Annotated in this window: 54 protein-coding genes (2 of these 54 cut by a window edge); 20 read left to right on the forward strand and 34 right to left on the reverse strand. The window is 39.5% G+C overall.

The window, feature by feature from the left end; genetic code table 11:
- From LVD16_RS02855 to LVD16_RS02880, 6 genes are all read right to left on the reverse strand, one after another.
- Positions 1-1,029, reverse strand: partial view of a glycoside hydrolase family 3 protein gene (locus LVD16_RS02855; RefSeq protein WP_233772077.1) — the 5' portion only. Its footprint begins 69 nt before the window's first position; the window shows 1,029 of its 1,098 coding nt (coding positions 1-1,029); it begins with the start codon at positions 1,027-1,029; its stop codon lies beyond the left edge, outside the window.
- Between the two features lies 1 nt (position 1,030).
- On the reverse strand, positions 1,031-2,332 hold the full coding sequence (locus LVD16_RS02860; RefSeq protein WP_233772078.1) for a D-alanyl-D-alanine carboxypeptidase: 1,302 nt from the start codon (positions 2,330-2,332) through the stop codon (positions 1,031-1,033).
- A gap of 25 nt (positions 2,333-2,357) precedes the next feature.
- Positions 2,358-2,873: a DinB family protein gene (locus LVD16_RS02865; RefSeq protein WP_233772079.1), complete on the reverse strand. Its 516-nt coding sequence runs from the start codon at positions 2,871-2,873 to the stop codon at positions 2,358-2,360.
- A 68-nt stretch (positions 2,874-2,941) separates the two neighbouring features.
- Positions 2,942-3,556 (reverse strand): thioredoxin family protein, encoded by a 615-nt coding sequence (locus LVD16_RS02870; protein ID WP_233772080.1) that lies wholly within the window; start codon positions 3,554-3,556, stop codon positions 2,942-2,944.
- 12 nt (positions 3,557-3,568) lie between these two features.
- The gene (locus tag LVD16_RS02875; protein WP_233772081.1) at positions 3,569-4,045 is read right to left on the reverse strand and encodes a TlpA family protein disulfide reductase; all 477 of its coding nucleotides are present in this window, start codon (positions 4,043-4,045) and stop codon (positions 3,569-3,571) included.
- Between the two features lie 567 nt (positions 4,046-4,612).
- Positions 4,613-6,388, reverse strand: a complete 1,776-nt coding sequence (locus tag LVD16_RS02880) for a chloride channel protein (RefSeq protein ID WP_233772082.1) — start codon at positions 6,386-6,388, stop codon at positions 4,613-4,615.
- 138 nt (positions 6,389-6,526) lie between these two features.
- Between LVD16_RS02880 and LVD16_RS02885 the strand changes: the two genes are divergently transcribed.
- On the forward strand, positions 6,527-6,919 hold the full coding sequence (locus LVD16_RS02885; RefSeq protein WP_233772083.1) for a VOC family protein: 393 nt from the start codon (positions 6,527-6,529) through the stop codon (positions 6,917-6,919).
- On the opposite strand, the gene LVD16_RS02890 is transcribed toward LVD16_RS02885, so the two are convergent.
- The 3 genes from LVD16_RS02890 to LVD16_RS02900 all read right to left on the reverse strand — a co-directional run bounded on the left by LVD16_RS02890 (position 6,916) and on the right by LVD16_RS02900 (position 8,944).
- Positions 6,916-7,179 (reverse strand): hypothetical protein, encoded by a 264-nt coding sequence (locus LVD16_RS02890; protein ID WP_233772084.1) that lies wholly within the window; start codon positions 7,177-7,179, stop codon positions 6,916-6,918. The genes LVD16_RS02885 and LVD16_RS02890 overlap by 4 nt on opposite strands.
- A gap of 231 nt (positions 7,180-7,410) precedes the next feature.
- Entirely contained in the window at positions 7,411-8,214 is an 804-nt protein-coding gene (locus LVD16_RS02895) for a hypothetical protein (RefSeq protein WP_233772085.1), read from the reverse strand.
- Positions 8,144-8,944, reverse strand: coding sequence for a hypothetical protein (locus tag LVD16_RS02900; protein WP_233772086.1), 801 nt, complete (start codon positions 8,942-8,944; stop codon positions 8,144-8,146). Before LVD16_RS02900 ends, LVD16_RS02895 begins: the two co-directional genes overlap by 71 nt.
- A 123-nt stretch (positions 8,945-9,067) precedes the next feature.
- On the opposite strand from LVD16_RS02900, the gene LVD16_RS02905 reads away from it, so the two are divergent.
- A complete protein-coding gene (locus LVD16_RS02905) occupies positions 9,068-9,967 on the forward strand; it encodes a hypothetical protein (protein WP_233772087.1) in 900 nt (299 codons plus the stop codon).
- Positions 9,968-9,976: 9 nt separating this feature from the next.
- Entirely contained in the window at positions 9,977-11,125 is a 1,149-nt protein-coding gene (locus LVD16_RS02910; protein ID WP_233772088.1) for an aminotransferase class V-fold PLP-dependent enzyme, read from the forward strand.
- Here LVD16_RS02910 and LVD16_RS02915 read toward each other — a convergent pair.
- The gene (locus tag LVD16_RS02915; protein ID WP_233772089.1) at positions 11,122-11,310 is read right to left on the reverse strand and encodes a hypothetical protein; all 189 of its coding nucleotides are present in this window, start codon (positions 11,308-11,310) and stop codon (positions 11,122-11,124) included. The genes LVD16_RS02910 and LVD16_RS02915 overlap by 4 nt on opposite strands.
- Positions 11,311-11,460: 150 nt before the next feature.
- On the opposite strand from LVD16_RS02915, the gene LVD16_RS02920 reads away from it, so the two are divergent.
- Both LVD16_RS02920 and LVD16_RS02925 read left to right on the forward strand, forming a co-directional pair.
- Entirely contained in the window at positions 11,461-12,117 is a 657-nt protein-coding gene (locus tag LVD16_RS02920) for a YciI family protein (protein ID WP_233772090.1), read from the forward strand.
- Positions 12,118-12,124: 7 nt separating this feature from the next.
- Entirely contained in the window at positions 12,125-13,171 is a 1,047-nt protein-coding gene (locus tag LVD16_RS02925; protein ID WP_233772091.1) for an alpha/beta hydrolase, read from the forward strand.
- On the opposite strand, the gene LVD16_RS02930 is transcribed toward LVD16_RS02925, so the two are convergent.
- The gene (locus LVD16_RS02930; RefSeq protein WP_233772092.1) at positions 13,155-14,480 is read right to left on the reverse strand and encodes an HTTM domain-containing protein; all 1,326 of its coding nucleotides are present in this window, start codon (positions 14,478-14,480) and stop codon (positions 13,155-13,157) included. The two genes, LVD16_RS02925 and LVD16_RS02930, sit on opposite strands and share 17 nt — an antisense overlap.
- A 12-nt stretch (positions 14,481-14,492) precedes the next feature.
- Entirely contained in the window at positions 14,493-15,119 is a 627-nt protein-coding gene (locus tag LVD16_RS02935; RefSeq protein ID WP_233772093.1) for a porin family protein, read from the reverse strand.
- A gap of 78 nt (positions 15,120-15,197) precedes the next feature.
- Between LVD16_RS02935 and gldB the strand changes: the two genes are divergently transcribed.
- The 7 genes from gldB (at position 15,198) to LVD16_RS02970 (ending at position 20,950) form a co-directional block, all read left to right on the forward strand.
- Entirely contained in the window at positions 15,198-16,214 is a 1,017-nt protein-coding gene (gldB, locus tag LVD16_RS02940) for a gliding motility lipoprotein GldB (RefSeq protein ID WP_233772094.1), read from the forward strand.
- Positions 16,215-16,239: 25 nt separating this feature from the next.
- On the forward strand, positions 16,240-16,839 hold the full coding sequence (locus tag LVD16_RS02945; protein WP_233772095.1) for a hypothetical protein: 600 nt from the start codon (positions 16,240-16,242) through the stop codon (positions 16,837-16,839).
- Position 16,840: 1 nt separating this feature from the next.
- Positions 16,841-17,584, forward strand: coding sequence for a type III pantothenate kinase (locus LVD16_RS02950; RefSeq protein ID WP_233772096.1), 744 nt, complete (start codon positions 16,841-16,843; stop codon positions 17,582-17,584).
- Positions 17,585-17,646: 62 nt separating this feature from the next.
- Positions 17,647-18,612, forward strand: a complete 966-nt coding sequence (locus LVD16_RS02955) for a DUF697 domain-containing protein (RefSeq protein WP_233772097.1) — start codon at positions 17,647-17,649, stop codon at positions 18,610-18,612.
- 125 nt (positions 18,613-18,737) lie between these two features.
- Positions 18,738-19,253 (forward strand): OmpA family protein, encoded by a 516-nt coding sequence (locus tag LVD16_RS02960; RefSeq protein ID WP_233772098.1) that lies wholly within the window; start codon positions 18,738-18,740, stop codon positions 19,251-19,253.
- Positions 19,254-19,324: 71 nt separating this feature from the next.
- Positions 19,325-20,689, forward strand: coding sequence for a dipeptidase (locus tag LVD16_RS02965; protein WP_233772099.1), 1,365 nt, complete (start codon positions 19,325-19,327; stop codon positions 20,687-20,689).
- Between the two features lie 45 nt (positions 20,690-20,734).
- Positions 20,735-20,950, forward strand: coding sequence for a KTSC domain-containing protein (locus LVD16_RS02970; RefSeq protein ID WP_233772100.1), 216 nt, complete (start codon positions 20,735-20,737; stop codon positions 20,948-20,950).
- Here LVD16_RS02970 and LVD16_RS02975 read toward each other — a convergent pair.
- The gene (locus tag LVD16_RS02975) at positions 20,947-22,242 is read right to left on the reverse strand and encodes a cyclic nucleotide-gated ion channel (RefSeq protein WP_233772101.1); all 1,296 of its coding nucleotides are present in this window, start codon (positions 22,240-22,242) and stop codon (positions 20,947-20,949) included. The genes LVD16_RS02970 and LVD16_RS02975 overlap by 4 nt on opposite strands.
- Before the next feature lie 46 nt (positions 22,243-22,288).
- Positions 22,289-22,876, reverse strand: coding sequence for a DUF3592 domain-containing protein (locus tag LVD16_RS02980; RefSeq protein WP_233772102.1), 588 nt, complete (start codon positions 22,874-22,876; stop codon positions 22,289-22,291).
- A 142-nt stretch (positions 22,877-23,018) separates the two neighbouring features.
- Here LVD16_RS02980 and LVD16_RS02985 point away from each other — a divergent pair, with 142 nt between their 5' ends.
- Entirely contained in the window at positions 23,019-24,311 is a 1,293-nt protein-coding gene (locus LVD16_RS02985) for an OmpA family protein (RefSeq protein WP_233772103.1), read from the forward strand.
- Here LVD16_RS02985 and LVD16_RS02990 read toward each other — a convergent pair.
- The gene (locus LVD16_RS02990) at positions 24,308-24,778 is read right to left on the reverse strand and encodes an LEA/WHy family protein (RefSeq protein ID WP_233772104.1); all 471 of its coding nucleotides are present in this window, start codon (positions 24,776-24,778) and stop codon (positions 24,308-24,310) included. The genes LVD16_RS02985 and LVD16_RS02990 overlap by 4 nt on opposite strands.
- Before the next feature lie 98 nt (positions 24,779-24,876).
- On the opposite strand from LVD16_RS02990, the gene LVD16_RS02995 reads away from it, so the two are divergent.
- The 6 genes from LVD16_RS02995 (at position 24,877) to LVD16_RS03015 (ending at position 29,528) form a co-directional block, all read left to right on the forward strand.
- On the forward strand, positions 24,877-25,509 hold the full coding sequence (locus LVD16_RS02995; RefSeq protein WP_233772105.1) for a 2OG-Fe(II) oxygenase: 633 nt from the start codon (positions 24,877-24,879) through the stop codon (positions 25,507-25,509).
- A gap of 47 nt (positions 25,510-25,556) precedes the next feature.
- Positions 25,557-26,669 (forward strand): tetratricopeptide repeat protein, encoded by a 1,113-nt coding sequence (locus LVD16_RS03000; protein ID WP_233772106.1) that lies wholly within the window; start codon positions 25,557-25,559, stop codon positions 26,667-26,669.
- Between the two features lie 234 nt (positions 26,670-26,903).
- Positions 26,904-28,295: an FG-GAP-like repeat-containing protein gene (locus LVD16_RS03005; RefSeq protein ID WP_233772107.1), complete on the forward strand. Its 1,392-nt coding sequence runs from the start codon at positions 26,904-26,906 to the stop codon at positions 28,293-28,295.
- Positions 28,217-28,609: a T9SS type B sorting domain-containing protein gene (locus LVD16_RS03010; protein ID WP_233772108.1), complete on the forward strand. Its 393-nt coding sequence runs from the start codon at positions 28,217-28,219 to the stop codon at positions 28,607-28,609. Before LVD16_RS03005 ends, LVD16_RS03010 begins: the two co-directional genes overlap by 79 nt.
- A gap of 2 nt (positions 28,610-28,611) precedes the next feature.
- On the forward strand, positions 28,612-28,890 hold the full coding sequence (locus tag LVD16_RS27855; RefSeq protein WP_370687636.1) for a type IX secretion system membrane protein PorP/SprF: 279 nt from the start codon (positions 28,612-28,614) through the stop codon (positions 28,888-28,890).
- Positions 28,881-29,528: a PorP/SprF family type IX secretion system membrane protein gene (locus LVD16_RS03015; protein WP_370687645.1), complete on the forward strand. Its 648-nt coding sequence runs from the start codon at positions 28,881-28,883 to the stop codon at positions 29,526-29,528. Before LVD16_RS27855 ends, LVD16_RS03015 begins: the two co-directional genes overlap by 10 nt.
- Here LVD16_RS03015 and LVD16_RS03020 read toward each other — a convergent pair.
- Both LVD16_RS03020 and LVD16_RS03025 read right to left on the reverse strand, forming a co-directional pair.
- Positions 29,525-32,242, reverse strand: coding sequence for an outer membrane beta-barrel protein (locus tag LVD16_RS03020; RefSeq protein WP_233772109.1), 2,718 nt, complete (start codon positions 32,240-32,242; stop codon positions 29,525-29,527). The genes LVD16_RS03015 and LVD16_RS03020 overlap by 4 nt on opposite strands.
- A 261-nt stretch (positions 32,243-32,503) precedes the next feature.
- The gene (locus LVD16_RS03025; RefSeq protein ID WP_233772110.1) at positions 32,504-34,402 is read right to left on the reverse strand and encodes a GAF domain-containing protein; all 1,899 of its coding nucleotides are present in this window, start codon (positions 34,400-34,402) and stop codon (positions 32,504-32,506) included.
- Positions 34,403-34,600: 198 nt separating this feature from the next.
- Here LVD16_RS03025 and LVD16_RS03030 point away from each other — a divergent pair, with 198 nt between their 5' ends.
- On the forward strand, positions 34,601-37,963 hold the full coding sequence (locus tag LVD16_RS03030; RefSeq protein ID WP_233772111.1) for an amidohydrolase family protein: 3,363 nt from the start codon (positions 34,601-34,603) through the stop codon (positions 37,961-37,963).
- A gap of 64 nt (positions 37,964-38,027) precedes the next feature.
- Here the strand turns inward: LVD16_RS03030 and LVD16_RS03035 are convergent, their stop codons facing one another.
- The 17 genes from LVD16_RS03035 to LVD16_RS03115 form a co-directional block, all read right to left on the reverse strand.
- Positions 38,028-39,473 (reverse strand): TolC family protein, encoded by a 1,446-nt coding sequence (locus LVD16_RS03035; RefSeq protein ID WP_233772112.1) that lies wholly within the window; start codon positions 39,471-39,473, stop codon positions 38,028-38,030.
- Positions 39,451-40,836 (reverse strand): HlyD family secretion protein, encoded by a 1,386-nt coding sequence (locus LVD16_RS03040; protein ID WP_233772113.1) that lies wholly within the window; start codon positions 40,834-40,836, stop codon positions 39,451-39,453. Before LVD16_RS03040 ends, LVD16_RS03035 begins: the two co-directional genes overlap by 23 nt.
- A complete protein-coding gene (locus LVD16_RS03045; RefSeq protein WP_233772114.1) occupies positions 40,829-42,556 on the reverse strand; it encodes a peptidase domain-containing ABC transporter in 1,728 nt (575 codons plus the stop codon). The genes LVD16_RS03040 and LVD16_RS03045 overlap by 8 nt, the downstream gene beginning before the upstream one ends.
- 2 nt (positions 42,557-42,558) lie before the next feature.
- Positions 42,559-43,230 carry a TetR/AcrR family transcriptional regulator gene (locus tag LVD16_RS03050; RefSeq protein ID WP_233772115.1) on the reverse strand — a complete coding sequence of 224 codons (672 nt, stop codon included), beginning with the start codon at positions 43,228-43,230 and terminating at the stop codon, positions 42,559-42,561.
- A 76-nt stretch (positions 43,231-43,306) separates the two neighbouring features.
- Positions 43,307-43,675 (reverse strand): hypothetical protein, encoded by a 369-nt coding sequence (locus LVD16_RS03055; protein ID WP_233772116.1) that lies wholly within the window; start codon positions 43,673-43,675, stop codon positions 43,307-43,309.
- A gap of 59 nt (positions 43,676-43,734) precedes the next feature.
- Positions 43,735-43,932: a hypothetical protein gene (locus tag LVD16_RS03060; RefSeq protein ID WP_233772117.1), complete on the reverse strand. Its 198-nt coding sequence runs from the start codon at positions 43,930-43,932 to the stop codon at positions 43,735-43,737.
- A 92-nt stretch (positions 43,933-44,024) separates the two neighbouring features.
- Positions 44,025-44,942, reverse strand: a complete 918-nt coding sequence (locus LVD16_RS03065; protein ID WP_233772118.1) for a PorP/SprF family type IX secretion system membrane protein — start codon at positions 44,940-44,942, stop codon at positions 44,025-44,027.
- A gap of 4 nt (positions 44,943-44,946) precedes the next feature.
- Positions 44,947-48,834: a BspA family leucine-rich repeat surface protein gene (locus tag LVD16_RS03070; protein WP_233774564.1), complete on the reverse strand. Its 3,888-nt coding sequence runs from the start codon at positions 48,832-48,834 to the stop codon at positions 44,947-44,949.
- A 105-nt stretch (positions 48,835-48,939) separates the two neighbouring features.
- Positions 48,940-49,638: a LytR/AlgR family response regulator transcription factor gene (locus LVD16_RS03075; protein ID WP_233772119.1), complete on the reverse strand. Its 699-nt coding sequence runs from the start codon at positions 49,636-49,638 to the stop codon at positions 48,940-48,942.
- 8 nt (positions 49,639-49,646) lie between these two features.
- Positions 49,647-51,566 (reverse strand): tetratricopeptide repeat-containing sensor histidine kinase, encoded by a 1,920-nt coding sequence (locus tag LVD16_RS03080; protein WP_233772120.1) that lies wholly within the window; start codon positions 51,564-51,566, stop codon positions 49,647-49,649.
- Positions 51,567-52,122: 556 nt separating this feature from the next.
- Complete coding sequence (locus LVD16_RS03085; RefSeq protein WP_233772121.1) at positions 52,123-52,671, reverse strand: hypothetical protein; 549 nt, start codon at positions 52,669-52,671, stop codon at positions 52,123-52,125.
- A 180-nt stretch (positions 52,672-52,851) separates the two neighbouring features.
- Positions 52,852-53,718 carry an alpha/beta fold hydrolase gene (locus LVD16_RS03090; RefSeq protein ID WP_233772122.1) on the reverse strand — a complete coding sequence of 289 codons (867 nt, stop codon included), beginning with the start codon at positions 53,716-53,718 and terminating at the stop codon, positions 52,852-52,854.
- A complete protein-coding gene (locus LVD16_RS03095) occupies positions 53,702-54,211 on the reverse strand; it encodes an SRPBCC family protein (protein ID WP_233772123.1) in 510 nt (169 codons plus the stop codon). Before LVD16_RS03095 ends, LVD16_RS03090 begins: the two co-directional genes overlap by 17 nt.
- A 260-nt stretch (positions 54,212-54,471) precedes the next feature.
- Positions 54,472-55,524: a ligand-binding sensor domain-containing protein gene (locus LVD16_RS03100; protein WP_233772124.1), complete on the reverse strand. Its 1,053-nt coding sequence runs from the start codon at positions 55,522-55,524 to the stop codon at positions 54,472-54,474.
- Positions 55,525-55,698: 174 nt separating this feature from the next.
- Positions 55,699-56,346: a hypothetical protein gene (locus LVD16_RS03105; protein WP_233772125.1), complete on the reverse strand. Its 648-nt coding sequence runs from the start codon at positions 56,344-56,346 to the stop codon at positions 55,699-55,701.
- Between the two features lie 241 nt (positions 56,347-56,587).
- On the reverse strand, positions 56,588-57,310 hold the full coding sequence (locus LVD16_RS03110; RefSeq protein ID WP_233772126.1) for a hypothetical protein: 723 nt from the start codon (positions 57,308-57,310) through the stop codon (positions 56,588-56,590).
- Positions 57,311-57,567: 257 nt separating this feature from the next.
- Positions 57,568-57,671, reverse strand: partial view of a LysE family translocator gene (locus tag LVD16_RS03115; protein ID WP_233772127.1) — the 3' end only. 529 nt of this gene lie beyond the right edge of the window; 104 of the gene's 633 nt are visible here — the last part of the coding sequence; the start codon falls outside the window, past its right edge; its stop codon occupies positions 57,568-57,570.

The following is a 57,671-nucleotide window of genomic DNA, read 5'->3' on the forward strand; positions in this document are numbered from 1 at the left end:
TTCAGTAAGATCACCACTCTTTATAAGCTTCATAATAATATCATGCACAGTATCTACTGTTCTGTTTTCACTGCCCTGAATATTATTACTGAAGATCAATACATCAACGCCTGCCTGTATGGATAGTTTAATAGATTTTTCTAATCCATAATGCTTTGTTATAGCGTGCATCTGCATATCATCAGAAAACACTACACCATCATAGTTTAAGCTATCTCTTAGTAAACCAGTAACAATGGATTTAGACAATGTGCCTGGCAGTCCTTTTTTATCTAATTTTTTATTCACTATATGAGCAGTCATTACCGCATCTATCTCACCGTCTTTTATTAATGTAGAATATGGTGAAACTTCCTTGGCTTGCCAATACTCAGTAACATCTGCAATTCCTAAATGCGTATCAGAGTGTGAGCTGCCATGACCCGGAAAATGCTTAAGTACCGTAACAATATTGAATTTACGATGCGCTTCAATTACTTGCTCCGCCTGCATCGCCACGCTATCAGGGTTTTCGGAGTATGAACGATCTATCTTAGCTATAACTGGGTTATTCTTATTAATCGCCAAATCTACCACCGGAGCGAAATTCACGTTAAAGCCAAGTCCGGCCAAAGTGGAAGCTGTCATTTCAGCATAGAAGCGCGTACTGTCCATATTGGCCACCTGCCCCAAATAGGCTGCTGAAACCGTTTTAGGAAAGCCATATTTTTCTTTCAATCTGTTTACACGACCACCTTCTTGATCAATTGCCATGAAAAGAGGTAGTGGCGCTTCCTTTTGCAGTGTCCAGGTAAGCTGTTTTAGCTTAATATAAGAGTTAGTAGGGCTAATGTTTTTTTCAAAAAGAATGATTCCTCCCACTTTACCCTCTTTGATATCCTTTATAGTTGCATCATCAGGAGATATTTCTTTGCCTGGATAGCCGACTAAGAGCATCTGCCCAATTTTAAAATCAAGACTATCAATGACCTGAGCTTTGGCGTGAAAGCCAGCAATAAGCATTAGTACGGCAACAAAACCTTTCTTCATATCAATAATTTAAATATATATCCTGAAGAATCTGTTCCATTTTTCTTTTCACTGGACCCGACTTATCAGGGTAGTTGTTATTCATAAAGGCAAAAATATATAGTTTGCCCTTCTTTGTTCTTAAGAACCCACTAAGATTATGATTATTGCTTAGCGTACCTGTTTTTGCAAACAAATATGGTTCCTCACTTTTATAATATCGAGCTAAAGTGCCGGGCTGTCCTCCGGCTGGCAGTAGTGAAAACAGTCTTTCTTCGGGTATTTGCTGATATAATTTATGCCAAAGCCAAACCAGCGAGTTGGGCGTAAACAAATTATAGCGCGAAAGACCTGAACCGTCCATCCAAACAAACTCTTGCGGCGCATCCTTTAGTAACTCACCCAAGCCATAATCTAAGCCGGCTTGTGCTTTAAGTGAATCGGTGAGTACGCCAGCACAGGTAAGCAAAAGTTGCTCGGCAATGAAATTATCACTCTCCTGCATCATTTCCTGATAAGCAGAATCTGCTGCAATGCTATAAATCACTTGATGATCTTTCGGCATTTTAAGATTAACTAGCTGAACGTCCTTATGTAGCGTATCGGCCAGAATTTTGGTGAACAATATATCTGAATATCTAAATGGCAATTCAGTATTTATTCTCTTAGGAACAGGTGAAGGGAAATAGATAATATTGTTTGAATTATAATCCCTCACTAGCTCATCTTCTTTGTAAAGACTATCCCCCAGCCAAAAGTACTGCTTAAAAAAAGGTTGCTTTACTGTAAGAAACGGCTGGTTTTTATCTTTGGTCACTTCGATATTGTTACCGTAGATAGTAAAAGGAGCTTTCTCACTGGAAAAAGAGTAGAAGTAATCATCCCAAGCCCAACCTGGGCCAAAGTGGTAGTCATAAAAATTCTGGCCAGAAAAATAGAGTTCTTTTTCTGTGTTTGCCAGAAAGTCATAAACTTCACTATTCGGAAGATTTTTATTTAAGAATGAAGGATCCCCAGCACCCCAAAAAATCAAAGAATCGCCTTTTTCTTGATAATAAAGGCCTGGAATTGAATCTCCCAGCACATTTAAAGACAAGTATAAAGTGAGAATTTTGGTATTAGAGGCGGGAGTAAAATACTTATCGCCCTGATACGAAATTAATGTTTTCGACTCTGCAGGATCGTATAAAACAAAACCAGAATGATCATGAAACTCCTCTTCAAGAGCCACTACCTCACTAATAATATGTTTCTTATTTATACTGGAGCAAGACCAGGTGCACACCATTACTGAGAACAAACCCAGATAAATCGATAACTTCATTCTTGCAAAATACGAAAAAGCGCGACTAGGCCGAAAAATATCGTTCTTTTAATATTCTACGGTGATGAGCCTCATGGCCTATAATCAGATAACCTAAAGTATTCACTGACATGGCATAACCATTACAAGTACCCTCTCTCAGCAGCACCTCTTCATTAAAGCTAGAGAACAAATCAATGGTAGAAGCCCTTACATTGCCAAACTCTTCTAAAATCTGATAAAGCTTTCTATCATCTGCAAATGAAGCGTCTACATAGTCATTTTGCTCAAAACCAGGTAGAGATGTCTTGTCGTTTCTAGCGAATGCCAGAGCTCGATAAGCAAAGATCCTTTCTGAATCTATGATATGCACCAGCATTTGCTTAATACTCCATTTTCCTTCATCATATCTGTAGGATCCAGAAGCTTCAGGAATGGATTTTAGTAAATCCATCGTAATGTTGCCGTGATTGATTAAAGCCGGGATTAGTTTTTCGTCTTCTATTCCAGCTATGTAGCCCTGATAAAATTCAGGTACGATTTCCAGTTTTGGTTTTGCCATAAAAAAGAAGAGCTTCACCCCATACCGAAATATGAAGCAAAGCTCGATTAAGTAATATTGTTAGACTATTAAGCTTCTTTCCATTTAATAGAGCAGCCTATTGCTTTTGTTTTTGATGTTTCAGGATCTTTTCCTCCCAAAAGTGCATCAATGGCGTCCTCCACATACTTTTTGTCAGCAGCATCGGCATCTCTTGAGTTGTTATCAATAGCACCAATATAAGCTACTTTAAAATCAGCGCCAGTATTTTTCAGTAAAAAAACATGTGGAGTATTAGTAGCTCCAAAAGCTTTAGCTACATCCTGATTTAGATCCTGAACATAAGCATGCTTGTAGTCATGTTTTTTAGCATATTTCACCATTTCATCAAAGCTATCTCCTGGCTGGCGGCCTGGGTCATTACTGTTAATGGCCAATACTGGAAAGCCCTTTTCTGCATACATGCCATGTAATTCCTTAATTCTGGAATTATAAGCTTTAGACACTGGGCAGGTATTACAGTCAAAAATCAAAATAATACCTTTGTCATCTTTATAATCAGCCAGAGAAACCATATCTCCGCTTACATTTTTTAGTTTAAAATCCTTAACGGTATCTCCTACTGAATAACCGCCATCTGTTATTGGCTTGCCTGCAAAGAATGCGAGCAGACACAGCAATGCAAAAAGTTTAGACTTGATCATAATTTGGTTAGTTTAGTTCGACAATTCTTTAATGTGCTTTTCTAATTGTTCCTTTTTAAGCTCGCCTTCTACAAACACTCTTTTTCCCGTTTCCGGATTTATAATTAAAGTGGCCGGTATTGCCCCTGACCAACTTTTATCAACTCTATCAATCCATGAATTATAATCTATCTCGTCTAAAAGCATAATGTCCATTTCCCCATAGCCCTTTCGATCCACAAATTTGTTTACCTTATCAATGGCATCAGCGTAATCAAGACTTACTAAATGAACATCTACATTTCCTTGTGATGACAGCGTTTGGAACAAAGGCAATTCTTTCACACACGGCCCACACCAGGTAGCCCAGAAATTAATCACCTTTACTTTTTCACCTGATTCTTTTATCAGTGCTTCCAGCTTGTCATATTTCACCACTGGCACCTCTTGTGCTTTTGCTACAGCAGCGAAACTCAAAGTAAATAGAAGAATTAACGACAGATTTTTCATGAGTATAAATTACGGATATTCTCCTCAAAAGTTCAAAAATTGCAAATTTGAAAATTGTACTTTTTAAAGATTATAATTTTCAGACCATGTTGCTGCAAACTACAGCCATAACTACCTGAATAATATACTCCTAAATTAACCGTAACATATAGTTAATAGTAGAAAATACGTACGTAGTTCTTTTTTTTGATTTACCGGAGTAAAAGTTTTAGCCACTAAAAATGAGACTATTAGAAAAATAAGGGTGTAATATTTTGCGGTAAAAAGTGAGCTAGAAAGCAATGGCAGAAGTGCCCTGATTATACAAAATCAAGAATCCGAAAAGTCAATGAAAAGTTTTCCACAAAATCGATAACTTATCCACATTATCCACAGGTTAATACATAACTTATTGAAAAACAATTAGTTACGTATCAATCATTTAATGTTCACTTTGTGGACAACTAAAACCGAAAAAACAAAAGGACGCGAAAATAGGAAAAACAATAAACAATACAAGCCTAATTTACAGAAACAAAAATCTTTTTTTTCTTGCATGTTAAATGTAAGGTTAATCAGTTTAGTGATTTACTCCTGATTATGCCTAATTAGCTTCTTTCGGTAGGTATTGAAGATTCTGGACTTAGACAAAAAGCCTACGTACTTACCATTATCAATCACGGGAAGGTTCCAGGCCCCAGATAGCTCAAACTTGCGCATTACTGATTGCATATTTTCATGAGAGCTAATGTATGCCGGTGGGCTATGCATGTAGGTTTTAACTATGGTGGACTTCTGCTTATCCTGATCAAACATGATATTTCTTATATCATCTAGTGTTACTACGCCCAGCAGTTCTTGCTTTTCATTGACCACTGGAAATATGTTTCTTTTGGATATGCGAACGAGGTTTACCAACTCACCCAAGGTGGCGTGAGGATCAATCTTCAGAAGGTCTTTCTCTATGATCTTAGTCAGATCTATAAGCGATAGTACCTGCTTATCTTTATCATACTGAATGAGATCTCCACTTTCGATCAGGTGCTTGGTGTAAAGCGAATGTTTTTCAAAGAATGAACTTGTACTAAAGGAGATGGCAGACACCAGCATCAGCGGAACGAACAGCTCGTAGCCACTGGTTATTTCTGCTATTAAGAATATAGCTGTTAGTGGCGCATGAAGTACCCCACTCATCACGCCACACATGCCTACTAAGGTAAAATTACTGGTACTTGTATTTCCCCAGGTAATCACGTTAAGCATGGCAGCAAACAAATAACCTGTTACACCACCCAGAAATAGTGAAGGAGCAAATATACCACCACTACCACCGGAACCGATGGTGAGCGCTGATGCTACGGGCTTAATTAGAATAACTCCGAGAATAAATAAGAAAATGGCGATTACGTTATCTATCTCTGAAAAGAATAAACTGGTATCTAAAATTTCCAGCTCTTTACCGGCCAATAAAAGTTTAATGGTGTTATAACCTTCACCATATATTGGAGGAAATAGAAATATGATTACTCCTAATAACACCCCACCTACCAGTGCCCTACCAAAATAGTTTTTCACTCTTTTTATAAGCGCCTCTACTTTATAGGTTACTCTGGTAAAATATACAGAGACCAAGCCGCTGATTACCCCCAACAAAATATAATATGGCGTGTCTGACGCCTTAAAGCTATCCACCAGCTTGAATGAGAATAGCACATCATCACCTAATAATGTAATGGAAACCAATGTTCCTGACACAGAGGCTATGAGCAGCGGAATAAACATAGCAATGGTAACATCTGCCAGAATTACTTCCATGCTGAATATTACTCCCGCTACTGGGGAGTTAAATATCGCAGATACAGCTCCGGCTGCACCACAGCCTATAAGCAAACTCCGCTTTTTGGCATTCATGTGCATGAAGCGGCCTACATTGGAACCTATGGCCGAACCCGTAACTACTATAGGAGCCTCCAAACCTACTGAACCACCAAAACCAACAGTGATAGCACTGGTAATCATCCTGGAAAACATCTTTGTTCTCTTAATCAGGGCGGAGTTTTTAGAAATGTCATAAAGAATTTGGGTAATACCATGACCCATTTTCTCCTTGATAAAGTAATTAGTAAGAGCAACGGTGAGTAAGAGACCAATAAGAGGGAAGCCTATATAATAATAGTTTTCATCTTGCTTGTTGAAATGCCCCGTTAATTGGTGTTGAATGAAGTGAACAGTCTCTTTTAGCGAAACGGCAGCAATACCAGAAATAAGCCCAATAACTCCCGATAAGATTAGAACAAAATTTTTATTGCTTATATGTTTTATTCGCCAGACTAAAAATTTAACTAACGGGCTTTCGTGTTTCACATTCAATTCTCCTATAAATAAGTTGCAAAGTTAGAACAATAGCCTGTAATCAATAATTTTAATGCATTAAAATGAGTATTTTATAAAGATTAAAATTAAGGGACCGCAAAGGCCTTAAACATTATTAATTAACATGATATGAAAGAATTCTTGCAAATAAAAGAGAGCTGCCTGTATATCAGAGATCTGGAGAAAGCTAAAAGCTTTTATCATGATAAATTAGGCTTAGAAATTATCATGTATGAAGAGGGTAAGCATATCTTTTTCAGGGCTGGTACCTCCGTATTATTATGCTTCAATCCAAAGGATAGTAAGTTTAAGAAATCACCTCCACCACACTATGCCGAGGGAAATCAACACTTTGCTTTTGAAGTAGACACCCAAGATTACGAGAATGTTAAGCGCCAGATCGCCAATTTAGGTATTGAGATTACTGATATGATGGTATGGAAAAGTGGTCAGGAATCATTTTATTTTAATGATCCCGAAAATAATGTATTAGAGGTAGTGCCAGTTGGCGTTTGGGATTAACTTACTAATCGAGGGATAACTTTCTTCACCACTGAAGTGCCTTCATCAGACTTGGTAGAGCCTGTAGGCTGAGCATATGAGTTATAGAACCAGTCTTGGTAGTCTCGGTATTGCACACAATCACGCATTATTCCTGAAGGGGTCATAATTTTAATCATAACACCAGGATTAAGCCATTGCTGGATCGCTTCACGCTGTGCTTCTGGAAGCTCCCCCACTCTAACGTAATCTATTCCCTTGTATGTAGTAGCATCTATCATCCGTCCGCCTTTGTATTAAGTTAACAAGTTTTCACCAAAAACCATACTAATTCAGCATCTGGCTAATCACCTTTTCGGGTACTAAGTTGCTTTAGAAAACAGTGTGTTCCCAAGAAAGTTTTATTAATTATAGATTAAATTTTAAGATCATCAATAAATCCTCTTGATAACCAATGCATTACTACATTATTACTTCAGGTGAAAAAATTCAAATTTTCTGAATATTTTGGGTCATCTTCTAAATTTAAGTACGTAGGTATCAGGGTATTGAAGTCTATGGGCTTGCTGAAAACGCTCAGGATGTTTCCTTACGGCTGGCAGCAAGTATCGGAATGTATTGCCATATACCTGGTCAATTACCACATAATCTACCTCTCTTTCTTCAAGATCTTTAATGAGAGCTTCAGGATCCTGTTCAAATTTATAGCGCAGGGTGTAGGAGTCTGAGTAGAGATAAAAAAGCATAGGCTTACCACAGGCCACCGTCACTTTCTCTTTACTGTTTTTCTTTATCCAGTCGGCAGCGGCAAAATAATTTTTCCAGGCTGGTGAAATGGCCGCCTTGGCATCGTCATGTATTTTATTAATGGGAGAAAAACAGAACAACACTAAAATAGCCAAATACAACGGCTGAGGTGAAGCTTGCTTTTTCACTCCTTTCGCCACCAACGAATACAGGGAAAAGAGAGCATTTACAAAGCAAAGGATAAGAATAGGAATAATTGGAACAATGAATCTAACCCCGATCCATACGTCTGGCCATAGCATAAGAATGGCAAAATTACCTAATAAATAACCGGCTATTAGCCATCTGTATTTTGGCAATGACCACACACCGTAAATAATGAGACCAATCATAACTACACCGAAAAACCAAAGGCCTCCGATAGCTTCTGCCTGATAATCAGGAGTTCTTACAGGGAATACTGAACTTGGTATTTCCAGGGTTATGTATCTGGAAAAATTAGTCAAAAATCGATCTACAAAATCTCCAAAACCTGCCTGCCCTAAAGCTGGCTGATATGGGTTGATCATTGTAAGCTGTTTGGTGTATGATCCTCCCCCCTAAGCTTTGACCACGGATAAACCATGGCAAAAAGCCAACTACAAATGCTGCAAAATATGTGATTAGATATTTCCAATGTCTTCCAATAAGGAAAAATAGAATATATGCCCCTAATATAGCCACCCCCAGCGATCGGATATAATAAGCAAATATCATTGCCAGAATAGATATAATCAGGTGAGGGCTCTTTAATGAAAATTTCTCCAGGTCTATTTTGGTGAAACTATAGAACGAAAGTAAGCTGATGCAGAAGAAAGGCACCTCTGACATCATAATACTACCGTAGAACAGCAAATGCGCATTTAAGGTGGCTAGCAAAGTCACTACAAAGCTGAACGCATAGTTCTCGGTTAACCTTCCTAAAAATTCAAATAGCAGCCAAAGGCCAAATAGGAGCAATACCCCGTTAAATACTTTTATAAAAGTGAAACTGTCACTTACCAGCATGAGTACACTTATAATAGCCGGGTACCCTGGAGGATAGTGATTATTTGGAGTGGCCTCTTTACGGGTGATATTCACATAACCCTCACCTTGAGAAAGAGCCTTGCCCAGCATATAATATGATGCATTATCTCCTAGCATGGCTACCTTATCATCAAAGGTGTATGAGTAGGCTACGAGAAATGTAATTAATAGAATACCGAGATAGATAAACTTTTGCTTGCTGCTTTTTTTAAGCAATACTGGCTCTGTCATGCGTTTGGTTGATTGTGGTTTTATTAGGTATTGACCTCATTTTATTCCAATACCCAAAATAATTTCTAAATTAACACTATTCCAAACTTGAATATAAACTTCAGTACATAATATCTTCTAATCATGAAATACGCTATAGAATTACTATTGTCTCTTGTAATCACTTTAGCCTTTATATCATGCCATAGTGATCCATCTAAATATGACTTTAACGAGCCCTCGCCTGAATTCAAGGAGCACTGGTTTGACGGAAAAGCAGAGGTAGCTGTATATAACCTTAGCCAATCCAGGTATGGTGAAGAAAGAAAAGGAAAGGCTACTTTAATATTCGTAACTGAGCCCTTTTCTCGCTACAAGCAAGTGAAAATAGATCATGCGGAGGATGCCGGCAATGACAAGGTGAATGTGATGAAGCTCAATTTCGTGAAGAAATTTACAACAGGAGTTTACCCATACTCAATGATGCTTTCGGCCTTCACACCAGTAGAATTACAAAAAGATAGCTCCACCTTTAAAGTATCCATGAGCAGCCAGGAATGGTGCGGCCATACGTTCGCACAGCTAAATCTTAACCATGATAAGTACAAAGTATCTTTATTCTCATATTTCGAAACCGAAGGTGATGAACAGGTTGAAACTAAAAAAGTGATGCTGGAAGATGAAGTTTGGAGCAGAATACGAATTGATTACGAATCGCTGCCGCAAGGCGAATTTGAAATGTTGCCTGGGCTTTTTTACACCCGGCTACAGCACAAGCCATTAGAACCTGAAGTGGTGAATGCAAGCTTAATTAAAGATGCCAACAGCGGCCTTTATAAATTAGAATTTGAAGGCAGAACTTTGGAGATAGTTTTTAACCTTAAGTTTCCTCATGAAATAACGGCCTGGAAGGAGACGTTTGTAGGTAGAGGTGGGAAGCAATATACAACCTCTGCCCAGCTAGACCGTAAACTATTCATTGACTACTGGACTAAAAACCACAATCAAGATGCCTATTTGCGGGATTCACTGAATTTAAACTAATCAACCTTTATGTTCGAAAATACCAAAGCCGAGTTTTCACTTCCTGACAATGAAATTTTTCTCAACTGCGCTTATATGTCTCCGCTACTGAAATGTGTAGAAGAGGCCGGCATGAAGGGAATAATGAAAAAGCGAAATCCCGCTAGTATTAGCGTCGATGATTTTTTTGAAGACTCAGCACTCCTTCGCAGAGAATTCGCCAGGTTGATAGGTGCTGACAACCCCAATAGGATAGTTACCATTCCATCCGTAAGTTATGCCATATCTACAGTGGCTAATAATATACCTTTAAAACCAAAAAATAATATTGTAGTAGCTGCACAGCAATTTCCCAGCAACTATTATCCGTGGGAAAAGATTTGCAGCCATGGCCAAGCCATTTTAAAAGTGGTTAGTCCGGATGAAGGTAGCAATAGAGGAAAAAGTTGGAATAAAAATCTTCTTGAGGCCATTGATTCTAACACTAAAGTGGTGGCGCTGGGCCATATTCATTGGGCTGATGGCACCCTGTTCGACTTAAAAGCAATAAGAGAGAAAAGCAGAGAGGTGGGTGCAGTGCTCATTATAGACGGCACTCAATCTGTGGGCGCTTTGCCTTTAGATATAAAAGAACTACAGCCAGATGCACTGATATGTGCTGGTTACAAATGGCTTCTAGGTCCATATTCTATTGGTGTAGCCTATTTCGGACCATACTTCGACAACGGATCACCTTTGGAGGAAAGCTGGATAAATAGAGAAAACAGCGAAAACTTCTCAGACCTTGTAAATTACAGATCTGGATATCAGCCCGGATCATTAAGGTATGAAGTGGGTGAACATAGTAATTTCGTGCTCCTTCCTATGATGCTGGAGGCCATAAAAAAGCTAAATGAATGGGGCGTTTCGAATATTCAGGAGCACTGCCATAATATCTCCAAAGATGCACTTTTAAGGCTGGAAGGATCTAAGTTTTATACAGAGCACGCCGAATTTAGAGCAGCACATATGTTTGGCATCAAGTGTAGAGAAGAACTAGATAGTGAGTTACTAAGCAAAAAACTAAAAGAAAATCAGATCAGCGTATCAATGAGGGGCAATGCCATAAGAATAGCACCTCATGTATTTAATACTAAGGCCGACATTGAAACACTGATAGATCTCCTGTTAGAATTTTAAGCAATTTCATCTGTATCCTTTTTCCTCTTCAATATACCTATACCAGAGAAAAAGAATATTAGTCCCAGGATAGCCATTGCCCACGGACTAAGTGCTACTATATTACTTCCAAATATTCCCAGCACACCAAGTATGAGCCCGATAATGCCGACAATGGTAAGAACTAGTGCAAGATATTTAATCATAGTTATTTGGCTTTGGTTTACCCAATCATGACAAATACTATTCCTACAAACTAATTATTGATCCAATGCGTTGAAAGTTTAAAAAAAGGCTGAGTTTTGAGAAGAAGATACTCAAAATACTGTTATAATCGAGGTAATAATTCCACACCTATGAGATTTTTTATTGCTCTCTTGTTCGTTATCGCAAGCTTTTCCAGCGGTTTTGGTCAAACTAAATTCATGTTCGTTTTTCTTAACACCAATCCTTCCAAAGAAGAACTGCCTGAAGAGAAAGTTAAGAGCCTGCAGGCAAGCCACCTGGCCAATATTAAGAAGCTGGCCGAAGAAGGAAAACTTTTGGTAGCCGGGCCTTTCGATAGTGGCGGAGGTATTTTCATAATGAACACCAGTTCTGTAGAGGAGGCCAGAGAGTGGATAAACACTGACCCAGCGATAAAGGCAAACAGATATAAAATTGAAATATTACCCTGGACTCCCAGAAGAGGTTCAGCTTGTCTGGCTAAGGCAGATGCAGAATTTCAGACCTATACCTTCATCAGGTTTAATTCTTACATCACCAAATTTAATGTACGAGATGCACCAGAACTCTTCAGACAACATGACGTATACTTACAGGAAATAGAAAAAACCGGCAACGTAATTTCGGAAGGAGTTTTTGACAACAGCGATGGCACCACTTTGATTATGGAAGGAGAAGTAGCTAAGGCCGTGATCATGAATGACCCTTCAGTAAAAAACGGAATTATAATACCGGAAATAAAAAAAATATGGGTAGCCAAAGGCTCTTTCTGTGAAAATAGTAATTGATTAAAAAATGAAATTCTTAAAGTGGTTAATAGGGATCTTTGCAGTTTTAATTCTCTTTTATTTTGTGGGTCCGAAGGTAAAGGAGCCTACCCTGAACAAGGATCTGCCTGAGGTAAGTCGCTTTTTATATCAGCTGGAATCAGACATTGAAGACCATGAAAAGGCGGTAGATGGCATAAAGCCAGATAATGAAGCCCGCATAGTGTGGTATGATTCGGCTTATACAAAAACACCTTATAGCATTGTGTATTTACATGGCTTTTCCGCTAGCCAAATGGAAGGATTTCCCATGCACAGAGACCTGGCTAAAAGATACGGATGCAACCTCTACCTTTCCCGTTTACACTCTCATGGCTTGGATGTCAAGGAGCCTATGCTTGACCTTACTGTGGAAAATCTGGTGAACTCGGCCAAACATGCCATAGCCATCGGTGAGCAGCTAGGCGATAAGGTGATCTTACTGAGCACCTCTACCGGAGGTACATTATCACTATATCTGGCGGGTGGCAATGACAAAATTGCTGGCCTAATTATGTATTCACCTAACATTGATATTTATGATCCGCTATCAGACATACTCAGCATGCACTGGGGTTTACAAATAGCCAGAATTGTAGAAGGTGGCGACTATTATGAATGGGAACTCGATAAAGAAAGGCAGAAATACTGGCAAAACAGATATCGGGTAGAAGCGCTACCGCAGCTACAGGAACTATTGGAAGTGACCATGACTGAAGAAACTTTCGAAAGCGTTACTCAACCTGTATTCCTGGGTTATTTCTATAAAAATGACACCGTTCAAGATAATACCGTTTCCGTTTCGGCCATGTTGGAAATGTATGATGAATTAGGAACTCCGGAAAACCTAAAACGAAAAGCAGCCTTTCCAGAAGCTGGCCACCACGTAATAGGCTCCACCTTAACCTCTAAAGATGTACCTACCGTAAGAAAAGAGACTTTTAAGTTTATGGAAGAAGTGCTCAAAATAAAACCTGCTCCTGCAAAGGTTGAAAATGTGACTGCTGATAGCACTGCTGCTACAACTCCGATTTAAAAGGCAGCAGCCATTCGGAATGGCCGAAACGGTGCCATTCCACCTGAGCTAAATCTATTTCAGGATTATAGAGAGGATGGTATTCACCCTGATTGAGCTTCGCTTTGCCATGAGCAAAAATCTGAACATCAGGGTATCCTTTTTGAGCGTAGTCTTCTTTGAGTATTTGAACGAATTGCCAGCACATATCCGGATGGGTAGCTACTTTAGCAGATTGCTTTCTGGTGATGTATGCTATTGGGTAAACTTTCCATTCTTCTTTAGTCTTAGGATCTACCACAATAAAAAATACACTGCCAGATTTTACTCTCAGCATCATTCGCCAGGAAAGACGGTGCCCCTCCTCAGTCCAGTGAACCTCACCAGGAAAAAACCAATGCCTTAAAGGCAGCATAATTTGAAAAGCAAAATAGATTATGAATGCTCCACTTATAAATTGTTTATATCTAGGGGAATAAGTGCTCTGAGTTGTGTCTTTGAATACAGGCTTTCTTTTAAGGAAAATGTGTTTAATAAGATCTGGGTCGAAGAAAAAGATGCTTATGGCAATGCCCATGTACGGGAAAACGCCCACCTGAAAGATGGCTGAATTGAAGAGGTGGAAAAATACAGCTGCAATAAAGGCATACTTCCTGGTCTTTTTCCAGAGTAATCCTGGCCCTATAATTAGATCAAAAGCAACTCCTAAATAAGCCACCATGACCTGAAACCAGTGCTTGGCTAGTAGTGGCCCTACCAACCAATAGTCACTTTTGGCTGCAAACCATATTTCTATAGGCTCACATCTTAGCCATCCGGGGTACATCTTTGCCAAAGAAGCAAACACATAAACCACCGTCATTTGATAGGCAAATAATGACAGGCACCATTGCGGACAGCTCAAGCTTTTTAAAGCCGGCTTTCTCTTTACATCCAGAGAGGCATAGCGATGCGCCGGCATAAGCACCATGAGAAAGCAAAGAACCATCATTAAATAATAGTGATTATTATAATTGGTCTTTTGCATCAGGTATACTCCTGCCCACATAATGGCATAAATGCTCATGGAGGCGCGGTAGTATAGACCCAAAGTAATCATGACTCCTGCCGCTCCCATTATGGCGTAGTAATAATACATACCATCTCCCGGCAGCGGATGCAGCCATGAAAAATCTATAAAAGGGAAGTTATATTGAGGATCAATGAAGGCTCTTCTTACCCACCCTGTCATTATAGCACCCCAGGCCTCAGCAGTGAGCAAAAGGCCAAAGATGATTCTAAATACTATTAAAGGGCTGTTATCTACAGGCCGGAAGAGCTTGTGGAGCATCTGAAATGATTGTTAGAATTTAATACCCAGATCAATCCCCACATAATCATTCTTCAACGTAAATTTTGGCACCCCTTCAGCACGTTCCGAAACCGCATTAATAAGACCACGATTGTAAGAAAGCCCTCCGAATAAGCTGGTGTTTAAACCTATTTTATAATCAAGCCCAAAGCCCACCTGAAGCGTGGAATTAAAGAGTTTGAAGTCTTCAATCAGTTGAATTTCTGAGTCACTTTTCTCTTTTACCTTAAACTCCATAGTAGTACCCACCTGAAAATAAATACGTTTATCAAGAGCTATTTCATTAGTATAAAGTTTCAAAGCCAATGGCACTTGTAAATATTGCAAGTTATGCTCCTCCTCATGCCTTTCGGGACCTGAGGTAACCTCAAACGTAGCTCTGTTACTCACCAGAAATAAACCTGTACTTATATAATAATTTTCACTGAAAGCAATGTCTGCAAAAGGGCCGGCAGCAAACCTTAAAGCCGCACCATTACCATCAAAATTTACGTCATCAGCATCTGACGAAACTCTGGATGTGGATATAGTAGGACTAAACTTTACGCCAAGCTCTACCTGGGCATAGCTACCTATTGAAATGAATAAAAATGATAGAAACAGCAGTTTTTTTCTCATCTGCACATAATTTTTTGGTTACTTAGCAAGTTCTAAAACTTAGCTCAATTAACGTCCAAATAAACGAATAGTTTGATCATGAAAAAAGGTTTTCCACTTTTACTAATAAGCGGAGTTATAGCATTTTTTATTGTTTCGTGTAATGAAAAATATGATGAATGTGTGTTTCAGCCCGATGTGTCCGGTCAGGAAGTGAGTCTGGACTTTGAAAGACTAGATCATAAACTATTAGGCGCCAAGACCAAACCTGAGCTCAGAGAGTTTCTTAATGAATACCCGGTAATTAGAGAGTACTTCTTAAGAAGAACTCAATACCCAAATGATTCAGTAATGATGGACGCCTTGCTTATGCGTTTTCAAAATCCGCACATTGACTCCCTAAGTAAGGCCATTGATGACGTATTTGGTGATTTAAGTGAATTGAAAAGTGAGCTGAATGGAGCTTTCACCAATTTAAGATATTACTACCCGGAGGCTAAGCTGCCTAAGGTTAAGTTCGTTGCTACTGGCTTAGACAGTGACCTGTTTATCTCAGACTCTCTTATCGTAATAGGTTTAGATTACTATTTGGGCGATGGTGCTAAATACAGACCTATCGGATTATATGATTACATGCTGGAAAGATATCGTCCGAGCTATATTACTCCTTCTATTATGTTATTATATGGCATTTCTCCTAACTATAATAAAACCAACATCACTGATAAAACCATGATGGCGGATATGGTTGGTTATGGCAAATCTTTCTATTTCGCTAAGCACATGATGCCCTGTACTCCTGACAGTGTTTTGATATGGTACTCCCAGGAAGAAATGAAAGGTACTCGCGAAAATCAGGACATTGTATGGGCACATTTCCTTGAGAACCAGCTATTATATGAGACAGATCATTTGATAAAGAAAAAATATATAGAAGAACGTCCTAAAACCTACGAAATTGGTGAAAAAGCACCTGGAAGAGTTGGTACATGGGTTGGCTGGGAAATAGTAAAGCAGTATATGGCCAGAAATGAAGAGGTCACTTTACCCGAGCTGATGGAGAACACCAATGCCAGAGAAATCTTCGACAAATCTCATTATAAACCTAAAAACTAAAGCGACCGCTTAGAGTTATCTAACTATGTTAAATTCAGTGGAGGTAAGATGGGTTTTTGAGGGTAAGCTACCTGAGGTTATGGAAACATGGGCAGATACTTTTCAGGCTAAACACCAGCCCGTAAGAACTGATTATTACTTCCATAAGCATGATCAAGGAACATTAGGCATTAAGTTGAGAGAGGGAAATATTCAAATAAAGCCTTTGATTAACACTCTTTCAAAATATTCTTTCGGTGCTCATGAAGGGCAGCTAGAACAATACACGAAATGGAGCTATGCCGTGGAAGACAACAAGGAATGGTCATTCATGATACAGCATCCTGAAACGTGGGTGGAGATTACTAAGTCCAGAAAAATGACGAGGTTTACCCTGGAAGGAGGCTTTCCAGATAGAATAGAGATGGGCGTGAATGTGGAGGAAGGTTGTGAAATGGAATTATCTCATCTCTCCGTTAGAGATCAGGACTATTGGACCTTAGCTTTTGAAGCTTTTGGCACTACTCCTGAAGAAAATTTACATAAAGTTTTAAGGCATATTTTTGAGACCAGTGAGCCGCCAGTAACGCTCTCTTTGGAAAATTCTTTTGGATATGCGCAACTGATACACGATATTCAATCCTAATATGTTTTTAGCAGTAGACATCGGAAATACAAACGTGGTATTCGGACTTCATAATGGTGAAGAATGGACTACCGTATGGCGACTAGGCACAAAAGATGAAGCACAAGAGATGCTGAGCCAGTCGTTAAATACTCATTTGGCAGGCATTACCATAGACCAGGTAGCCATAAGTAGTGTAGTACCCTTTTTCACTAAGGTTCTACAAAAGCAGCTGGCTGATAAGTTTAAGATTACTCCTTATATGATTGGAGAATCCAGCTACAGTGCCCTGCCTATTGAAGTATTGCATCCTGATAAAATTGGTAGTGATTTGGTAGCAGATGCATTGGCTGGTTATACTAAGTTCAATGATGATTGCCTGGTGGTTGACTTCGGTACGGCTCTTACTTTCACCATTGTTGCCAATAAAAAGATCAAAGGGGTTAATATAGCTCCTGGTTTGAAAACCGCTATGAAAGCTTTAGCCACCAGCGCAGTAAAACTGAATGAAATTCCGTTAGAGCTCCCTGCTTCAGTAATAGGTACAGACACTACCAGCGCCATTCAATCTGGCATTTTATGGGGTTATGTAGGTCTGGTGGAAAAAATGATCGAAAGAATAGAGGATGAGTTAAAGACTGACATGAAAGTGATTGCTACGGGCGGTCTTTCTAAAGTTCTAGAACCTCTACAGGCTCAGTTTGACACCATTGATGGAAACTTAACATTAGAGGGAATTAGACTTATTTATGAAGCTAATCACTAAAATTAGCTTCATAACCAAGCGCATCTGAAACCTTTTGCTGGTTTTCTCTGTCTAATAAAGTAATGTTTAAGCAGCTGAAAACCATCGGTCTATTAGTATCTGTAGCCCTTATTGTGGGCTTCATACTTTTCGCCATTAATCAGATTATAGCATTTCATGCTAATCTTACCACGGTAAATCCTACCTTGGCTTGGCTGGTTACGGGCTTTATCAGCATTACCTTGCTGCTGCTCATACTTATTCCGTTCGTGCTTATTCTTAGGCTACCCAAATCTGTGGCCTATCCTACTAACATGGAGGATGAAGAACGGTACCACACCATCTTAAAAGCACGCCTAAGAAAAAATCGCCTGATAAAGAAGTCCGGGATTGATATTGAAAAAGAAGATGGCCTAAAGACCGCTTTGGAATTATTGAATCAAGAAGCTCAATCTGTTATTAAAGCAACCGCTAAAAGTGTTTTTCTTACCACCGCTATTTCTCAAAATGGCAAATTAGATGCGCTTACTGTATTTGTAACCCAAAGCCGGATGATTTGGAGAGTAGCTCACATTTACTGGCAGCGCCCCTCCATCAAAGATATGATTACGCTTTATGGTAATGTGGGTGCCACTGCCCTCATCGCTTCTGAGCTTGATGAAATAGACATTACCCGACAGGTAGAACCTATCATTAACGCGGTTCTACGCAGCCCGGGAAGGTCAATACCAGTTATAGGTCATGCCGCCCACATTATTACAGATAGTTTATTGGAAGGCTCCACCAATGCCTTCTTAACGTTAAGAGTTGGCATAGTGGCACAGAGATACTGCGGCTCATGGGATGTGGCTGATAGAAAGTCGATTAGAAGAAATTCTTTCGTAACGGCTTCTGTACTACTTAAATCTTTAGTGCTGGAATCATCAGGAAAAGTGATTACCAGTGTAATGAATGCCATTAAAGATGCGGGCAAAAATACCTTTAAAACCAGCATGAAAGGTATGACTGGCATTTTCAAGAAAAAGCAGGAAATAGAGGTCAAAGAGTAATCTCTTCATCGGCCTCATCAACGGGCTGTCTGTTAATTCCCCCACTGATCGATATCGGGCTTCATTTATGAAACGGACTTCTAAATTAATTGGTTGATGTAGCAATTAATTGAACTTTTTCGACAGTGAAGCACTTTAAGATCTTTGTTTTTGTCCTGTTGGCTTTTAATATTTTTTCTTTACTTGCTCGTCCTTCTGGAAGCACTATAGCTCAGGAGAACAGTACACTTCAAGAGAGCACTGACAGCACGCTGCGAGTGTATTTTTATCTTGACGCCTCTGTAATGATGCCCAAGTCCAAAGAAACTTTGGAAAGGGTCATGAATTTCATGCTTGAAAATGAAGAAGCGGAAATTTATGTTCACGGCCACACCAATGGAAACCATACCGGACCAATTACAGTGATAGGTAGTGCCAATGATTTCTTCCATCTAGATGAGGTTCATAATAAAAGTATTTACGGTTCTGCCCGAAAGCTTTCAAAAATAAGAGCCCAGACCGTGAAGGAATATCTTACCACCCATGGAATAGACAATAAAAGAATTCACCCAATTGCCTGGGGTGGAGATAAGATGCTCTATACCAGTGATGGAGATAAACAATGGCATAATGCCCGAGCCGAAATAGAACTTGTGCCCTAGCTCCTGTGCCAAGAATTGGCATAATTGACATTATCCGGCTACCTTTGGGATTCTTAATAAATCCCATTAAAATGACTAGTAAAGAATATATTGAAAGTAATAAGCAGAAGTTTCTTGATGAGCTTCTGGACCTTTTAAGAATACCATCTGTAAGTGCCGACCGCAAGTTTAAAGACGATGTGCTTAAAACTGCAGATGTTATAAAGTCTCACCTTGAAAAAGCGGGAGCCGATAATGTAGAAGTTTGTCCTACAGCTGGCTACCCAATTGTTTATGGTGAAAAAATCATAGATGAAAGCCTACCTACCGTATTAGTTTACGGTCATTATGACGTACAACCTGCTGACCCATATGAGCTTTGGGATTCACCTCCTTTTGAGCCTGTTATAAAAAATGATAAAATCTACGCGCGTGGTGCCTGCGATGATAAAGGCCAGATGTACATGCACGTAAAAGCCTTCGAAACCATGATGGCTACAGATACGCTTAGCTGTAACATCAAGTTTATGATTGAAGGTGAAGAGGAAGTAGGATCTGATAACCTTGGCATCTTTGTGAAAGAGAACAAAGAGAAATTGGCCGCTGATGTTATTCTTATTTCTGATACAGCGATCATTTCTAACAATGATCCATCTATCACAGTGGGTCTTAGAGGACTAAGCTACCTTGAAGTAGAAGTAACAGGCCCTAATAGAGATCTTCACTCTGGAGTTTATGGTGGCGCTGTGGCTAACCCGATCAATGTTCTATGTGAGATGATTGCCTCGCTAAAAGATGAGAACAACCACATCACCATCCCAGGATTTTATGATAAAGTGGCCGAGCTAACTGCTGATGAAAGAGCAGCTATGAATAAGGCGCCATTTAATCTTGACGAATACAAAAAAGATCTTGATATAGATGATGTACAAGGCGAAGATGGATTTACAACTTTAGAAAGAGTGGGCATAAGACCTACGCTGGATGTAAACGGAATCTGGGGCGGCTACATTGGTGAAGGAGCCAAAACTGTATTGCCATCTAAAGCTTACGCTAAAATTTCAATGAGATTAGTGCCTGATCAGGTATCAAAAGAGATAACTGAGCTTTTTACTAATCACTTTAAATCTATCGCACCAAAGTCTGTGAAAGTAAAAGTAACGCCTCACCATGGTGGTGAAGCCGCTGTTACTCCAACAGATTCACCTGCTTACCTGGCAGCCAGTGCAGCATTTGAAGAAGCTTGGGGCAAAACTCCAATCCCTACACGTGATGGTGGTAGTATTCCTATTGTAGCCCTTTTTGAAAAAGAGCTAAAAGTAAATACTGTACTTATGGGCTTCGGATTAGACTCTGATGCTATCCACTCGCCGAATGAGCACTATGGCCTTTTCAATTACTTCAAAGGAATTGAGACCATCACCATGTTTTACAAGCACTTTGCGAAGCAAAAATAAATAAACGAAAGGAGGCCTATCAGCCTCCTTTTTTGTTTAATTATTATGCATCGAAAATATGTGAAATCTAGTGTTATAGAGTCTATTGGCTACCGGCAAGTATCAGAAACCTTAGAAATTAAGTTTTTAGACAGCGGCGATATCTATCAATATTTTGATGTGCCCAATCAGGTTCATTTTGACCTCATGCATTCTATTTCTAAGGGTCAATATTATAATGAGTACATTAAAAACTACTACGAAGAGAGCAAAGTGACTTAAATCTCCTTGTTGTGCTGAATGTTCTCTCTATTCCTCTTCTCGGCTTCCTCTTTTATTGGCCCTGCAATGTCAGGGAACTTCATAATTACCTCATCAAAAGTAGATTTTTCCAGCTTATAAAGGTCACAGTAGTCTTTAGCTATGATAGTGGCCGTTCTTCGCTTATGTTCAAAAAGAGCTATTTCTCCCAGGAATGAGCCTGGTTTAAAGGTGCTGTATTCTTTATTTCGCTGGCGATCCATCGCCATAAGTTCACCACTAAGAACAAAATACATTCCATCTCCTTTGTCACCTTCTTCAAACAGCACCTGGTCCGGGGTAAGCACCACCTGGGTCAAATGCATGGCTATCTCAGTAATGAAGGCCTCGCTGGCATCTTCAAAAAGATAAATTTTTTCAATTGCATCTCTTTTTAACTGTAAAGAAAGCTCTCGCTGAAGGTTTCTGGGTAAGCCCGCCAAGAAAGTAGATTCATCATAACCCATCCTTTTTCTCCATTGATAAGTATAGAAGTAATGAATCTCTCGCTGGAGCTTTTTGCTAATATTTCTGTATCTCACTAAAGCTGAGAGTCTATCCATATTTTCAAAGTAGCGTACGGTAGCAGGATCTTTTCTGGTAAGAAAGCCGGCGATATTACCAATGATATAACCAAACACACCTACTCCCATCACCTGCAAACATATCGCATAGATATATTGTGCATTAGTATTAGGCGTGATGTCTCCATAACCGACAGTGGTTAAGGTGGTACTAACCCAATAAAGTGCCTTTAAATAATTACCGAAAATATTCTCTGTATACTCTACTCCTCGCAGTGCCAGCCACCCGCAGGTAAGCCAGTGGGTACCGATGACAAACCAGTAAAAGAAGAAGATGATGGTCAGTGAGTTGCCATACTTCACTTCTCTGGATCGGAAGTAACGCATGAGAGCGGCTATCTTGACCAACTTAAAAACCCTAAGCAGTCTAACCACAACATTAGGAATGAATAACCCATAAGGAAAGGCCAAAAGTATATCGAAAATCACCCAGCCATGCATGTAATTCTTCGCTACTGATTTATCTGCCATGAGAAAATCATCCTGAATATACCTGATTTGAAAATAGCTGATGGGGATGTCTATAATGAAAATAACATTGGCCACCCAATACCAAAGCATATAATTAATATCGTCTTGAATATAGAAAACCATGTCTAATGGTTTCAGAATGGCCAATATTGCAGCTCCGAAAGCTACAATGATATTCCACACGATAAAGAAAAAATTCCCGTCCAGATTCCTAAACATAATGCCTATAAAGATAGCAAAAAGGGAATATTTTTTACAGTAAGGCTCAGTTCACTATCTTTTTTTTAAATGATCTGTAAACGCCATAACCCACGGCCATAAGCATGAGAGCAAAAAAGCCTATGATGCAAATGAACAGATAGCGTTCAGAAAAAGTATTGATAACCACCTCACCTGACGGACTTACAAACAGTTCCACCTCCTCACCTATCACATAATTGGGTGGTTCAGAGCTGATATTAGACACGTGAGTGTGCTGTTGCCCATTCAATGTATATTCAATCACTGGTTGATTGGGGTCACTCACCACTACTCCAGTAACTTTTTCCCCTTCTTGAATCACTGATAGCTGACCCATGAAAATATAAATAGCTACCGCCAATAAGCCTGCTCCCATGATTCCAAAGAATACTGATAAACATCCATGGGCCAGAGAAATCACCTTTTTAGCTCCCTTTTTCCTTTTGTAGGTATATTCATCTTCTCGAATATCCTCATCAATAAGGTCTGCCATTTCCTTAGCATCCCTCAAGCTCAGGTTATAGTTGTTTCTAAGAAACTTAATGGCCTCTATCTTTTTTCCCTGCACGAGGAGAGTTCGAACATGGGCTTTCTCATCTGGAGTAACACGCATGGCTGAATATAAAAAATTATTAGCTTATAAATATTTCAAGTCATAAAGAGAGAAAATTAGCCACATTTTGTTTATATTCTAGCTCCTTTCCAGTTGTCATAGTGGTTTCGGGGTATTTCTTAAGATAACATCATGATGAAAAATGAGGACCTCTTTAAAAAATATTGGTCTGGTAGTCGCTACCTTCTTCTGTTTATGTTTCATAACTGATGTGCATGGGCAAATAAAGATTGATACTACACTTTCTCCTACTGAGCTGGTAAACAATGTGTTACTGGGCCAGGGAGTAGTGGTTGGCAATGTTAACTTTCAAGGTAAGAAATATGCCATTGGCAAATACTCTGATCCAAACGAACCTGTGGGCATATCCAACGGAATTCTGCTTACCTCTGGTAATGCTTTCTATGTAGCGGGACCCAACAAAAACCCTCGATCTGGCTGGGCCAGTGATGCCCTTGGTGATCATGAGCTAGACCAAATAGCCAGAGGAAAAACCTACGACGCCTCTACCTTAGAATTTGACTTCGTTACACAATCCGAAAACCTCTATTTTGAATTTGTATTTGCTTCAGAAGAGTATCTGGAGTACGTTGGCTCTAAGTTTAATGACGTTTTTGGATTTTTTATTGAAGGCCCAGGCACTGATAAAGTGAATATTGCTAAGCTCCCTGATGGTATTACTCCTATCACCGTGAACACGGTAAACAATGAAATGAACAGCCAATATTATGTGGATAACGGTTATATCAATACCACCGATCCTTTCATATGGGACGTGCGTAACCGAAAGGTGGTAGAAAACAAAAACTATCTACAACCAGAAGTACCGCCAAGTTATGACATTCAATTTGATGGTTTCACCACCGTGCTCACCACCCGATGTGCAGTAATTCCAAATGAAATTTACCATATTAAAATCTCCATCGCAGATGTTGGTGATGGCATTCTTGATTCGGGTGTCTTCCTGAAAGGCGGCTCTTTCCGTAGTGAAGGTGAGCAGGTAGTAAAAATTGATAAGCTGCTCAAAGCACCTGAAGAACTGGCCAGCCTGAAGCTTGTAAATGATGATATTATCATCAAACCAAAAAAGATACCTCGTAATATCAGCCTGGGAAATATCGAGTTCGATTTTGATAAATCAGACATTCCGGTGTCTGCCAAAACGGTGCTTACCAAGGTCATTCATCAGTACATGAACCACCCTGACTCTAAAGTACTCCTGATAGGACATACCGATAATTTTGGCTCAGAAGAATATAACACCAAACTCTCTGCTTCCAGAACTAATGCAGTAGCATCTGCTCTGATTGGCTTAGGAATTCCAGAGAATCAATTGGTACTCAATTATTACGGAGAAACAAAGCCTCTAGCACCAAATGATACTGCTAACGGCAGGGCAAGAAATAGAAGAGTGGAACTTAGAGTTTCTTTCTAAATTCTCACTTCATCATCATACTCTACTGGTACTTTAACAGGAAAACCATGAAGCGTTAATTTAATATGACCACTGTAGTGAACCTTCACTTTCTTACCACCTAAAATACTGATAATGCTATTCAGAAAACCCATTTGGCTCATATCAAAAGTAGCATCTAAAGGCACCTTAAATTCAGAATTAGCCGGGATTTTAGTTTTTAATGATTGATTGATCTTGCCTATTTTCTTACCCTCCACAGATACATCTACATCTATCTTTTTTAAGGTCATGCGCACATCATTAGGGTTATAAAAGAAGGCATCTGCATTCAAATATGCCGTTTTACCCACCACCTTGGTCACTTCAATATTAGTTACCTGCTTGAAAACCGGGGCTTCACTAGGTGTAGTACAAGAAAAGGCCAAAAGGCTTAAGATAGTTATTGCTATTATTCTGGTCATTTGAGGTAAGACGATTCTGTGCATGAAATGTTACTTCGATATTTGTCGCTATGTATTAAACTATAATCATACCAAATTATTTTGAAAGTAAACATTACATTTGCCGCAAGTTAATAATATGAATGGTCAATAATAATAATTGGCTTGAGTCGATTGCGGATCAGCTGGCGACTCAAGATTTTGCCATCACCGATCACTTCCTTTCAGAAGAAGAGGTAAAGGCCATAAGAGAGGTTTTTGAACACCACAAAGAGCAGGATAATTTCAAAAGAGCTGGAATCGGTAAGCAAGATGATTTCATGCTTGACAAGCAAATTCGTGGAGACTATATTAAGTGGATAGATCCGGCTAACGCTTTTGAACCTGTGAAAGAGTTTTTAAGTAAGATTAACGAGCTGAAGGATTATCTGAACAGAACCTGCTTTTTAGGCATAAGAGATTACGAAACTCACTTCACTATCTACCCTCCAGGATCATTTTATAAAAGACATTTAGATCAATTTCAGGGAGATGGCGCCAGAAAGATCTCTTTTATATGCTATTTAAATGATAACTGGCAACCTGGTGATGGTGGTGAACTACGCTTATACTTAGATGGAGAAGAAAGGGACGTGCAGCCTTTAGCTGGAAAATTGGCTTGTTTCAGAAGCGAGATCATAGAGCATGAAGTACTTCTGGCGCACAAAAACCGTTATAGCCTCACCGGATGGATGCTTAACCACCCTGTAGGACTTGGTTTTATTAAGAACACCTAATCACATATTTGTTATATTTGAAATAATCACAACCTAAAACTTTAGACATGAGATTAATCGCTGTTATACTTATTACAATATTCCCTCTGCTGTCTTATGCACAGTCTGCAGAAGATTCGTTCAATCAGGGAATAAAAAGCATGGAGAAAGCTGACTTCAAAACGGCCGTTACACAATTCTCTTCAGCCATAAAAGCTAAGGCAGATTATAAAGAGGCTTTTAATTTTAGAGGGCAATCAAAAAATGAGCTAGGTGAGTTTTATGGAGCTATCAGTGATTATACTCAAGCCCTAGAACTAGATTCAACTTATGCCGATGCCTATAATGAAAGAGGTAATGCCAAGTTTAACCTGGGTGATGATGAAGGTGCCATTGAAGATTACAGCAAAGCCATCAAGTTTGACGCTAAAATGGCTGATGCTTATAGCAATAGAGCCTTTGCTAAATATAATCTAGAAGACTTAGAAGGTGCCTTTTTTGATTTTTCTAAAGCCATAGAGCTAGACCCTAAAGATGCTGATAAGTACTTTAACCGAGCAGTAGTAAAAGCCGAGCTTGAAGAATACCTTGGGGCTATTGAAGATTATAACAAGTCTATAGAGTTAGACCCGTCAGATGCGGACGTTTATAGTTACAGAGGTGTGGCTAAATATAATATTGATAAAGTAGAGGAAGCCTTAAAAGACTATGATAAGGCAATAGAAATGGATGCTAAAGATCCTGTAAAGTTTGAAAACAGAGCCTTAGCCAAAAGTGCTATGGAAGATTATAAAGGAGCTTTAGCAGACTATGATCAATCTATAGCTTTATTCAATGAAGATCCTGACACCTATAATCTCAGAGGTGTGATCAAGTATAATTTAGATGACCATGAAGGTGCCGTTCAAGATTACGATCAGGCGATAGAGATTGACCCTTATAATGCCGTGTATTATGATAACCGCGCACTATCTAAGGCTGCCATGGAAGATTATGCTGGAGCAGTGGAAGACTATTCTTACTCAATAGAGCTTTACCCTACTGATCCTGAAACTTTCCACCAGAGAGGACTGGCAAAAATTAAAAAGGGTGACAACTATGATGGTTGCCTTGATTTAAATACAGCAGTAGAACTTGGCTCTGATGATGCTAAAGCTTCGATAAAAGAACTGTGTAAATAAGAAAATTAAACCCTCTTAAATAACTGTTTTTCAGCAATTTGAGAGGATGTTACAAATGAGTTAATGATTGTTACATACGTAGCAATCATTTTTTTTTGTTCTTCCCATCTTGCTGACCTAAAACATAGCTAGTTAATGTATATAAACAAACCGACTAAGTGTTTTAGTACACCCACCCTTTTGTTTTTAGTGCTAGTCTTGGGAAGCCATTTAACCTTTTCTCAAAATTTAAAGGTGATCAGTACAGCTCCTTCGGCTAGCACTAATTACAATGAGGCTAACCCTATTACATTTGAATTTGATGGTCCTGTAAAAGCTTCCACGGTCAACAGCTCAAACATTCTTATAGTAAGTTATCAGTCAGGTGAAATAGAAGGCAGCTTTGCTGGTGGTGGTACGAGCACGATAACCTTTACTCCTAATGAAGATTTCATCCGAGGCGATGAAATCAGAGTAACCCTAACCACAAATCTGGAAAATACTTCTGATCAGGCGCTTAGTACTAGCTACAGCTTTCAGTTTAACATACTTACTGAAGCAAGTGAAGGCGTAGAACCTGCCTTTAATGATAAATCTATATCTTCTAATCTGATAAGTCCTTTTGATGTAAAAGCAGGCGACATTGATGGCGATGGCGATCTAGACCTGGTAGTACCTTGGGCCAGCAGTGGTATTGTAACGTGGCATGAGAATGATGGCGAATTAAACTTCACCGAACACATAGCCGGATCCATTAAGGCTACTGGTGTATTCCTGGCTGACCTTAACTTAGATGGTAACATGGATATTCTGGCCGGAAACCAGCAAGACACTCTAGTGTGGTTTCAGAATGATGGTGCTCAAAACTTCACCAAACATGCTATCGCCAATAACGCTGCCCGCCCTTATAAAATATATGCCATAGATTTTGATGGAGATGGTGATATGGATGTTTTAGCCTGTGGTTATGTCCCCGTATCACCACCAGCAAAATTACTATGGTATGAAAATAATGGCGCTGAAAATTTTACGGAGCATAACATTACCGGATTTAGCCTTGATGCCACAGAGGCCTACCCTATGGACATGGATTTTGATGGCGACATGGATATTATTGTAAGTAGCGAAACTCAACCCTTCACCACCAACGTGGATAAACTTATCTGGCTGGAAAATGATGGTGAAGAAGCATTTACAGAACACCTTGTAGATGGAACTCAAAGAATTTATGTCGGCATTCATGGGGTGGATATGGATGATGATGGTGATGTTGACATCCTCACAGCAGCCTCCCTAAGTAATCTGGGATGGTATGAAAATGATGGAGATTTGAATTTTACTCGTCATGAAATAGCAGCAGATATCACTTCTCCATTTGACACTAAGGCCGCTGATGTTGATGGCGATGGGGATATGGATGTTATCTACATCTCGCAGGAGCGCGACCTGGTAGGATGGATGGAAAATGATGGTAATGAGAACTTCACCCAGAGAATAATATTTGATCATGGTGAATATGATCCTGAAGTAGAAGGAGCCTATTATCCTGGGCCGTTGCGGCAGCAGATATGGACCTGGATGGTGACATCGACATATTCGGTGCCTTTAGATTTTCAGATACCATTTTCTTTTTTGAAAGCCTATTAGCTCAGGACACACCTGATACGGGAGGTACCGGAGAGCTGATTATATATAACGGCGTTTCCACCAGAGCCAACGGTAAAAATGATTTTTTCAAAATAGAGAACATAGAATCTTTCGCCGATAATAAAGTGGAAATATTTAACCGCTGGGGTCAGAAAGTATTTGAAATCACTGATTATGATAATGACAATGCCGCCAGAAGGTTTGCGGGCGAGGGAAATGTGGGCAGTGCAGGATCATTGGTAGCTGGAACATACTATTATGTTATTCTGGCTGGCAACACCGAGTACACAGGCTTTTTACATTTGAGAAGATAGCCATGATTAAAAGATATACTCTCTCCATTTGCTTGTTCATGCTTATACTCAGTGCACAAGCGCAACAAGATGCCATTATAAGCACCTATCAGTTTAATCAACTGCCAATAAATCCGGCATACGCGGGCGCTCATAATTTCACTAACATCGACCTGCACTATAGAAACCAGTGGGGCGATGTAGAAGGAGCTCCGTCCAGTGTATTCTTTTCTGCTAATACTTTTTTACCCTCGAAAAATATGGGGCAGGTCTCTATATTCATCATGATGCTATTGGAGTAACTACTCAGACGAGGGCGTTCATTGGTAGCTCGTACAAGCTGCATCTTGGTAATGATCAATCGCTGACATTTGGGCTTAATTTAGGTATCATTTCGTTACAGTATGATTTCAATGAATTACTGCTAGAAGATCCTACTGATGAAGATTTTATGAATGGAAACGACCGTCTTTCCAAGTTTAATATTGGTAGTGGTTTGTTGTTCACAAAAACGGATAAATATTATGTGGGTATCTCTGCCCCTCAGCTATTGAAAATGAATGAAACAATTGCTGGCTTTGAGGGCACCAGATATAATCCTCATTATTATGCTACCGCAGGGGTTGTTTTAGAAGTAAACAGAACATTTATAAAGCCTTACACTAACATACGGATGGTTTCAGGAGCACCTCTATCCTATGATTTAGGGGTAAGCGCGCTATTCAAAGAGCGCATATGGGCCGGACTTTTCACCCGAAACTTCAGTAATGCAGGTCTGAATTTGTTTCTCACTCTGGAAAACGGCATGCGGCTCGGATATTCCGGAGAGCTGGTAATGGGTGATCCGCAAGTATCTAGCGGATACAGCACCCATGAAGTTTCGATAGGAATAGACCTTAACTGGCTAGAAGGGCAGACAGTAAAAAGGAGATTTTTTTAAATCTCCTTAAAATCTTCCGCTGAAGCTCCTTTGCTGAAATGTCTTAGGTTATAAGTGAAGGTCAGCATGAAATAACGCTGAAGCGCATTAGACTGACGATCTTCAATATAAGTTTCAGTCACATTCCTTCCCACGTTATTGTTCTCATCCAAAAGGTCATAAACATTCACGCTTAACTCTCCCAAATCATCCTTTAGGAATTTCTTTCCAAAACTCATATTCAGAATAAGGAAGCTGTTATCATAACCTGCTGCTAAGCCAGTGTTTAGACGGTGATTAACATCTGCTCTATAAACGAAGGCATCACCAAAAATCCAGGTAGATTTGAAATGAGTCGATTGATTGTAATACTCATTATTCATAGCTGGTCTGGTGCTGTTATTTACGATATTATAATTTCCTCGAGTAGAAACATTAAAATCAAGTCTATCGCTAATGTTACTGCTGAAAGAGAATCCTAGCATAAGGTTAGTATTATTTGTTAGGTTGGTCTGATCGTTAATGATACCTGGTCTTCTATCATAATTCACCATTCCTCGCACATCAAAATTCACCTTTAAGGCTTCTATTGGTAAGCCGTAGTGGAAATAAGTTTTGAATCTATAGTATCCATCAGCATTTTCTGGCTTTATCAGTTGAGACCCTTTTTCTAAAACTACATCTTCGGTTATTTGCTGAGGGCTTTCTGCTATAGTAGTGGCATTGGTAATATAACCTTCAGTAAAATTCGACTCCACTGAAGCATAGATTGATTTACCTTCCACAGTGTGAGCTCTGTATCTTGCTCTTATCCAGTGATTATACACTTGCTCCAAATCAGGATTACCCGTTCTTAATTGTAAAGAGTTTGAGTTATCAATCACCGCTTGAAGCTGATCTATTGAAGGAGTGTTCGTCCAGGTGTTATAATCAAGTTCAAACTTTTTCTCCTCCGTAAATTCATAATCTAATCTTACTGATGGAAGCACTGTTTGGAAGTTTCTGTTAGTATCGAATGTGGCAGGGAACTCTTGCTCATTTTGCAGTTTTGCTTGCTGATATTCCGCATTTAATTGAAGCTTCAACTTCTCCCCTTTCACCTGATAACCTACTTGAGCTGATTGAGTAAAATATTTACTTTCAAATGTATTACTTAAAGCAGTATCTAAAGCTGGGCTGGTTCTCTCATAATTATCAAAAGTAAGTTTATCAGAGTCATTCACTTTGTTGGAAATATTGTATTCTACCTTCATCATACTTTTTTCACCCAGCGGCTCAGTATAAGTCATGCCTGCGCGCCAGGATACAGCATCTCTATCACGGTTAATGGTCTGATCCAGTATTTCCACACTGTCAGAACGGGTGAAATATTGATTGGTCGTATACCTCGATGCTCTATCTTCATTAGTATGAAAACCTACGTTATTGTGCAAAGTGATTGTTCGGCCCTTCTTGCTGAATTTATGACTCCAAAAAAGGTTGTTATCAAAATCATAATCTGAGTTCTGAGATTGATTAGCATTATCTGTAGAATTCAATCGCCCGTTATCTGTATCTGTACGGCCGGTAAAGGAATTATTGTTTTTATCATGCTTTAAAGATGCATTAGGCCTCCAGATAATTCTGTTGTTATCATTAGGACTGTACTCTAACTTGGCCCAGGCATTGTGGTCCATATTGATTCTGTTAGTAAAGCTTTGCTCATTATACACCTGGCCAGAATCTGATGGCAGCACATAAGTACGCTGCACCGATCTTGTTCCTTCATTTTCTCTATGGCTGAAATAGTAGCCTCCAGAAAGTTTTAATTTATCCCACTCATCACTGAAATTTACCCCAGCGTTATTGGTAATGATAATACCATTTTGAGTACGGCTATCGCCCTGGCTGTTAGGATCAGCGGTGTAGTTAACTACATTAATATTATTGCTGAGGCCAGTAACGGTCATTCTTCTGTCGTTATTAAAAAGGTTAACGCTTGCTGCAGCCTGATAGCGGGAATCTGTACCGTAGCCCACGGAGCCTTTTCCAAATTGGCCCTTTCTTCTGTCGGGCTTGGTGATGATGTTAATGGTTTTCATCTGATCACCATCATCAAAACCGCTGAGCTCGGCTTTATCACTTTTCTTATCATAAACCTGAATGGCCGCAATCACTTCACTAGGCAAATTTTGCAATGCCGTCTGCACATCTCCCTGAAAAAATGGCTTACCATCTACTAAAATTCTTTGTACGGCTTCTCCCTGTGCTTGTATTTGACCATCCACGATCGCGATACCCGGCATTTTAGTCACCAGATCCTGGGCGCTGGCATCTCTTGTTGTCTTGAAGGCGGTGGCACTAAATTCTGTAGTGTCTCCTTTTTGAGTACTCACAGGTGCTTTGGCCACTATTTCTATTTCATTAAGCGTGGTAGCTTCTTCTTCCATATCCACCACACCCAGATCTATGTTTTTATTGATGACCAAAGTTTGAACTACCGTTTTATATCCGATAAAATCGATCTGAAGCAAATACTTGCCCTTCTTTACTTTCGGAACGTTAAAAACTCCTTCCAGGCTGGTAGTAACGCCATATGCTGAAACGGAATCTGGTAATGTCTTTAAAATTACTGTTGCCCCTGGAAAAGAGGACTTGTTTACATTGTCTCTTACCCGGCCTGTAAGACTATACTCCTGTGCAAAGGAGGTGTGCAGGGTAATAATTGAAGCCAGAACTATAAAAAATAATCTCATGAGTAAACTTTAAAATTTGAGCGTTAGCGTGAATAGAGATACTACAAAAAACAGTGTGATAAGTACACAGAATATTCAAAATCCCTAAATACGAGAATCAATACTTAAAACCATACAAATTTTATGTAGGTGGTAAATAATTGATTTTATTGAAAAATCGATTTAGCGATTGCTCTTGAAAGGTGTACGGATAGATAGCAGGTAAAGTTCCGAAGGTGGTACTTTACCTGCTATTACTTTTATAAGTGGGGGTATTTTGTTTTAAGCCGTAAATTCCGAGGCTTTTCTTAGGTCTCCCTTTTCCAGATATTGTTGAGCTAGTTGTCCTTTTAGCTCATCTATAAGGTTGTCCATTTCTTTTTTCTGGCGCTCCATTTCTTCTCTGGTGGCCAGCATCTCTTCATTATGCTGTTTAAGCTCCTCTTCCTGAGAAATCAGCTCGGCCGTTTTATCGCGAGATTCTTGCAGCAGCTTTTGGGTTTGCTCTGCCACTTTCTTGCCGTTAATAATATTGGCGATGCTTTCAGAAACACGCTCGACAAACTCTATTTGATAATCCTCTAATAAATTAAATGACGCCAGCTCAATAACACCCACTATTTCGTCTCTAATTTTTAAAGGAGTAATAAGTATACAACTTGCCGTAGCTTCTCCTAAACCGGAAGTAATTTTCATATAATCTTCCGGAACCTCCTTGATGTAGATGCTTTCGCCCTCAAGCACGCTTTGTCCGATAAGGCCGCTGCCCACAGAAATCACCTGATCAATAAATTTCTTTTTATCATAAGCATATGAAGCTATCCTTCTAATGCCTTCGCCTTCATTGATATAAATAGCTCCCTGGTTCACGTTCAGATAGTTTACCATCTGGCTGATAATCCTGTCGCCGAGCACTCCAAGCTGGTCGGTATCATTCTTTAGGATATCATTAAATTTAGCCAGGCCTTCATTGGTCCAGTTAACAATTTTTTGTTCTGCATCTGCCTCTATCAGTTTTTCCTGCATAGAAATGATTGATTTAGCTAAAACGTCATTGTTAAACCTATCATCATACTTCGCTTTAAGATTTCCCTGACCAAGATTATTGGCAAAACCGGCTGCCGTTTTAATACGCTCCATCAGCTGATTCAAAGCCACTTTAGTTTGGCCAAGCTCATCTTTAGACCGTATGACCAACTCTTCAGGAAACTCACCCTGAGATAAGCTCACCATAGCATTTTTAATTTCCTTAATAGTTTTGGTAAGAATACCGCTGTAGAATAATACCAGTACTAAACCAATTAATAACTGACCAAGAAACAGGCCTACAAGCAGAAGGATCGTATTGTTAATCAGCAGTTTATTGTGCTGTTTTATTTCTGTGGTTAGCAGCTGTAGCTTTTCAGAAATAATCTCCGCATGCTCATTTAGCTGGCCCACTAATCCATTGTGAACATTAAGTCCTATTTCACTTTCTAACTCTACGATAGCATTGAACTTACCTTTATAATTCTCTATTGCACTAATTACTTCCTGCTTACCCTCTTCGTGTTCCGAAGCCACAGTAGTTGCAAGAAAAGCTTCAATCTGATCATTGAATTTATTCAGATACTTAAGGTCTTTTCTCAAGAAGAAATCCTTTTCGTGCCTTCTTAGCATGAGCATCTGCACTTTATCATAAGGAAAGGATGAATTCTCTACACTATGAATGGCAGCCCTTAATTGGCCTTCCAGCCCATAGTCTTGAAAACCTCTCTGTTTGTATAAACTTACTAGTTGCTCAAATTTCTCATCAAAACTCACTATCTCAGCTTCCATACGGTTAAGCTCACTTGTAAAACCGCTACTGGTAATTACCTCCTTATTACGAATGCCTTCTAACACATTCATCACCGAATCCATCTCCTTGGTGTACCCATCAGTAAGATCATTAGATCCATTGCTTAAAAAACCCAGGTCTTTATAGCCTTCATTCGCAAACTCCTGAAGGTAAATATCCGCCTGAGACATTCTGAGATTAGTTTTATCTAAACTTTCTCCCAAATTTCTTAACTCTAATATTGAGTAAATAGAGTTAATGGCCACCAACACTAAAATCACAGATAACATCAACAGCGATCCGAAAGCTATAATTAGCTTCAATCGAATACGCAGATTCAGAAACATTCTCCTCAAATTCATATCATACTCACTTTTACCATCCTACAAATTTAAGCCGAAATAACCGATGCCTTTATAGCCAAAAAGGTTAATTAATTATTAATAAAGCCTAATTTATATCTATTGTAAACACAGTACATTTTTGGCCTGACCATTTATGTAATAACTGCCCACTTCCATCTCTATTCTGCTTATTTTGGCAAAAAAAATGAACAACCTATGAAGTTACTGTTAAGCATAGCACTATGTATGGTCTCGACAGTATCGTTATTTGCCCAGCAGGATAGTGTGGCTGTAGCCGATACGGTGTCAATTGAAGAGACCAAAAAAGAACTACCATTATCGGCCGACAGAAAAATCGCCTTAAAAACCAGCGAAGGATCCTGGATCTCACTAGACGTAAGCCCTGATGGTAAGACCATCGCTTTCGATCTATTGGGTGACCTTTACCTTCTACCCATTGCTGGCGGCAAAGCTGAGCAACTTACTGAAGGCATGGCCTTTGACTCCCACCCTAAGTTCAGTCCTGATGGAAAAACTATTTTATTTATTTCTGATAGAAGCGGTGGTGAAAACGCCTGGACCATTGACCTGGAAAGTAAAGACACCAAGCTTATTACTAAAGGAAATAACAACACCTACCAGTCTGCAGAATGGGCTCCTGATGGCAAATACATTGTGGCTGCTCAGGGAGAGCGTAACCTTAAACTTCATATTTACCATATAGATGGCGGTTCTGGAGCACAACTCATAGATAACCCTGAAAGCTTGAAAACTATTGAGCCTGCTTTTGGTGCGGATGAAAGATATATCTGGTATTCGAAAAGAAACAGCGCCTGGCAATATAATGCCAGCTTACCACAATATCAGCTAGCTCTATATGATCGTGAAACTGGTGAATCTCAGACCATGACTTCTCGCTATGGATCTGCCTTTGCCCCTACGCTTTCGCCTGATGGAAAATGGTTAGTATATGGTACCAGATATAATACAGAAACAGGACTTATTCTAAGAGACCTAAAAAGTGGTGATGAGAAATGGTTAGCTTATCCGGTACAACGTGATGAGCAAGAGTCGATTGCTCCTTTGGGTGTGCTGCCAGCTATGTCATTCACGCCTGATAGTCAGCAACTGATTGCTTCTTATGGAGGCAAAATTTACAGCATCCCTGTTGGTGGTGGCGATGCTACCAACATTCCGTTCGAAGTAGATACAGAAATTCAGGTAGGCCCAAGATTAAAGTTTAACTACCCTATTTCTGATGATAAAACATTTGATGTAACTCAAATAAGAGATGTAAAGCCTAGTCCTGATGGTTCTAAAATTGCCTTCACGGCTTTAAATAGACTTTACACCATGGAGATGCCATCTGGAACTCCTAAAAGAGTTACTGATCTGGATGTAAATGAAGCTATGCCTACCTGGAGCCCGGATGGAGCCTTTTTGGCTTTTGTAACCTGGGATGATGAAAATGGCGGTAGCCTTTACAAGGTAAATGTGAAAGGTAAAGCCAAACCAGTAAAGCTCATTTCAGCCCCTGGTACCTACACATCACCAGCATGGAGTTTTAATGGTGACAAAATTGTATACATGCGCGGGTCACGTCAGGATTTTATGAATAGTACGGGGCCAATTGGTTTCCACACACATGATGAAATCCGCTGGGTATCGGCTAAAGGCGGGGAGACGCATTTTATAGATAAAGCAAAAGGTAGAGGAGCTCCTCACTTTGTGAAATCTGATGATCGCATTTATCTGTATGGAAGCAAAGGCCTTGTTTCTATAAGATGGGACGGCACTGATGAAAAAGAGTTAGTGAAAGTAACCGGGATCACACCTTACGGCTTTGTAAGAGATAAATTTGATTCGCATAGCATGCTTTCAGCTGAAGAACCAGAAGCAGCCTCTAAACCTTCTGAAGCTGATTTGGTAATTATGGCGCCAGAGGGAGATCAGGCTTTGGCTATGATCAATAATGAAATTTACACCGTAACCGTGCCGAGAATAGGCTCTGAAGTGGTGAAAATAGCCGTGGCCAACCCGGGCAATGCTGCCTTCCCTAGCAGAAAGCTCACACAGATCGGCGGGCAGTTTCCGAGCTGGAGCCGAGATGGTAAAAAAGTAAATTGGGCCATCGGTAACGCTTACTTCTCTTATGATCTTGCGGCCGCTAAAGCTAATGAAGAAGCTCTGGAGAAAAAGAAAAAAGAGGAGAAGAAAGAAGATAAAAAAGAAGAAGGTGAGAAAAAGGAAGACAAGAAAGATGACAAATACAAACCTACAGAATTAAGGGTAAAAGTATCTGTACCAAGAGATATTCCTGAAGGAAAAATTCTACTTCAAAACGCTCGCATCATTACCATGAAAGGCGATGAGGTAATTGAAAAAGGAGATATCTACATCGAAAACAACAGAATAGTTAAGGTTGGCAAAGCAGGTTCTCTCTCTGTAGATGGTGGTGTTACTACCATGGATATGAGTGGAAAAACCATTATGCCCGGCTTTGTAGATACTCACGCTCACTTAAGACCCGCCTGGGGACTGGAAAAATCTGAGGCATGGCCTTATGCTGCCAACCTGGCTTACGGTGTTACCACCACCAGAGATCCACAAACAGGTACTACCGACGTACTTACCTATCAGGATATGGTAGAGTCTGGTATGATGGTAGGGCCGAGAATCTATTCTACGGGTCCTGGAGTTGGCTTCTGGGCTTACAACGTAAAAGATCTTGATCAGGCCAGAGATATTTTAAAGCAATACTCTGAGTACTATAATACCAAGACCATTAAAATGTACATTACTGGTAACAGACAGCAGAGACAGTGGATCATCATGGCGGCAAAAGAACAAGAGCTAATGCCTACCACTGAGGGAGCGTTAAACTTCAAGCTAAACATGAACCAGATTATAGATGGTTATCCTGGTCATGAGCATAGTTTCCCTATTTATCCTTTGTACAGTGATGTGCTTAAACTAGTTAGCGAAACCAAAACAGCTTATACCCCTACACTTTTGGTTTCTTACGGCGGGCCATGGGCAGAAAATTATTACTACGAAACGGAAAATGTGCAGGGCGACAAGAAATTGAACTATTTCACCCCTAAGTCAGAACTAGATGCAAAAACCAGAAGAAGAAATGCTGGCTGGTTTATGAAAGAAGAATATGTATTCGAAGACCATGCTAAATTCGTAAATGAACTGGTTAAAGATGGCGGTATCGCGGGTGTTGGTTCTCATGGACAGCTGCAAGGCCTTGGATACCACTGGGAATTATGGTCAGTGCAGTCTGGTGGTCTTTCTGAGCACAATGCCTTAAAAGTGGCGACTATCCTAGGCGCCGAGGCCATCGGTTTAGAGCAGGATTTAGGCTCATTGGAAGAAGGAAAAATAGCAGACCTTGTTATCCTGGATAAAAATCCACTGGATGATATTAGAAATTCAAACACCGTGAATATGGTGATGAAGAATGGTAGACTTTATAAAGGAGAAAACCTGAATGAAGTTTATCCTAAAGAGAGAGAAAACATTTTCCATTGGCATCAGGACGCGCCTGTGAATGTGCCTGGAATAAAGAAATAAAGATAATAGTATAGTTTAATTCCCTCATAAAAGAGGTTGCCGTAGTGGCAACCTCTTTTTTATTTTAATCGATCAATGCCAGTGCATATTCAGCCCCTAACTTGGCCTTGTGGTTTTTTGCCAGCAGCTCTATAAACTTAATTCTTGCGTTTATATAGCTTACTTCTCTATAGTTCACCAGGAAAAGAGAACTTTCACCTGAATTATACTTTTGCTTTTCTCCTAGGACCAATTGATTATAGTCTCTTACAGTACGCTCATAAATCTGAGTTTGTCCATAAACATTATCCCAGGTATTCAAAGCTGTATTTGCTTTATAAACTACCTGAGCTGACTTTTGAGTCAGAGACAACTCTGCCTCTCGTATTTTTAAACTGTTTAGCTGTAGAGCTCCCCTTTCTTTTCTTAAGAATAATGGAAATTCAAAATCAAGCCCCCATTTGTAATTATTCATATTATAAGATCCCATGAAGTCCTCGGTGGTAGACTTGGTAAGCGCATAATAATTAAGGTTCACCGTTGGCTTAAGGCTCTCTCTTTTAAGCCGTTGCTCAACCCCTAAATCCGCTATTTTAAACTCATACTGCCTCAGTTGCGGGTGCGTGTTTAGCAAGTTATCGAGTTGACTATAAAGGTTTTGATCCACTGGAATTGGAGCGAAATGATCCAGGCTCAGCGGTGTAGTGTTAGCATCAACTTCAAGTGGCACCACACCATCTGCCCACATGTAAATAGATAGCAAGGCGGATGAATTTTGATATTCTAACTTGGCCTGCTCATACGAAAGCTTCCTATTTTGAAGTTGAATACTGGCCTCAAGTGTATCAATAGCAGGCTTATCTCCATACCGAACACTTTCTTTTACTGCATTTAATCTTTCTGCTACAAGATCAACACCTTCTTCATATACCAGCATGGTATGATATGCCAGAAACCAATCTAAATAAGCTTTACCGGCCTCATAATTGAGCTCATTCAACATGATCTGCCTTTCTGCTTCAGTACTTTGCTGATAAATCTGGGCTTGCCTTAGCTCCGCTCTTCTTTTATCAATGAACAATCCTTTACCAATGGGTAAGGAAACGCCACCGTACAGTAGTCCGGCATCCGAAGTGCTGTTCTCAGGATTTAGATAATAGCCGTCATTCTCTTCATAACCCGCCTTAGCTTCAATACCAAACCAGGTAGGTACTTTCAGATACACATCTTTCAGACTGTAGTATTGAGTTTCCGAAAAGTATTTCTCTTTCCATTTCATATTAGCCTTTGGATCAAAGCCTCCTCTGGCTTGCGTGACCTGCGCCTTACCTTTGAGCAGTTGAAGCTCCGACTGTATAGCTATCGGGTGGTTCTCATTGACAATTTCCAAAAAAGCCTCTAAGGATAACTCTGACGACACAGAATCCTGTTGCGCCATTACCTGAAATGACAGCATTATTCCCAGTCCAACGAAGCATATATGTTTAATGAAACTTAAGTGCATTCTTCTATGATTTCTTTTTCTTCTCATCTTCTGGTGCTGTTTTCTGAGCATTGCCAGCTTTGCTGTTATTTGTCTTATAATAATCTGGAGGAAAGCCATTTATGTTTCTCCACAGCTCATACCAGATACTCACATTTTTCAGCAACACCATATTCCTGGTTCCGGCACCTACTCTAAGCGCATCTGGCCACTCATGATCATCAGGATCAGGAGCTACCAAAACTCTGTATTTTCCATTCGGGCTTATGAAGTTATCAATGGCATAAACATAGCCGCCGTAGGTACCGTAGCTGGTGTTTGGCCAACCCGAAAATACTACTGCAGGCCAGCCATCAAACTGTATCCTAACATGCTGCCCTTTATCTAGAAGGGGCAAATCCAAAGGTTTCACGTACATTTCTACTGCCAAACTATAGTTAGATGGCATAATACTTACTATGCTTTCACCTTCCTTAATGGTTTCTCCAAGACCTGTTTGTATTGCCTGAGTAACATACCCATTTTGAGGAGCCGTGATATAATACAGACCAGTTCTCACCGAGTAATTCATGTACTGATTTTGAAGCTTAGATACCGTGGTCTCAGCATCATACATGTTAGACATGGCTGAATATTTATCCGACTCAGCTTTGGCTATGCTCTCTCTATATTTTGTTCTGATTGAATTCAGCTCTACCTTGGCATTGATCACATCATTTTTGCTAGAGAGTAATTTGTTCTCGTAGGAAATCATTTCAGCTTGAGTCTTTTGTAAGGTAAGCTTTCTTTTTTCAAGATCAGTTAATGACTTTAACCCGCTTTCATAAAGTTTTTCCTGTCTCGCATACTGTTCCTGCGCTATATTGAAATTAGTTATAGATGCCTGATAACTAATGCTGTCACTGGTAACTTTAAGATGCGCCTGCTTCAACTTATTTTTAGCCTGTTCTAACTTCAAGTCACTAGTGGTGGCCAATGCATCGATCTGATTATCAAGTGCTTTCACCTTTTCCATGTAAGACTTCACCGCCAATTCTTTAGCTGTAAGCTGTTCTTTGGTTCTTGTAAGTAAGTTAGGATCGAAATAGTTATCCTTAATTTCAGAAATATAAAGAATGGTGTCCCCTTTCTCCACAAAATCACCTTCCTGCACATACCACTTTTCTATTCTACCAGCAATGATAGAATGTATGGTCTGTGGTCTTTGATCTGGGCGAAGTGCCGTTACATTACCTCTAGCTCCAATATTCTGAGTCCATGGTAAAAACATAATGATGAGCGCACCTATCAAGGTAAAAGTGATGATCCTAATCAATACCTTTCCAGAAGATTTCTTTTCTACCCGGTCCAGTGCTGAATACTTGCTTCGATTCACTCTATCACCTATACTATTCGTTGATATATTAAGCATGGCTGGTATTTTTTAGATTTAACTTTTCATTCAGATCATTATAAGGAGCCATTTCTTTTAGCTGGCCATTCTCCATATGGATCACTTTATCTGCCTTATTCACAAAGTAAAACTCAGAAGATACCGCTACCAAGGTCCAGGGATGCTCCGGTGAAGCCAGAAAATCGACAATCCTTCTGTACTCGGTTTCATCGAGGTGATTATAGAGGTCTTCCAACAGCAGTAACTTAGGGATGTCAGCTATACTCCTGGCTAAGAGCAACTTCTGAACAATACTATCCGGCAATTTCTTGCCTTGAGTATCTAAAAGTGTATCATAACCATTAGGCAAACCTTTGATAAAATCTTCTAAATGTAGATTTTTTATGGCCCATCTCACATTGGCCATGGTTACAGATTCCCGACCCATGGTGATATTTTCGAGTACTGTCCCTTCAAACAGTTGCTCCTGAGACAGATAATCGCCCATCACAGCTCTGAGGCAACTAATATTCAAATTTCCTTTTGGAAAACCATTGTAAGAAAGGCTTCCCTCAGGTAGGTCATACAAGCCCGCCATTATATAAAGTAAGGAGCGCTTACCAGAATTATTACTTCCCGAAATGACTACCTTTTCACCCGATTTAATACTTAAACTAATGTCCTTTAGCACATAACTGCTCTGCCCTGGAAAGGCGAACGAAGCATTCATTAAATCTAGGGATAGCCCTCCGTTAGACTCTTTGGCAATGTCTATTCCAGAAGTCTCCTCTAAACTAAGGTCTGTTACCTGAGCAATTTTCTCTAGCGATGTAAGTACATCATAAATGGTTTCCAAACTTCTGATCAGCTTTTCAACAGCTACCATTACCGTAAGGATAATAATCTCTGCCGCTATAAATTGGCCGATGTTCATCTGCTGCTCCATTACCAAAATACCACCAATGGCCAAAAGCCCCGTGGCTACCAGCACTTTGAAAACGACCATCAAAGAATACTGCTGAAGCAACACTTTAAAGTGGCTTTCTCTAGACTCCAAATATTTATCTACATGCTCATTAACCTTTTGCAATGGGAGATCTGTATTCCCTACAAGCTTGAAAGTCATGTTGGTTCTGGCCAATTCTTCTAACCAATAAGCTACTCTGTATTTATGCTTTGATTCGTTCAAGCTGGTGGTCATACCTTTTTGGCCTGTAAAGCGAATGATCACTATCACCAAAATGACCAGAATAACACTGAAAAAGATGAAGAATGAGTGGTAAAAAGAAAGTAGTAAAAGCCCGAATACCACATTTAATAAGGCCGCTGAAAAATCTATCAGTATTTTAGAAAGTCCTTTCTGTACAGAAATAATATCAAAAAAGCGGTTCATCAGTTCCGGAGCATAGTGCTTATAAAGTTGCTCCATTTTAGCTCTTGGCAATCTGTAAGCAAATTCAAAGGCAGCTCTTGAGAATATTTTCTGCTGTAGGTTCTCCGTTATTCTCAACTGATAAATTTGTAAAACCCCAGTTATGGCAATGCCCAGCACCACCAAAAATACCAAGACCACCCATGAGGTGCTGATTTGACCACCCTGAATGAAGTTAATAATGGCCTGAATACCCAGCGGTAAGGACAGGCTGATCAGTCCATTGAAAATGGAATAGATATATACGTTTCTGATCTCCTTTCCATCGGGTTTTAGGAGCCGCCAAAATCGCTGCGTAGGGGTTAGTGAATTATTAAATTCTTCCATAATTAAATTCCTAATGCTTTAAATGCCAAGTCTTTATAAAATTGAGTAATGCAGCTATTGTCGTTTATTCCATCAGTGAGGCGCGGTAGATGTTCCGCAAAATATCGCTGATGATGCCCACCTTCTATTATGGTAGACATGAGCATATGAGGGTATTGATAATCCGGGTTGATCTCCAAAATAATAGCGCTTACCCTGGCCACTAGTTGCTTATAGCCCTGGAACACGCCGGCTTTATTATCCTGATCTACTTCTTTGGTAAAGTAAGCCTTCACAGATTCATTAATTACAATCTGATATAGCAGCGTCTCATCGATATGGGAAATGCTTTCATCTTCTGTCACTTCTTCAGTGAGCACCTTAATCGCTTTCTCTAATCGATCTATGGGTGATGAAATGTTGGCTAAGCCAAATACTAATCTATACTCCATCCAAGCCCAATACCAGGCCGTTAAATAGAGTAGAAGTTTATGCTTACTTTCAAAGTATCGATAAATAGAGGCCTCCGTAGAGCCAATTTCCTTACCAAGTTTCCGAAATGTAAAGGCCTCAAAACCCAGCTGATTGATCATCTCAATACTGCCAGTAAGGATGCGTTTACCCAAATCACTGGATAAAGGATCCTTAATATAGGTATTATGATTACCCTGGATTACGAATTGTAAATCTTCCATACCAAAATGATAGTATTACTATTATTTTAGTATGTAACGCAAGCAGCTATAGGCTTTGTTTCACAAAAATGAAATTCTAATCGTATTTTAATCTCATATTAAAGATTACTCTGGAAAGAAGCGCATGGGTAAGCCGAAGTCTTTCTATAGCCTTATTTTGCAAGTACCATTTCGTCAAAATATATATTATCCAAGCCGGTAAGCACAAAACTATCAAAGAAATGAACATTAAAGGAGCCAGAAAGCCAAAAGCTCCAAAGCCAATCAATTCTTTGGGATCTTTAGTAAGCCATGAGTTCTTCACCAATCCAGGCCAATGATCAATTTCATGTTGAATACGTTGATCCTCAACATATGCATCCTGAAGATAAATGATCATTTCTTCTACCTGTTGAATGAGGTCTATATATGAGGCATCCAATTTCCCATCAATCTGCTTTTGCATCCTCATTTGCATATCTTCCAGATAGCTTATGGTTTTAAGATGTTCTATAGTAGCCTTTTTTATAACTCAGAATATTGATCTTTCTTCTTTCTTAAAGTGAGCACCATGGCTATTACAATACAAGTTTGCCCAAGAATACCAGTGATGGGTGAAAAACCAAAACCATTCATAATCCCTTGATAGAGATTCAAAATAATTAAGATGCTACTTGCTGATAGAACAATATACGGCCCTGCTTTCTTCCATTTATGCCACATGATACAACCCTTTTAATTCTTAAACTAAGATGAAGAAAATGAGGCATCTATGAAAAGAAAGCAGGAAAAAATTGCCGCTTTCGGGGTTTCTTTTAGAAGTATCTCTCTATGTCGTACTGATCTTTGGAAAGATTAAGCTCCACCATTAGAGATAGTTCATGTGTACCATAGTTATCTCTCACCAGCTTATTGGTTGAAAGCTCAAATGAATATCCAAAACGAAATTTTCTATTGATCTGAAGCTGGGTGTTCACCGCCACGCCGTTAAGATTTCTCAGTGTTACACCCGCCCAGATGGTGTTAGCAAATAGTGCATTCATGCTAATATCTGCAGAGAGTTGGGCGTTTGAAGTGTAGCGCACCAGAAATGTTGGCTTAAATAGTATTTCTGATACAGATTTTGATTTGATCACCCATCCGCCACTGAGGTAATAATGAGGTTTATAGCGGGTGCTGCTAGTCATGCCGTCGTTCACTTCTACATTTAAGATTCTGGGTACTGACAATCCTACGAAGAAATAATCTGTCATATAAAAAACACCTCCGCCAAAGTTAGCCTTGGTAAAGCGTTCATTATTCATGTCCAAACCGGTGTCATCCAGGTACTCCAGGTTCAGTTTTGAATAATCGTAATTATAATTGATCATGCCGCCTTGAACACCAAAGGCCAATGTTTTAGTACCGCTGAAAAGTTTGTACGAAAATTCCAATTGAGCTTCCGTATTGCTGTTTACTCCCAGTTGATCATTTACCACCAATAACCCTGTCCCGAAGTCATCACTCACCGAGCTGTGAAGAGATAACATGTTCGTTAATGGTGCTCCTTCTATGCCAGCCCACTGTTTACGGCTAATAATGTTCGCATTAAAATTATTATAAACCCCTGCATAGGCTGGGTTAATCATGAACTGATTAAAAGAATACAAATTATATAATGGATCTTGCTGGGCGTAAATTTTCCCTCCCACCAATGTTAGCAGGCTGATCACAGTAATTAATCTCAACTTCATCTTATTATCTTCTTAAAAGGAAAAAACCGTTATAAACCTTGGTGCCATCATTCACCGTGATGACATAGTAGTAGGTGCCATCTGCCAGCTCTTTGCCACCAGAAGTTACACCAGCAAAGTGATTGCTATCATTATCATAACTGGAGGTTTTATAGACTTCATCACCCCAACGGCTGTAGATATATACCTCATTATCAGGGTAAAACTGAATGTTTTTAATCTCTAGAAAGTCGTGCTTACCTATGCTGCCAGAGCTGTTGACTAAGGTAACTGCGTTAATCACCTCAATATCAGGGATATCTTCAAGGCCATTAGATGATAAGGTGGTAATAAAGGTTTGAGCATTTTCACCGCTAATGGTCATTTTGGCACTTTTTGGTCCTGCTGACGTTGGAGTAAACGCCACCCTTAACGTGATACTCTCCCCCGGATTAATAGGCCCTGGAATATCTCCGAGCAAGGCAAAATCATCTCCTTCAATGCTTATATCTGTAATATTCAGCACCGCACTACCTGTATTAGTAATCACCAGTTCCTGTACTTGCTCCTGACCTACAGGTACATCGTTAAAGATAATTGTTCCGCCATTTAGCTGAGGCTGACCTGCGATAATCAATTCTATTTCCGCGGCTACCACATTAATTTCAGCCATGTATTCAGGACTATAATCCACACCATCGCTAACCATAACCGGCACCAGAAGAAGACCCGTATAATCGGTATCGGGAGTCACGGTAATGCCATCAGTAGTATAATTCTCACCAGAATTGACAATCAATTGAAAATCATCCGGGAAGGTGTTGTCTGAGTCGGACACGGTGAAGTCATCGACAGACAGGGTAATCGGTGTATTTATGTCAGTAACCAAAGGCGATTGACCTGTAATTTCAGGACTATCATTCCCTGAAACAGTACCTGTTACTGTGAATACAAAATCTTCATCATTACTAATTACTGTCACTGTTTCTGTAAAGGTACCTTTGTCAGATGCCGTCAGTACGATATCAAAAGTCTGCTCCATACCATCAACTGGCACTATAATAGGCGTGCCAGTAGGCGCATTAAAGGCTGTACCTGTTACACTGATAAAAGAAATACTTAAGTCCGCATCACCAATGTTATTTACAGTAAATGTGCGTGTGATTGCCTCTCCAGGTGTAGTGGTTCCAAAATTCACGGTGCTACCATCTGCAAGTTGAGGGCTTGAGCTGTCGGGTCCGTTAAAAGCGATCAATTTCGGGGCTAACGGGCTGAGTACTTCAGCGCTAATAGGAAAATCAAAGCTGCCTTCGTCAGGATCATTGCTTGTTATGGTTACGGTACCTGAAAACACACCAATAGTGCTGCCATCTAAAACCACACTGAAGGAAGCCATATCACCTGAAGGTATGGCTACTGAATTTATGGGTATTGAAAATACTGATCCGGTAACATTTATATCAGAAATTGTAAGCGTAGCTGAACCCAGGTTTTCCACCAGGAAAGAGTAGGTTAAATCGGTGCCTTGTGGAGTTGTCCCCAAAAATATGGATGATGCCTGACCGTCAAAAATTTCCGGGTCAGCAGCACCTGATCCGTTGTGCACAACTAACTCCGGCTCTGGAGATGCTGTTATGGTACCTTGAATAGGAAAATCAAAGCTCGCCTCATCACTATCATCGCTGGCGATAGTTAAGGTTTCTGAAAATGCACCTGCGGTAGCTCCGCTTAACTCAACTGTAAATGTAGCAGTAGCATTGATGTTTAAAGATGTAGGAGGTGTACTGGTAATACTAAAAGCCGTACCGGAAATGGTTATCCCAGATATATTCAGAACCTCTGTTCCCTGATTTTGGATAGTAAAAGAACGGGTAACATTATTGCCAACTATATCATAACCGAAGTCAATAGCAGTAGACTGATCATCTAAAATCTGAGGGCCACTAGTATTTGCCCCATCATAAACTACAATTTCGCCTGAAGGGCAACTTTCACCAGCATCCGTGATAGTCCAACCATAATTGCTAATTAATTCACTACGAGCTGTTTGAGCTGTACAATAGAACAGTCCATCAGCTCCCAGGGAGAGGCCTGATGGTAATGAAGGATTACTATTCCAACCGATCAGGGTAAGATCATAATTCTCTACAGACAGGCCAGATTGGTTAAGCAAATTAATGATGTTAGTGGCATTGGGGAAGTTCCAGCCATCCAAGGGCTGATCAAATGCTGTGGCGTTGTAAAACATGCCTCCCATATTGACAGCGCTTGCCAAATCCCACTTAGAAATATCCTGGTTAAATGAGGTAGCATATTGAAACATGTTACCCAGAAACTGAGCTTTGCTTACGTCCCAATTACCTATATCTCTATTAAAATCGGTGAAGCTGAACATATTATAAAAGTCAATGACCTTTCCTGTGTTCCAGCCTCCAATGTCTTGATTAAATGCATAGGCCGCACTAAAGGCGCTTCTCATAGAAGTAACATTGGCGGTATTCCAATTATTTAGCGGCTGATTAAATGACGTAGCCCAGTTGAATAAGGACTCTATATTAGTGACTCCGCTTACATCCCAGTTATTCAATGGTTGGTTGAAATCAGCAGCAAAACTAAATACATAGGCCAGGCTGGTAACTTTGGTGATATTCCAGGCATTGATGTTTTGATTAAATCTTGCAGCATTTCTAAACATGCTGGTCATGTTGGTGACATTGCTAACATCCCAGTTGCTGATATTTCCATTAAACGCAGAGGCGGAGTTAAACATTGACTGCATGTTCGCCACCTTGCTTACATCCCAGTTATTGAGGTTCTGATTAAAGACCGTTGCGCCAGAAAACATTTGCCTCATGTTGGTCACACTACCAGTATTCCAGTTATTCAATGGCTGATTAAAAGCAATCGCGCCATTGAACATATCATACATGAACTGCACGTTGCTAACATTCCAGGCATTAATATTCTGATTAAAGGCCGGAGCTACGCTAAACATGGACCTCATATCTATCACACTCCCAGTGTCCCAGCCGCCAATGTCCTGGTTAAAGGCCTGAGCAAACTGAAACATCAATGACATATTCGTAACCTTGGACACATCCCAGGAGCCGATATCCTGATTAAACACGGAAGCCACCCTAAACATCTGCTCCATGTTGGTCACTCTGCCGGTGTTCCAACTGTCTATTTTCTGATCGAAAACTACAGCGTAACTAAACATAAAGCGCATGTTAGTAACATTGGCCGTGTTCCAAGCGCCAATATCGCGGTTAAAGACGGAGGCGCCTCGAAACATGTAAGACATGTCTGTTACGCTGCTTGTGATCCAGTTTCCAATGTTACCATTAAACGCACTGGCACCATCGAACATCATGCTCATGTCAGTAACATTAGAAGTATTCCAGCCATTGAAATTAGCATTTAACGAGGTTGCTCCTCGAAACATAGATGACAGATCTGTTACCTGACTCAGGTTGGGGCTATCGGAAGCATTTATGTTTAGGTTGGTACAGCCTCTAAATGCTGCCCGGAAAGATCGCCAGTTCATATTACCCCAGGCTTCCACAGTGAGAATTTTACGCCTGTCGCCTCCACCATTGAAGTAGATCTGAGGGAAAACACCAGAAATAGTAATGCGATAATTCCCTGGTTTTGGAAGGTCTAAAGTAACTGTGCCACCTACATCGGAAAGGGACCCGGTGTTACCCGGGTCTCCTATCTCTACCCAAACTAAGCTATAATCATAGCCCCCACCTGCGGTGGGTATTGTTATTTGATTATTAGCAGACGACCCCGGATTATCCGTTTGCCAGGTAGTAATAAACTCCTGCCCGTTTACCGGAACTCTGATAAGGATCAGCACCCCAACAATCAATATATTTTTAATCCACTGCTGTAGATTGGAAGATTTCATCTTAGCCACGCCCATAGAAAATTTAAATTGCGGCTACAATATGAAACAAATAGCAGTAGGTGTACAGTGCTTTTTAGTGAACAGCAGTATTTATTTAGTGATCAGCTACAAAACGTTGAGCTTAGACATAAATACGTTTTTGTAAGCCCGGCCTATAGGCAAATTGGTTTCCCCAAAAAAGACATAACCATCTGAAATTCTGGTGATATGAGACAAGTTGATGAGATATGATTTGTGTACTCTTTCAAAACCAAAGGGTACTAATTTGGCCTCAATGCTCTTTAATGTGTGGCTAATAATGTAAGAATGGTCTGTTGTAAATACCTTGGCATAATTATCAAAAGCCTCCACATAGCAAATATCTTCCGGGGAAATGGGCACCATGCCATCTTTGTCTTTTATAAAGAACTTTTCAGGTTTAGCCGTCTTATTTAACCCAATTTTATGAAAAGCCATCTCTACGTTGATCTGGATTTCCTTCTTATCAAAAGGCTTTAAAATATAACCATATGGGTTTGTTCGCTTGGCACGACTCAAGGTGCCATTATCATAATAAGAGGTGACAAAAATAAACGGCACCTGATGGCTGGTGTTGATTGTGTTAGCCAGCTGGATACCATCTTTATCGCCAGAGAGGTTTACATCTAACAGGGCCAGATCGAAGCTATTGTTACTGAGCTTGTCAAGGGCCTCGCTATATTGAAGGGCCACTTCAATATTATTGATACCCATATCATTTAAATGGAATTCTAAATCATCCGCAATGAGCGGCTCGTCTTCTACAATCAGTACTTTTCTATCCATGGCGCTGCTTATACCAACTTATATTTTTTTATAATCAACTGTGCCGTTGTGCCTGCGGTAAAATCAAAGTTCACATCAGCCTCTAGTTTTCTGGACAATGATCGGATCATGCGTAACCCGAAGGAATCTGACTTCTCCACTTCATTTTCCTTCCCTACACCATCATCCTTCACACTTAGCAGCAGATAGTTAGGCTCCTTTTTCAGGTTAATGCTCAAAGCTCCGTGCCTTTCTTCTGGAAAAGCATACTTAAAAGCATTACTAATTAACTCATTTAATATCAGACCGATAGGGATAATTGTATCCACGTCAATGGTCAGTGGGTCAATGTCATATGCCACATTTACCTTATCTTCATCTATACCGTAAGTGGCTTTTAAGGTAGCCGTTAGGTTCTCAATATATTCCTGCGCATCAATCCCGGTAATGTTGTCGTGCTGGTAAAGCCTTTGGTGAATTAAGGCCATTGATTTCACCCTGTTCTGACTGTCATTTACCACTCCCTTAGCATTTTCGTCCTCAATGAATCTGGTCTGCAAGCTGAGCAAGCTGGATATAATTTGTAAGTTGTTTTTTACTCTATGGTGAATTTCCTTTAGTAGCGTTTCCTTTTCCGATAATGATTTAGAAATGACCTTGTTAGCTTTAGACTTTGTTCTTAACAATAAGAATAACAATACTAGGCCCACTAAAACAATACAAGAAACCAAAATGAGAATATTGCGCTGATTAGCAGACTGTTGCTGTGCAATAATAGCTTCCTGGTTTTCTACTTTGAGCTGTGATATTTCTTTTTCCTTTTGCTCAGTATCATATTTTAGAGTCAGGTCCGTGATGGTCTTGTTCATCGATTCTGACATGAAGGAATCTCTTTCGGCAAAGGCTTGTCTTAAATTAACATAAGCCTTATTATATTGACTGTTTAATGCATAGATCTCAGCGGCCAATAAGCGGTTTTCTAAGCCTAATTCATTATTCTTTAATCCTTTATTTAATACATCTAGCTGATCACTATATTTAATAGCTTCGGCATACTTGCCTCTGTCTTTTAAGAACTGTGCCATAGACGTATAGCTGTGAGCTATGTTCAGCGTATCTTTTGACTCTTCAAAAAAGGTCAGTGCTTTAGTAACATAAAAAATGCTGCTATCAAGTTTGCCCAAACCCTGATATGAATTAGAAAGGTTAACATATGATTTGGCCAGATTTCGGTAAGAAGCATTCTCCTCCGCCATTCGGGCCAGTTTTAGATTGTAATAAGCACCCTTTTCGTATTCCTCCATGGTGTTATAGATGGAGCCCAGATTCAGGTAGATGGTTTCTAAATGATGTGGCAAATTCATTCTGTTAAACTCTTCCACCAACTCGTTATAAGCCTGGATTGATTTATCATAGAAGCCCTGTTTTTTATAAATGAGAGCAATATTGGTCTTAGTAACAGCAGCGCCGAACTCATCACTGGCCTGCTCTCTAACTTTCATGGCCTTAAGAAAAGTTTTTACGGCTTTGTCATAATCGCCCATGTCCATATACATAACACCCAGATTGTTCAGTGACGATGCCACCTTTGCTGTGTCCTTGATGTCTTCACGAATGTGAAGCGCTTTTTCATAGTAAAATCGGGCGCTGTCCCAGTTGTTTTTATAATGAAATGCTACGGCTACATCAGATACTGCCTGGGCCAGCCCTTTAGGCTTTGGTTCTTTGAGCTTGAGGTAAAGCTCATAACTAAGCTTGCCATAACGCAGTGAGCTGTCCAGATTTTGGGCAAACCATTCATAAGAAAGCTCATCTAAGATATAAGCTCGCTGAGCCGGCTCCAAGTCAGTTTTCAAGACATCTGACAGGCTGTCAATTTTGGCTGAATGCTGGGAAAAGCCTGATATTGAAAGCGTTAGACAAAAAAGTAAAGGCAATATGAATCTCATATCCAAATTAGGATTCGCTTAAAGTTTGGGTCAATTAATCGGCCAATATAATATTACAAATTAAAAATCCAGCGACAAGACAAGGAAATGTTAGGATTTTGCACAGATAAAAATGACGCCATCAAATTTAGGTCACAAGCTTTTGTCACTTATCATTGGGAACAATAAAGGGTTCAAGCGCCATTATAACTTCGGCCTTCAATTTACGCTTGGTGCTCACGTAGCTCTCAAGACTATAACAAATTTGGAAAAAGACAAAAATCATGAGAAAGAACCCAAGCCATGTATGCCACAGATATAGTCCTGAGATCAATAGGAAAAAGAATAGCGTTTGTAAAAACAAGATTCTCTTATTCACCATATTAAAACGGATATCTAAGTTGTGTTCCAATACCGTGGCCGTTAGTTTAACTATCAACCTCTTCCCAATTATGAAGCGACCAAAGCCATATAGCCTTAATTTCGTTCAAGTTAGTAACTAGGTATTGTTATTCAGGTGTGGAAAAACACATTGAAGAAGCCTCACATATTATGTGAGACTTCTTCAATAATAATCTTAATCATCACATAGGTATAGCTCATACGCTACTCCTGAATGATTTTGGTAAATAGCTTGTGCCCTCGCCATCTCGTCGCCATCGGAACAAGCAAAATTTGATGGAATAGGCGTATATGCATTATCCGTTCCAATCAGCTGCTCCAATTGAGCGTCATAAATGAATGCACCAACTTGTGTATTAGAGGGTAAGTTGTGGCTTCGCAACATCTGCGTACATAGAATTGTTTCGCTATATGCTCCAAATTTGAATTTTGCCAAGGATGTTTCTCCATATGACACATCAGCATTCGCTAAAATGCGATAAGGATCTTCTCCATCAATTCTTGATTTTAATGTACCTTTTTGTTTCGCATATTCGAGAAGATGTTCATGAAAAAAAGCGGCTCGAGCTTCTAATTGCTGCGAAAACCGATTTTTAAACTTAGATTGATCTAACAGCTTAGTTAATTGTTCCGATTCAATATTGACAAGGTAAACATCGTTCGAATAATCATAACTAATATAATTTTCTATTGAAACAAACTTATCATCTGAGATAGTTTCCATACTGTCGTTGCAAGCTAAAAGCAAGAAGAGAAATGAAATTTTAAGAATTTTTTGCATAGTATTTTTGAGCAATCCTACACAGAATCCAAACTTAAATTCAATTAATATTATTAATTAATAGTTATATTTATGTTATGTAAGATTCCTAAACATCGAAAGACTCTAACTTAATTATTGTCATTAATCTAAAAACTCATTCATATATTTTGAGATGGCTTCTGTTTGCATCATTACCCCTACATGGGTTTGTGATGGGATGATGGCTAGTTTTGATTTAGGCATGGGTTCCATGTCCGCCATTACATCTCCGCCCAGTAGTCGGTAAGTTTTCATTAACTCTACCTTATCAATGCCGTCATTATCTCCGGAAATCAGCAAAACGGGCGCTTTGATCTTTGCTATTTCAGAATCTTCTATATTAAAGGTCTCACCAGCAAAAACAAACATCTGCTCTAAGAACTTTGGCCATTTTGTTTTATCAGGAGCCACGGCGTCATAGGTGGTTTTAAGTGGAGAATTATTGAAATCTTCGGCATTAAATTCACCTTGTGCTGAATTTACTTGAGGCAACCAACCCGCCATTTTATAGGTGGATGAAAGAATCACCAATCTATTCACTCTTTGCGGATACTGCACTGTAAATTGGTAGGCCACTGTGCCTCCCATACTATAGCCGGCAATATCGGCCGTTTCTATTTTCAAATGGTCCATCACCTTCTCCACATCCTCAGCAAAAGTGACGAAATCTATATTACGGTCTGAATAGGGCGAATGGCCATGGCTTTGAAATTCTATAGCTATCACTTTCCTATTTTTAGACAGCTCAGGAATGAGCTCAGCCCAGTTAAGCTCAATGGTATAAAAAGAGCCATGAAGTAAAATCAGTGGATCTCCTTCTCCATAAGTTTCATAGTAAATTTTTGTATCCTTTACAGGAACGTAGCCACTCTTATCCGGCTTATTTGTTTGCGCTTGTAGATTTAGAGCGATAAATGTGAATATGCCAGCCATGGCTAGCCAATTTGTTTTTTTAAGGTGTGACGTCATGAGTTTGGTTGGTTAAAAGTTTGTCGAGTTCGTTTAAGGTAGCTGTGAAACCTTCTTTGAATCCCATTTCAATCATTCTTTCCATGCGCTCAAGGGAATCATTATAGATAGTGATATTTACGGTGGTTACTCCATCTTGTTCACTAAAAGTGAAATCCCAATGAGAACCAGGCAGTTGCAGATTTTCATCCTTGTCAGCAAAAGCATTAAAAAACTTAAAGTTTGTCTTCGGGCTTATTGAGGTATAATCATGCATTTGCCAGCCAAGCACCTCACCTTCGGCATTTGTCATAGCATAAAACCTTCTTCCTCCCTCTTTAAACTCCATTGATTTTGTTTTGGAAATGAATGGTTTAGGTGCCCACCACTTATCAAGGATTTCTTGCTTAGTGAAAGCATCCCAAACCAAAGGAAGTTTGGCTTTAAACTCGCGGGCTATAAATACGGTTTTGGATTCTTTGTCTACCGTAAAATCAAATAATAAACTGTTCATTGAATTCTCTCTTTAATGTTAACTGCCACTGTCTTACTTCAGATGAGGAATAGCCTACATTAAATTGCATAAAAATCGTTAATAAGCCATTCTTAACATTCAAAAATAAATAAGAAACTACATGGTTGCGAATATATACGCAATCATTCGGTTTCGCAAATTTATTTTGGAGAATTATTGGTTGGAAATTGTTGAGGGTAGTTTATTACAAAAATTAGCCAGGGGTTAGCGGGCCTAGATGAATTGAACTCAATACGGACTCAACTCCTGGTGACTTCAATCACAGTTTCTCCATCATATATCCACAGACCATGTTTATTCCCAAACCATATGTTTCCATCTTTGTCAGCCAATAAAAAGTTTATTCTATGGTAAGTTTTGCCATGATTATCTTTAAAGATTCTAAAATGTTCTCCATCAAAGGTCGCTAGTTCGGTAGTGCCACTGGCAAGCCAAAGCAAGCCTGATTGATCTTCATATATACCCTTGACATTGTTGTGTGTTAAGCCATCATTCATTTTATAGAAGGTGGTAAAAACTTTCCCATCATACTTATCAAGACCACCATCGTGATTACCATGGGTGCCTATCCAGATGTTGTTTTTCGAATCCTCAAATACCACGCGAATGAAGTCATCACTTAGTTCTTGAGTATAATGTGTAAAACCCTCACCATCATAAACGCTTACCCCACCATGGCTCAGTGAGGTAAACCAAATATTTCCTTTTGAATCCTCTATCATGCTCAACACAATATTGTGCTGATGACCATCATCATAAACCTTCCCTATATCCGACAGATGTTGGGTAAATGACTCTCCGTTATAATGATAAGCGCCTGCCCCATTTGTGCCGAACCAAAGATCGCCGCCAGAATCTTCTAAAATTGACATAACCTGATTAGGATTTACTACGGGATAAACTTTATCCAGCCAAACGCTGGAGGTATCACTTTTGGGAATTTCAACACTCTCAAAAAGTTTTCCATCGAATTTACAAACGCCTGAGGTGGTACCAAACCATATATTGCCTTCCCTATCTTCGGTAATACATGAAATATCATTGTCGCAAAGGCCATTCGCTGCGGTATAATTGATAAATGAGCTACCATCAAATTTAAAAACCCCATTACCACGACTACCAAACCATAGATTTCCCTTACTATCAAGAAAACCACAGTAGAATCCATTTTCAGGCATTGGGAGCTTAACATGTTCGATAGGTGTGGTTGACTCCAATTTCTGCTTTGTCTGTCCGCTACAAGAGAATACTAAAAAGGGTAGGCATATGAACAGGATTTTATAGACATTCATAGAATGTGTTTTTGTATGTGACTTATAACTGTTATACAATATAAGTTCACTATGCTTAACTCTCGAATCTTAGAAGGTCTTTAACATTTCATTATCAATTGACCACTCCTATGAGAATTTCTCCTCTCCTTGAGGAGAAGGGCCGGGGATGAGGTAAAAAAATTGTCTATCTCCTCAGAGGTTTCCTTTAATGGACTGTTCTGGGAATTGAGGTTTTGCACGCATCACTCTAAAAAAGTCCATCCAAATAGCAGAACCTTCTGCGGTGATTGGTCCTGCTCTAAATTTTTGTATTCTATGGATTGGGTATTTGAGAACTTCCTCATCATTAATAAAAAAGTGAGTATCCACATCTTCCTTCACTACTTTAATCTTTTTCAATTTTATATCAATCTGATCGGCATACTTTCCTTCATCTAATAATTCATAAGTTCTGATTTTATATTCACCGGCATTATTGATTTTAATCTCAACAGTTCCTAATTCGCTTGCTGGATTGCCATAAATCAACCCATAGAAGGTAGAATCTTCATCATCCGGACCAGTGATGGATAACTCAATTGAAAATTGTTCCATACTATCTATTTCAAACGGAGGAGCATTGAATCGAGCTGTAGAATCTAAAGCTTCAAAGTAATAAGTCCCTTTATCGATTCTAGCATATTGACCTCCATCGTTGCCAGTCCAAAATACAGTATCAGGGATGATGAAGTGATTGAAGTATACCTCATCCATTTTAACATGCTCACCACCAGACGGCCGACCTTTACAAGCATACACCGCTAAGATGACCCCTATAAATAATATGTATCTATTTTTCATCTCTTAACTAAATATCACGCAGCCAGAATCAAAAATTCAAATGCACTTAAAAATAATAGAACCAAACATGTTGCAAGGAATACCAATCCGGCTTTCTTCAGCTTGCTATTATCCTTATTTATCAGCCCTGCAAAAAAGAAAACCAAGGTTGATATCATACCGATGAGACCTAGTGAGAATTTAAGAATTGTCCCGATGAGCATTTTAGTTTTGGTTAAATGAGTTCTAAAGATACAAAAGCCTACATCTTTCTTCGTTCAGCGGTTAATATTTGCTCAGCCCAAGAAATCTTCTCTGCGACTTCGTCCTTCTCATATTCAAAATATTTTGCCTGAATTTTATTATATATTATATCAGATAAAACCCACCTTATAAACTCCTTACTAGAATTCTTTCCAGCCAAGAAGCCACCTTTCCTTTCAAAAATATTGGTGTGTTTGTCTACTATGATTGACGCCAAATGCTTTATTCCCGATTTTGAGTCTGATTTATTCCAGATGTAAAGCAATTCAGAAAAGTCAGGATAAATGTTTGTAATAGCACAAAAGTAAGATTCGAATTCCCGCTCAGCCTTTTCGCTATTATCATTTAAAATACTCTCCCAAAGATTAAACATAAACGATTGAACTACCTTTTGCTCATCTCTCGCCCAATTATTCCAATCTGCAATATGGAGTTTATCAAAAGCAATGCTGATCTCATAAGGAGCCCTAAATAAGGCAATCAATTCGAATATCCTAGGCAGAAAATGTTTATAGTCAGCTATGCTCCCCCATGTAGTAATACACTTACCGGTAAATCTAGACAAATCATTTTCATCAAGTTCACGTAATGGCTTAGATAGCAACTCCCTATTCCATTTATGCAAATCTGCATATAGCGGGCTTCCAGACATATCCCTTGCCTCATATTTCTGAAAAACCCGGTAAAGATCTTCTATGCTATCTCTTAGTTGTTCATTCATAAACGCATGGCCAATGGTAAAATCCTGAATCTTTTAAATAACGGACTAAAATTATCCGAAATATATAATTATTGCTAATGCCATCATCTCAACGCGGGAAAAGAATCACTCCCTTCTCCTCGAGGAGAAGGGCTGGGGATGAGGTGAAAAACCGGGCAAGACCTTACCCTCAGCTGAGGAAATAGCAATCTTCCTAGGGAAGCTTACTTAATGAATACAGCCTCCTCTATCTCAGTTTTGGACTATCTTACAGGTCATTATTTAGTTTTTGTCAGAGCCATTTTTACAGCAAGACCAGTTAACACTGAGGCCATAAACCATTTTTGAATTCTTAGCCAAATTGGCTTTTTTGAGAACCAGG

Source organism: Fulvivirga ligni (assembly GCF_021389935.1).
In the GTDB taxonomy this organism is placed as follows: domain Bacteria; phylum Bacteroidota; class Bacteroidia; order Cytophagales; family Cyclobacteriaceae; genus Fulvivirga; species Fulvivirga ligni.

Bases quoted from the DNA above. Each gene is read 5' to 3' on its own strand.
- LVD16_RS02925 (WP_233772091.1), top strand. From the start codon at position 12,125: ATGAAATTCTTAAAGTGGTTAATAGGGATCTTTGCAGTTTTAATTCTC.
- LVD16_RS03025 (WP_233772110.1), bottom strand. From the start codon at position 34,402: ATGAATTTGAGGAGAATGTTTCTGAATCTGCGTATTCGATTGAAGCTA.
- LVD16_RS02865 (WP_233772079.1), bottom strand. From the start codon at position 2,873: ATGGCAAAACCAAAACTGGAAATCGTACCTGAATTTTATCAGGGCTAC.
- LVD16_RS03110 (WP_233772126.1), bottom strand. From the start codon at position 57,310: ATGAATGAACAACTAAGAGATAGCATAGAAGATCTTTACCGGGTTTTT.
- LVD16_RS03050 (WP_233772115.1), bottom strand. From the start codon at position 43,230: ATGGAAGATTTACAATTCGTAATCCAGGGTAATCATAATACCTATATT.
- LVD16_RS02860 (WP_233772078.1), bottom strand. From the start codon at position 2,332: ATGAAGTTATCGATTTATCTGGGTTTGTTCTCAGTAATGGTGTGCACC.
- LVD16_RS02995 (WP_233772105.1), top strand. From the start codon at position 24,877: ATGGTCAATAATAATAATTGGCTTGAGTCGATTGCGGATCAGCTGGCG.
- LVD16_RS02975 (WP_233772101.1), bottom strand. From the start codon at position 22,242: ATGTTTAGGAATCTGGACGGGAATTTTTTCTTTATCGTGTGGAATATC.
- gldB (WP_233772094.1), top strand. From the start codon at position 15,198: ATGAAAAAAGGTTTTCCACTTTTACTAATAAGCGGAGTTATAGCATTT.
- LVD16_RS02920 (WP_233772090.1), top strand. From the start codon at position 11,461: ATGAGATTTTTTATTGCTCTCTTGTTCGTTATCGCAAGCTTTTCCAGC.
- LVD16_RS03045 (WP_233772114.1), bottom strand. From the start codon at position 42,556: ATGGAAGAATTTAATAATTCACTAACCCCTACGCAGCGATTTTGGCGG.
- LVD16_RS03000 (WP_233772106.1), top strand. From the start codon at position 25,557: ATGAGATTAATCGCTGTTATACTTATTACAATATTCCCTCTGCTGTCT.
- LVD16_RS03040 (WP_233772113.1), bottom strand. From the start codon at position 40,836: ATGCTTAATATATCAACGAATAGTATAGGTGATAGAGTGAATCGAAGC.
- LVD16_RS03075 (WP_233772119.1), bottom strand. From the start codon at position 49,638: ATGGATAGAAAAGTACTGATTGTAGAAGACGAGCCGCTCATTGCGGAT.
- LVD16_RS02875 (WP_233772081.1), bottom strand. From the start codon at position 4,045: ATGAAAAATCTGTCGTTAATTCTTCTATTTACTTTGAGTTTCGCTGCT.
- LVD16_RS02890 (WP_233772084.1), bottom strand. From the start codon at position 7,179: ATGATAGATGCTACTACATACAAGGGAATAGATTACGTTAGAGTGGGG.
- LVD16_RS02905 (WP_233772087.1), top strand. From the start codon at position 9,068: ATGAAATACGCTATAGAATTACTATTGTCTCTTGTAATCACTTTAGCC.
- LVD16_RS03065 (WP_233772118.1), bottom strand. From the start codon at position 44,942: ATGAAGTTGAGATTAATTACTGTGATCAGCCTGCTAACATTGGTGGGA.
- LVD16_RS02955 (WP_233772097.1), top strand. From the start codon at position 17,647: ATGTTTAAGCAGCTGAAAACCATCGGTCTATTAGTATCTGTAGCCCTT.
- LVD16_RS02930 (WP_233772092.1), bottom strand. From the start codon at position 14,480: ATGCTCCACAAGCTCTTCCGGCCTGTAGATAACAGCCCTTTAATAGTA.
- LVD16_RS02885 (WP_233772083.1), top strand. From the start codon at position 6,527: ATGAAAGAATTCTTGCAAATAAAAGAGAGCTGCCTGTATATCAGAGAT.
- LVD16_RS02910 (WP_233772088.1), top strand. From the start codon at position 9,977: ATGTTCGAAAATACCAAAGCCGAGTTTTCACTTCCTGACAATGAAATT.
- LVD16_RS03020 (WP_233772109.1), bottom strand. From the start codon at position 32,242: ATGAGATTATTTTTTATAGTTCTGGCTTCAATTATTACCCTGCACACC.
- LVD16_RS03010 (WP_233772108.1), top strand. From the start codon at position 28,217: ATGGACCTGGATGGTGACATCGACATATTCGGTGCCTTTAGATTTTCA.
- LVD16_RS27855 (WP_370687636.1), top strand. From the start codon at position 28,612: ATGATTAAAAGATATACTCTCTCCATTTGCTTGTTCATGCTTATACTC.
- LVD16_RS03085 (WP_233772121.1), bottom strand. From the start codon at position 52,671: ATGGAAACTATCTCAGATGATAAGTTTGTTTCAATAGAAAATTATATT.
- LVD16_RS02965 (WP_233772099.1), top strand. From the start codon at position 19,325: ATGACTAGTAAAGAATATATTGAAAGTAATAAGCAGAAGTTTCTTGAT.
- LVD16_RS02980 (WP_233772102.1), bottom strand. From the start codon at position 22,876: ATGCGTGTTACTCCAGATGAGAAAGCCCATGTTCGAACTCTCCTCGTG.
- LVD16_RS03055 (WP_233772116.1), bottom strand. From the start codon at position 43,675: ATGCAAAAGCAGATTGATGGGAAATTGGATGCCTCATATATAGACCTC.
- LVD16_RS03095 (WP_233772123.1), bottom strand. From the start codon at position 54,211: ATGAACAGTTTATTATTTGATTTTACGGTAGACAAAGAATCCAAAACC.
- LVD16_RS02870 (WP_233772080.1), bottom strand. From the start codon at position 3,556: ATGATCAAGTCTAAACTTTTTGCATTGCTGTGTCTGCTCGCATTCTTT.
- LVD16_RS03035 (WP_233772112.1), bottom strand. From the start codon at position 39,473: ATGAGAAGAAAAAGAAATCATAGAAGAATGCACTTAAGTTTCATTAAA.
- LVD16_RS02895 (WP_233772085.1), bottom strand. From the start codon at position 8,214: ATGATCAACCCATATCAGCCAGCTTTAGGGCAGGCAGGTTTTGGAGAT.
- LVD16_RS02950 (WP_233772096.1), top strand. From the start codon at position 16,841: ATGTTTTTAGCAGTAGACATCGGAAATACAAACGTGGTATTCGGACTT.
- LVD16_RS03080 (WP_233772120.1), bottom strand. From the start codon at position 51,566: ATGAGATTCATATTGCCTTTACTTTTTTGTCTAACGCTTTCAATATCA.
- LVD16_RS03100 (WP_233772124.1), bottom strand. From the start codon at position 55,524: ATGAATGTCTATAAAATCCTGTTCATATGCCTACCCTTTTTAGTATTC.
- LVD16_RS02970 (WP_233772100.1), top strand. From the start codon at position 20,735: ATGCATCGAAAATATGTGAAATCTAGTGTTATAGAGTCTATTGGCTAC.
- LVD16_RS03030 (WP_233772111.1), top strand. From the start codon at position 34,601: ATGAAGTTACTGTTAAGCATAGCACTATGTATGGTCTCGACAGTATCG.
- LVD16_RS02945 (WP_233772095.1), top strand. From the start codon at position 16,240: ATGTTAAATTCAGTGGAGGTAAGATGGGTTTTTGAGGGTAAGCTACCT.
- LVD16_RS02900 (WP_233772086.1), bottom strand. From the start codon at position 8,944: ATGACAGAGCCAGTATTGCTTAAAAAAAGCAGCAAGCAAAAGTTTATC.
- LVD16_RS03090 (WP_233772122.1), bottom strand. From the start codon at position 53,718: ATGACGTCACACCTTAAAAAAACAAATTGGCTAGCCATGGCTGGCATA.
- LVD16_RS02985 (WP_233772103.1), top strand. From the start codon at position 23,019: ATGAGGACCTCTTTAAAAAATATTGGTCTGGTAGTCGCTACCTTCTTC.
- LVD16_RS03105 (WP_233772125.1), bottom strand. From the start codon at position 56,346: ATGAAAAATAGATACATATTATTTATAGGGGTCATCTTAGCGGTGTAT.
- LVD16_RS03070 (WP_233774564.1), bottom strand. From the start codon at position 48,834: ATGAAATCTTCCAATCTACAGCAGTGGATTAAAAATATATTGATTGTT.
- LVD16_RS02935 (WP_233772093.1), bottom strand. From the start codon at position 15,119: ATGAGAAAAAAACTGCTGTTTCTATCATTTTTATTCATTTCAATAGGT.
- LVD16_RS02915 (WP_233772089.1), bottom strand. From the start codon at position 11,310: ATGATTAAATATCTTGCACTAGTTCTTACCATTGTCGGCATTATCGGG.
- LVD16_RS03060 (WP_233772117.1), bottom strand. From the start codon at position 43,932: ATGTGGCATAAATGGAAGAAAGCAGGGCCGTATATTGTTCTATCAGCA.
- LVD16_RS02990 (WP_233772104.1), bottom strand. From the start codon at position 24,778: ATGCACAGAATCGTCTTACCTCAAATGACCAGAATAATAGCAATAACT.